This window comes from Arthrobacter sp. TB 23, from assembly GCF_000294595.1.
Lineage (GTDB): Bacteria > Actinomycetota > Actinomycetes > Actinomycetales > Micrococcaceae > Arthrobacter_D.
Genome location: NZ_ALPM01000056.1, coordinates 1,822 through 59,492 on the forward strand (window position 1 = coordinate 1,822; position 57,671 = coordinate 59,492).

General features: G+C 62.7%; 49 protein-coding genes and 2 pseudogenes (2 of these 51 only partly in view). 25 read left to right on the forward strand and 26 right to left on the reverse strand.

The features are described from left to right. Positions 1-3,318, forward strand: the 3' portion of a protein-coding gene (locus B384_RS0107280) for a Pls/PosA family non-ribosomal peptide synthetase (RefSeq protein WP_019482458.1). Its footprint begins 561 nt before the window's first position; only the last 3,318 of its 3,879 coding nucleotides appear in the window; its start codon lies off the left edge, out of view; the stop codon is at positions 3,316-3,318. Beyond that, positions 3,315-4,670 carry a M1 family metallopeptidase gene (locus tag B384_RS0107285; protein ID WP_019482459.1) on the forward strand — a complete coding sequence of 452 codons (1,356 nt, stop codon included), beginning with the start codon at positions 3,315-3,317 and terminating at the stop codon, positions 4,668-4,670. The genes B384_RS0107280 and B384_RS0107285 overlap by 4 nt, the downstream gene beginning before the upstream one ends. A 43-nt stretch (positions 4,671-4,713) precedes the next feature. On the opposite strand, the gene B384_RS0107290 is transcribed toward B384_RS0107285, so the two are convergent. From B384_RS0107290 to B384_RS0107300, 3 genes are all read right to left on the reverse strand, one after another. Continuing rightward, a complete protein-coding gene (locus tag B384_RS0107290; RefSeq protein ID WP_019482460.1) occupies positions 4,714-5,745 on the reverse strand; it encodes an aldo/keto reductase in 1,032 nt (343 codons plus the stop codon). 74 nt (positions 5,746-5,819) lie between these two features. Further along, entirely contained in the window at positions 5,820-6,596 is a 777-nt protein-coding gene (locus B384_RS0107295) for a thioesterase family protein (RefSeq protein ID WP_019482461.1), read from the reverse strand. 101 nt (positions 6,597-6,697) lie between these two features. Continuing rightward, positions 6,698-7,336 carry a DNA alkylation repair protein gene (locus B384_RS0107300; RefSeq protein ID WP_019482462.1) on the reverse strand — a complete coding sequence of 213 codons (639 nt, stop codon included), beginning with the start codon at positions 7,334-7,336 and terminating at the stop codon, positions 6,698-6,700. A gap of 245 nt (positions 7,337-7,581) precedes the next feature. Between B384_RS0107300 and B384_RS0107305 the strand changes: the two genes are divergently transcribed. Both B384_RS0107305 and B384_RS0107310 read left to right on the forward strand, forming a co-directional pair. After that, on the forward strand, positions 7,582-9,009 hold the full coding sequence (locus B384_RS0107305) for a hemolysin family protein (protein WP_019482463.1): 1,428 nt from the start codon (positions 7,582-7,584) through the stop codon (positions 9,007-9,009). Beyond that, on the forward strand, positions 9,006-10,016 hold the full coding sequence (locus B384_RS0107310) for a CNNM domain-containing protein (RefSeq protein WP_019482464.1): 1,011 nt from the start codon (positions 9,006-9,008) through the stop codon (positions 10,014-10,016). The genes B384_RS0107305 and B384_RS0107310 overlap by 4 nt, the downstream gene beginning before the upstream one ends. 28 nt (positions 10,017-10,044) lie before the next feature. Here B384_RS0107310 and B384_RS19640 read toward each other — a convergent pair whose 3' ends face one another. The 6 genes from B384_RS19640 to B384_RS0107340 all read right to left on the reverse strand — a co-directional run bounded on the left by B384_RS19640 (position 10,045) and on the right by B384_RS0107340 (position 16,181). Continuing rightward, on the reverse strand, positions 10,045-10,866 hold the full coding sequence (locus B384_RS19640) for a GAF domain-containing protein (protein WP_019482465.1): 822 nt from the start codon (positions 10,864-10,866) through the stop codon (positions 10,045-10,047). A 20-nt stretch (positions 10,867-10,886) separates the two neighbouring features. Then, a complete protein-coding gene (sigK, locus tag B384_RS0107320; RefSeq protein ID WP_019482466.1) occupies positions 10,887-11,522 on the reverse strand; it encodes an ECF RNA polymerase sigma factor SigK in 636 nt (211 codons plus the stop codon). A 147-nt stretch (positions 11,523-11,669) separates the two neighbouring features. Then, positions 11,670-11,927, reverse strand: coding sequence for a metal-sensitive transcriptional regulator (locus B384_RS0107325; RefSeq protein ID WP_019482467.1), 258 nt, complete (start codon positions 11,925-11,927; stop codon positions 11,670-11,672). 86 nt (positions 11,928-12,013) lie between these two features. Further along, positions 12,014-13,540 (reverse strand): carboxyl transferase domain-containing protein, encoded by a 1,527-nt coding sequence (locus tag B384_RS0107330; protein WP_019482468.1) that lies wholly within the window; start codon positions 13,538-13,540, stop codon positions 12,014-12,016. Between the two features lies 1 nt (position 13,541). Continuing rightward, a complete protein-coding gene (locus B384_RS0107335; protein ID WP_019482469.1) occupies positions 13,542-14,756 on the reverse strand; it encodes a CaiB/BaiF CoA transferase family protein in 1,215 nt (404 codons plus the stop codon). Between the two features lie 48 nt (positions 14,757-14,804). Further along, positions 14,805-16,181 (reverse strand): SLC13 family permease, encoded by a 1,377-nt coding sequence (locus B384_RS0107340; RefSeq protein ID WP_019482470.1) that lies wholly within the window; start codon positions 16,179-16,181, stop codon positions 14,805-14,807. Between the two features lie 147 nt (positions 16,182-16,328). On the opposite strand from B384_RS0107340, the gene B384_RS0107345 reads away from it, so the two are divergent. The 3 genes from B384_RS0107345 (at position 16,329) to B384_RS0107355 (ending at position 18,551) form a co-directional block, all read left to right on the forward strand. After that, complete coding sequence (locus B384_RS0107345; protein WP_019482471.1) at positions 16,329-17,030, forward strand: FadR/GntR family transcriptional regulator; 702 nt, start codon at positions 16,329-16,331, stop codon at positions 17,028-17,030. Between the two features lie 108 nt (positions 17,031-17,138). Then, positions 17,139-18,002 (forward strand): universal stress protein, encoded by an 864-nt coding sequence (locus B384_RS0107350; protein ID WP_019482472.1) that lies wholly within the window; start codon positions 17,139-17,141, stop codon positions 18,000-18,002. Between the two features lie 81 nt (positions 18,003-18,083). Continuing rightward, complete coding sequence (locus B384_RS0107355) at positions 18,084-18,551, forward strand: pyridoxamine 5'-phosphate oxidase family protein (protein WP_019482473.1); 468 nt, start codon at positions 18,084-18,086, stop codon at positions 18,549-18,551. Between the two features lie 42 nt (positions 18,552-18,593). On the opposite strand, the pseudogene ppsA reads toward B384_RS0107355, so the two are convergent. Then, positions 18,594-21,037 (reverse strand): annotated as a pseudogene (gene ppsA / locus B384_RS18150) (phosphoenolpyruvate synthase). Between the two features lie 119 nt (positions 21,038-21,156). On the opposite strand from ppsA, the gene B384_RS0107365 reads away from it, so the two are divergent. The 4 genes from B384_RS0107365 to B384_RS0107385 all read left to right on the forward strand — a co-directional run bounded on the left by B384_RS0107365 (position 21,157) and on the right by B384_RS0107385 (position 25,064). Then, on the forward strand, positions 21,157-21,627 hold the full coding sequence (locus B384_RS0107365; protein WP_026041028.1) for a GyrI-like domain-containing protein: 471 nt from the start codon (positions 21,157-21,159) through the stop codon (positions 21,625-21,627). Positions 21,628-21,764: 137 nt separating this feature from the next. Further along, positions 21,765-22,727, forward strand: coding sequence for an ABC transporter ATP-binding protein (locus tag B384_RS0107375; protein WP_019482475.1), 963 nt, complete (start codon positions 21,765-21,767; stop codon positions 22,725-22,727). Between the two features lie 19 nt (positions 22,728-22,746). Further along, a complete protein-coding gene (locus tag B384_RS0107380; protein WP_019482476.1) occupies positions 22,747-23,901 on the forward strand; it encodes an ABC transporter permease in 1,155 nt (384 codons plus the stop codon). 8 nt (positions 23,902-23,909) lie between these two features. Beyond that, a complete protein-coding gene (locus tag B384_RS0107385; protein ID WP_019482477.1) occupies positions 23,910-25,064 on the forward strand; it encodes an ABC transporter permease in 1,155 nt (384 codons plus the stop codon). Here B384_RS0107385 and B384_RS0107390 read toward each other — a convergent pair. Continuing rightward, a complete protein-coding gene (locus B384_RS0107390) occupies positions 25,061-25,414 on the reverse strand; it encodes a hypothetical protein (protein ID WP_019482478.1) in 354 nt (117 codons plus the stop codon). The genes B384_RS0107385 and B384_RS0107390 overlap by 4 nt on opposite strands. Before the next feature lie 101 nt (positions 25,415-25,515). Here B384_RS0107390 and B384_RS0107395 point away from each other — a divergent pair, with 101 nt between their 5' ends. Next, positions 25,516-25,869 carry a hypothetical protein gene (locus B384_RS0107395; RefSeq protein ID WP_024477452.1) on the forward strand — a complete coding sequence of 118 codons (354 nt, stop codon included), beginning with the start codon at positions 25,516-25,518 and terminating at the stop codon, positions 25,867-25,869. Here B384_RS0107395 and B384_RS0107400 read toward each other — a convergent pair. Beyond that, positions 25,866-26,810, reverse strand: coding sequence for a 1-phosphofructokinase family hexose kinase (locus tag B384_RS0107400; RefSeq protein ID WP_272942570.1), 945 nt, complete (start codon positions 26,808-26,810; stop codon positions 25,866-25,868). The two genes, B384_RS0107395 and B384_RS0107400, sit on opposite strands and share 4 nt — an antisense overlap. 248 nt (positions 26,811-27,058) lie before the next feature. Between B384_RS0107400 and B384_RS0107405 the strand changes: the two genes are divergently transcribed. From B384_RS0107405 to B384_RS0107420, 4 genes are all read left to right on the forward strand, one after another. Then, on the forward strand, positions 27,059-28,492 hold the full coding sequence (locus B384_RS0107405) for a DUF222 domain-containing protein (RefSeq protein WP_019482481.1): 1,434 nt from the start codon (positions 27,059-27,061) through the stop codon (positions 28,490-28,492). Positions 28,493-28,568: 76 nt separating this feature from the next. After that, on the forward strand, positions 28,569-29,249 hold the full coding sequence (locus B384_RS0107410) for a DNA alkylation repair protein (RefSeq protein ID WP_019482482.1): 681 nt from the start codon (positions 28,569-28,571) through the stop codon (positions 29,247-29,249). Positions 29,250-29,546: 297 nt separating this feature from the next. Beyond that, complete coding sequence (locus tag B384_RS0107415) at positions 29,547-30,053, forward strand: flavodoxin family protein (RefSeq protein ID WP_019482483.1); 507 nt, start codon at positions 29,547-29,549, stop codon at positions 30,051-30,053. Between the two features lie 149 nt (positions 30,054-30,202). Continuing rightward, complete coding sequence (locus tag B384_RS0107420) at positions 30,203-31,447, forward strand: glycosyltransferase (protein WP_019482484.1); 1,245 nt, start codon at positions 30,203-30,205, stop codon at positions 31,445-31,447. 249 nt (positions 31,448-31,696) lie between these two features. Here the strand turns inward: B384_RS0107420 and B384_RS0107425 are convergent, their stop codons facing one another. Next, positions 31,697-32,416, reverse strand: coding sequence for a TetR/AcrR family transcriptional regulator C-terminal domain-containing protein (locus B384_RS0107425; protein WP_019482485.1), 720 nt, complete (start codon positions 32,414-32,416; stop codon positions 31,697-31,699). 85 nt (positions 32,417-32,501) lie between these two features. Here B384_RS0107425 and B384_RS0107430 point away from each other — a divergent pair, with 85 nt between their 5' ends. Both B384_RS0107430 and B384_RS0107435 read left to right on the forward strand, forming a co-directional pair. Next, positions 32,502-33,203 carry a DUF4386 domain-containing protein gene (locus B384_RS0107430; protein ID WP_019482486.1) on the forward strand — a complete coding sequence of 234 codons (702 nt, stop codon included), beginning with the start codon at positions 32,502-32,504 and terminating at the stop codon, positions 33,201-33,203. 90 nt (positions 33,204-33,293) lie between these two features. After that, positions 33,294-34,280: an NAD(P)-dependent alcohol dehydrogenase gene (locus tag B384_RS0107435; RefSeq protein ID WP_019482487.1), complete on the forward strand. Its 987-nt coding sequence runs from the start codon at positions 33,294-33,296 to the stop codon at positions 34,278-34,280. A gap of 237 nt (positions 34,281-34,517) precedes the next feature. Here B384_RS0107435 and nrdF read toward each other — a convergent pair whose 3' ends face one another. The 8 genes from nrdF to B384_RS0107475 all read right to left on the reverse strand — a co-directional run bounded on the left by nrdF (position 34,518) and on the right by B384_RS0107475 (position 43,741). After that, the gene (nrdF, locus tag B384_RS0107440) at positions 34,518-35,492 is read right to left on the reverse strand and encodes a class 1b ribonucleoside-diphosphate reductase subunit beta (RefSeq protein ID WP_019482488.1); all 975 of its coding nucleotides are present in this window, start codon (positions 35,490-35,492) and stop codon (positions 34,518-34,520) included. 89 nt (positions 35,493-35,581) lie between these two features. Continuing rightward, the gene (gene nrdE, locus B384_RS0107445) at positions 35,582-37,681 is read right to left on the reverse strand and encodes a class 1b ribonucleoside-diphosphate reductase subunit alpha (RefSeq protein ID WP_026041030.1); all 2,100 of its coding nucleotides are present in this window, start codon (positions 37,679-37,681) and stop codon (positions 35,582-35,584) included. Positions 37,682-37,749: 68 nt separating this feature from the next. Continuing rightward, positions 37,750-38,208, reverse strand: a complete 459-nt coding sequence (nrdI, locus tag B384_RS0107450) for a class Ib ribonucleoside-diphosphate reductase assembly flavoprotein NrdI (RefSeq protein WP_026041031.1) — start codon at positions 38,206-38,208, stop codon at positions 37,750-37,752. 82 nt (positions 38,209-38,290) lie between these two features. Further along, a complete protein-coding gene (gene nrdH / locus B384_RS0107455; RefSeq protein WP_019482491.1) occupies positions 38,291-38,545 on the reverse strand; it encodes a glutaredoxin-like protein NrdH in 255 nt (84 codons plus the stop codon). Between the two features lie 498 nt (positions 38,546-39,043). Continuing rightward, a complete protein-coding gene (locus B384_RS0107460) occupies positions 39,044-40,318 on the reverse strand; it encodes an SAM-dependent methyltransferase (RefSeq protein WP_237715257.1) in 1,275 nt (424 codons plus the stop codon). Positions 40,319-40,335: 17 nt separating this feature from the next. Next, positions 40,336-41,613 (reverse strand): SAM-dependent methyltransferase, encoded by a 1,278-nt coding sequence (locus tag B384_RS0107465; RefSeq protein WP_019482493.1) that lies wholly within the window; start codon positions 41,611-41,613, stop codon positions 40,336-40,338. Beyond that, positions 41,610-42,335: a DUF1365 domain-containing protein gene (locus B384_RS0107470; RefSeq protein ID WP_019482494.1), complete on the reverse strand. Its 726-nt coding sequence runs from the start codon at positions 42,333-42,335 to the stop codon at positions 41,610-41,612. Before B384_RS0107470 ends, B384_RS0107465 begins: the two co-directional genes overlap by 4 nt. After that, positions 42,332-43,741 (reverse strand): NAD(P)/FAD-dependent oxidoreductase, encoded by a 1,410-nt coding sequence (locus B384_RS0107475; protein WP_019482495.1) that lies wholly within the window; start codon positions 43,739-43,741, stop codon positions 42,332-42,334. The genes B384_RS0107470 and B384_RS0107475 overlap by 4 nt, the downstream gene beginning before the upstream one ends. 198 nt (positions 43,742-43,939) lie before the next feature. Here B384_RS0107475 and B384_RS0107480 point away from each other — a divergent pair, with 198 nt between their 5' ends. After that, positions 43,940-44,863, forward strand: coding sequence for a LysR family transcriptional regulator (locus tag B384_RS0107480; protein WP_026041032.1), 924 nt, complete (start codon positions 43,940-43,942; stop codon positions 44,861-44,863). On the opposite strand, the gene metE is transcribed toward B384_RS0107480, so the two are convergent. Further along, positions 44,860-47,175: a 5-methyltetrahydropteroyltriglutamate--homocysteine S-methyltransferase gene (metE, locus tag B384_RS0107485; RefSeq protein WP_019482497.1), complete on the reverse strand. Its 2,316-nt coding sequence runs from the start codon at positions 47,173-47,175 to the stop codon at positions 44,860-44,862. The genes B384_RS0107480 and metE overlap by 4 nt on opposite strands. A 28-nt stretch (positions 47,176-47,203) precedes the next feature. After that, positions 47,204-48,126: pseudogene (locus tag B384_RS18155) on the reverse strand (methylenetetrahydrofolate reductase). A 289-nt stretch (positions 48,127-48,415) separates the two neighbouring features. Here B384_RS18155 and B384_RS18160 point away from each other — a divergent pair. Then, positions 48,416-49,534, forward strand: a complete 1,119-nt coding sequence (locus tag B384_RS18160; protein WP_050994886.1) for an FUSC family protein — start codon at positions 48,416-48,418, stop codon at positions 49,532-49,534. Here B384_RS18160 and B384_RS0107500 read toward each other — a convergent pair. Further along, complete coding sequence (locus B384_RS0107500; RefSeq protein ID WP_019482499.1) at positions 49,500-50,606, reverse strand: App1 family protein; 1,107 nt, start codon at positions 50,604-50,606, stop codon at positions 49,500-49,502. The genes B384_RS18160 and B384_RS0107500 overlap by 35 nt on opposite strands. Positions 50,607-50,658: 52 nt before the next feature. Between B384_RS0107500 and B384_RS0107505 the strand changes: the two genes are divergently transcribed. Further along, positions 50,659-51,396, forward strand: a complete 738-nt coding sequence (locus B384_RS0107505) for a M50 family metallopeptidase (RefSeq protein ID WP_019482500.1) — start codon at positions 50,659-50,661, stop codon at positions 51,394-51,396. 284 nt (positions 51,397-51,680) lie between these two features. Continuing rightward, a complete protein-coding gene (locus B384_RS0107510) occupies positions 51,681-53,081 on the forward strand; it encodes a GGDEF domain-containing protein (RefSeq protein WP_019482501.1) in 1,401 nt (466 codons plus the stop codon). Here the strand turns inward: B384_RS0107510 and B384_RS0107515 are convergent. After that, entirely contained in the window at positions 53,074-54,684 is a 1,611-nt protein-coding gene (locus tag B384_RS0107515; protein WP_019482502.1) for a cellulase family glycosylhydrolase, read from the reverse strand. The genes B384_RS0107510 and B384_RS0107515 overlap by 8 nt on opposite strands. A gap of 160 nt (positions 54,685-54,844) precedes the next feature. On the opposite strand from B384_RS0107515, the gene B384_RS0107520 reads away from it, so the two are divergent. Then, on the forward strand, positions 54,845-55,120 hold the full coding sequence (locus B384_RS0107520) for a hypothetical protein (RefSeq protein WP_019482503.1): 276 nt from the start codon (positions 54,845-54,847) through the stop codon (positions 55,118-55,120). Positions 55,121-55,129: 9 nt separating this feature from the next. On the opposite strand, the gene B384_RS0107525 is transcribed toward B384_RS0107520, so the two are convergent. Further along, positions 55,130-56,146: an NAD(P)-dependent alcohol dehydrogenase gene (locus B384_RS0107525; protein WP_237715258.1), complete on the reverse strand. Its 1,017-nt coding sequence runs from the start codon at positions 56,144-56,146 to the stop codon at positions 55,130-55,132. A gap of 150 nt (positions 56,147-56,296) precedes the next feature. Here B384_RS0107525 and B384_RS0107530 point away from each other — a divergent pair, with 150 nt between their 5' ends. Further along, positions 56,297-57,223, forward strand: coding sequence for a 5'-3' exonuclease (locus tag B384_RS0107530; RefSeq protein ID WP_024477426.1), 927 nt, complete (start codon positions 56,297-56,299; stop codon positions 57,221-57,223). A gap of 117 nt (positions 57,224-57,340) precedes the next feature. Next, positions 57,341-57,671, forward strand: the 5' portion of a protein-coding gene (locus B384_RS0107535) for a VOC family protein (RefSeq protein WP_019482507.1). Its footprint extends 29 nt past the window's final position; 331 of the gene's 360 nt are visible here — the first part of the coding sequence; the start codon lies at positions 57,341-57,343; its stop codon lies beyond the right edge, outside the window.

Here is a 57,671-nt window from a genome sequence, read left to right on the forward strand (position 1 = left end):
CCGGCGGGCCCTACCGACCGGGTCCTCGCCGGACTCTCCGTCGCCTTCGACGCCTCCTGCGAGGAGATGTGGCTGGCCTGGCGCAACGGCGCCTGCCTGGTGCCGGCCCCGCGCGCCCTGGTGCGTTCGGGCATGGATCTCGGTCCGTGGCTGATCACCCACGGCATCACCATGGTTTCGACGGTTCCTACCCTTGCCGCCCTGTGGCCGGTCGAATCTCTCGAAGCCGTCAGACTGCTGATCTTCGGCGGAGAGGCCTGCCCACCCGAGCTCGCAGCAAGGCTGGCGACCGAGGACCGGGAGCTGTGGAACACCTACGGCCCCACGGAGGCGACCGTCGTCGCCTGTGCCGCTCTGCTCGGCGGTCCAGGACCGGTGCGCATTGGGCTTCCCCTGGACGGCTGGGATCTCGCCGTCGTCGACAGTTCAGGTCTTCCGGTGGCCGCCGGCGAGGTCGGTGAGCTGATTATCGGCGGGGTTGGGCTGGCCCGCTACCTCGATCCGCAGAAGGACAAGGAAAAATACGCTCCCATGCCGTCGCTGGGTTGGGACCGCGCCTATCGCAGCGGGGACCTGGTCAGGTTTGACCCGGTGGGGCTCGAATTTATGGGACGCGCCGATGAACAGGTGAAGCTCGGCGGCCGACGGATCGAACTCGGCGAAGTCGATGCCGCCCTGCAGTCCTTGCCCGGCGTCGCAGGTGCCGCAGCCGCAGTGCAGACCACCGCCGCCGGCAACCAGATACTGGTGGGCTATCTCGTCGCCGCCGGAGCACCGCTCGACCTGCCGGAGCTGCGCTCCGAGCTTGCTGGTTCGCTGCCCGCGGCGCTGATTCCGATGCTCAGCGAAACCGATTCCCTGCCGACCAAAACCAGTGGAAAGGTGGATCGGTCGGCGCTCCCCTGGCCCCTCGCCCAGCACAACGACGACGACGCCCCGGCCCTCGACGACGAAGCCCAGTGGGTGGTGGACCAGTGGACGGCAGTACTCGGCGTCCCGGCGTCGGGATTGGATGCGGACTTCTTCGCCCACGGTGGCGGCAGCCTGTCTGCGGCGCAGCTGGTGTCCGCCCTGCGGCAGCAGTATCCGACGGTCACGGTTGCCGACATTTACGCCCACCCGCGGGTGGGCGCGTTGATTGACATGGTGAAAGGATCGGAACCGGTCGGCGGCACGATCAGGATTGAGCGGAACGTCGCCCGCACCACCCGCAAAGCCCAGATCTTCCAGACACTGATGGGCATTCCCCTCTTCATGCTGGTGGGGATGCGCTGGCTGACCTACCTGATGATCATCAATCAGGTTCTCGTGATCTCCGGAATCGCAGCGACAACCACGCTGTCCTGGGGGTGGATCCTTGCCAGCTGGATCGTGTTCGTCAGCCCGCTGGGGCGGATGGGGATTTCGGTTATCGCCGCGAGGATCCTGCTACGCGGGGTCCAGCCGGGAAGCTACCCCCGCAGCGGCAGGGTGCACCTGAAACTCTGGCTTGCCGAACAAATCGCGGACATGGCAGCCGCAGTCAGTCTTGCCAGCGCACCGTGGGTCACCTACTACGCCAGGGCGCTGGGGGCAAAGATTGGGCGCGACGTCGACCTCCACTCGGTCCCCCCGGTCACCGGAATGCTTCATCTGGGCAGCGGCAGCTCCGTCGAACCCGAGGTGGACCTTTCGGGCTGGTGGATTGATGGTGACCTGGTCCACATCGGCAGGATCAGCGTCGGGGAGCGAGCCCTCATCGGCACCAGGAGCACGCTGATGCCCGGCACCCGGGTGGGCGCCGACTCACAGGTTGCCCCGGGTTCGGCGGTCCTGGGCAAGGTACGACCCGGCCAGCAGTACGCTGGGTCCCCTGCCACCCGGATCGGCAAAGCCAAGCCCATCTGGCCCGATGCTCCGGCGTCGTCGCCGTCGGTCACCCTCAGCTTCCCGGCATTCGCCGCCGCCTCGGGCATCCTCTCCGGCATCCCCTATCTGGCCGCCGCCATTGCTGCCCTGCCGATCCTCACCGCCCTGCGCGGCACCGCAGGACTGTCCGACGCCCTGCCACAACTCGCCTGGTCGGTGCCCATCGCTGGCCTGCTCTGGTTTGTGGCAACGATGATCCTGATCCTGGCAGCCGTCAGACTACTCGGGATCGGGCTGCGGGAGGGGTATCATCGGGTCCGGAGCCGTGTGGGCTGGCAGGTCTGGGCCACCGAACGAGTCCTTGACCTGGCCCGCGATCTGCTCTTCCCCGTGTACGCGAGCCTGTTCACGCCGGTGTGGCTGCGACTTCTTGGCGCTACGGTCGGCAAGAACGTCGAGATTTCGACTGTGCTGTTGGTTCCGAAAATGACCACCATTGGCGACGGCGCTTTCCTCGCCGATGACACGATGGTCGCATCCTACGAACTCGGTGGGGGCTGGATGAAGGTGGCGCCGGCGAAAATCGGTAAGCGAGCGTTCCTCGGCAATTCGGGGATGACCGCCGCGGGCCGCCGGGTACCCAAAAATTCGCTGGTGGCGGTGCTGTCCGCCACCCCCGCCAAGGCCAAAGCCGGTACGTCCTGGTTGGGAAGCCCGCCGGTCCGGTTGCGCCGCACCCAGATGGAAGCCGATCAGACCCGAACCTTCGACCCACCACGACGGTTGAAGGTGGCAAGGGGAGCATGGGAGGTGTGCCGGCTCGCCGCAACGCTGCTGACCGTGGTGATCGCCGTGCTGGTGCTCGTGGGGCTCGACGCCATTGCCGGGCAGTGGGGCTACCTGGTTGCTGCACTCCTCGGCGGGCTGGTCATGATGACGGCCGGGACGGTGGCGGCCGTCAGCGCGGTCGCCGTCAAATGGTTGCTGGTCGGCCGAATCAGTGCGGGTGAACACCCCCTCTGGAGTTCGTTCATCTGGCGGAACGAGGTTGTCGACGCCTTCATCGAAACGGTTACCGCCCCCTGGTTTGCCCGGGCGGCCAGCGGCACTCCCGCACTCGTCTGGTGGTTAAGGGCCCTGGGAGCCAGGATCGGCCACGGCGTGTGGTGCGAAAGCTATTGGCTGCCGGAAGCCGACCTGGTAACCCTTGGTGACAGCAGCACAGTCAATCGCGGGTGCGTCATCCAGACCCATCTCTTCCATGACCGGGTGATGTCCATGGACACCGTAACCTTGAAGGATGGCGCAACCATGGGACCCCACGGAGTGATACTTCCTGCCGCCTGCCTGGCTAGCGGATCGACGGTTGGACCGGCGTCGCTGGTAATGCGCGGCGAGACAGTGCCAGCGGGAAGCTACTGGATCGGCAACCCGGTCAGCCCGTGGAAAAGCCCGGCGGTTGCCCCATGAGGGAAGCCATCAGAAGCGTCGTCGCACGCATCGGTGACACGCTCGACCCCTATACCCCCGGGCACGGGTCCGCCGACTGGGCCGCCCTGCACTACGACCTTGACCTTGACTACCGGCTGGCGAGCAACCGACTGACCGCCCGCGCCGTCATCACCGGCCGCGCCGCCGGTCCCTCGTCCCAGCCATTGGAGCGGATTGAGCTGGACCTGGCGGGGTTGAAAGTCACCAAGGTGACCCTCAGCGGCGGCCAGGTCCAGCGCTTCAGCACGCGAGGATCCCGGCTGATCGTCACCCCGGGCGAACCCATCGGCGGGGGTCAGGAATTCACCCTCGACATCAAGTACGGCGGAAACCCCAAACCCACCAGAAGCACCTGGGGCGAGGTGGGCTGGGAGGAGCTCACTGACGGCGTCCTCGTTGCCGGGCAGCCCACCGGCAGCCCGTCCTGGTTCCCGTGCAATGACCATCCCAGCCACAAAGCCACCTACCGGATGGCTGTCACCACCGACGCGAACTACCGCGCCATTTGCAATGGCCGGCTGGTATCCCATACGCCAAAAGCGAGTCGCGGCACCTGGGTGTATGACCAGCCAGAGCCGATGGCCACGTATCTGGCCACAGTCCAGATTGGCCGCTACCAGTTGGAGCGGTCCAGCACCACCCCCGTGCCGCAGTTCACTGCCGCACCCGTGGGCCTGCGGGACGCGGCACGCCGCGCACTCTCGCGTCAGCACGAGATGATCAGCGCCTTCACCGAACTCTTCGGCCCTTATCCGTTTGATGCGTACACCGTGGTGGTAGCTGACGATGTACTGGAGATTCCGTTGGAAGCGCAGTCGTTGTCGATTCTGGGCAGCAACCATCTCACCACCGAGTGGGAATCTCAGCGGCTCATCGCCCACGAACTGTCCCACCAGTGGTTCGGTAACTCCCTGACGGTGAGTGCCTGGCAGGACATCTGGCTGCACGAGGGCTTCGCCTGCTACGCCGAATGGCTGTGGTCAGAAAGGTCGGGGTCCCTTTCCACTTCGCAACGGGCCACCGAGGCGTGGCGTGGGCTCGCCACAGAACCGGAGGATCTGATCATTGGTGATCCCGGCGGCTCGGACATGTTCGACGACCGGGTTTACAAACGCGGCGCCCTGGCGCTCCACGCCTTGAGGATCGCCGCCGGCGACGAGCTCTTTTTCGGGATGCTTCGCGACTGGACCGCCCGGTTCAGGCACCAGCACGTCAGCACTGCCGACCTGATCGAGCTGGCCGATGAGAGCTGCTCCACGGTCCCCGGCTTCGACGCGGCAGCCCTCCTCCACCCGTGGCTGTACCAGCCGGGGCTGCCAAACCTGCCCTGAAGCCCGCCCTGCCGGTTGACCATCCCNGGGCTTCGTCGGGTGGTTAGCGCCCGCCGTCAATCTTGCGGCTGCGCTGCTCCTGGCCCGGCACACCGTAGGGGTAGTCGGAGACCTCCGGTGCGCTGACCGTTGAAAGCCTGTCGACCTCGGCGGCGCTCAGGGTCACCGAGTCGGCGCCCAGGTTGTCGGTGAGCTGATCGGTGTTCCGTGCCCCCAGGATGACCGAGGTGACAGCTGGCTGCTGGGCCACCCAGGCGAGGGCCACCTGCGATGCCGTGACCTCCCGCTCAGCTGCAATCTCTACGACGGTGTCAATAATGCGCCAGGTGCGCTCCTTGGCGTTGCGTTCCTTCCAGGCTTCCATGCCGCGCTCGGGGTTCTCGCCCAGCCGCGTCTCGCCGGTTGGAGAGGTATCCCGCTGGTACTTTCCGGTGAGCCAGCCACCGCCCAGCGGCGACCAGGGCAGGAGGCCGATATCGGCGTCGAGCGCTGCCGGAACAATTTCCGACTCGATCTCGCGGACCAACAGACTGTACTGGGGCTGCAGGGTGACCGGCGCGTTCCAGCCGTGGGCCTTGGCCAGCCAGACGGCCTTGGTCATTTGCCAGCCGGAATAGTTGGAGAATCCGTAGTAGCCGATCTTGCCGTTGCGGATCGAATCCTCGAGGAAACCCAGGGTCTCCTCCAGCGGAGTGAGTGGATCCCACGAATGCACCTGGTACAGGTCAATGTGGTCGACGCCCAGCCGGGCCAGTGAATCGTCCAGCGCCCGGCGCAGGTGACGGCGGGACAGGCCAATATCGTTGACGCCATCTCCCATCGGGAAACGACCCTTTGACGCGAGGACCATCTGGTCGCGCTCCGTGGGGTTCTTGGCCAGCCAGGAACCGATGATCCTCTCGGACGCGCCAGCTGTGTACACGTCGGCGGTGTCGATGAAGTTGCCGCCAGCAGCCGCGTAGGCGCTGAGGATCTGGTGGGAAGTCGCTTCGTCGGCCTCCGCGCCGAAGGTCATCGTGCCCAGGGCGTACGCCGACACTGCAGTGCCGCTGTTGCCAAGCTTGCGGTATTCCATCGTGCTGCTCCTTTGAATCGACAGGTATAACTCGTATCAACCCTAGTTGCAGTGCGGCCGTTGGCAGGGCGTCGTTACAGCTTCCGGATGGTGAGGATCTGCTCAGCCCGTCCGAAGGGACCCGTGGTGTCATGCAACACCGCGGAGGTCAGCCCAATCCCGTCAGCACCGAAACTGACGCTCGTCTCCAGGCCCAGCCACTCCCCCGCCGGTTCGCGGTACAGGTGGACCTGCAGGTCGAGGTTAGGGAACATCCAGCTGCCCGGTCCGGGAGGAACCCGTGCCGACACCCCGTTCGCTGTATCAATCAGGCCGATCAGCCGCACCAGATCAGCTGTCGGAGTGCCTTCAACCATCTGATGTGGGGTACGCAACCAGACCCGGCCCCGGCCCGGGCGATGACCCTCGACGACCCGAAACTCCAGGGACTCGATAAATCCCCCGGGCCAGGCGGTCCTGTCCGCAAAGGGGCCCGCCTGGTCAGGGCCGGGCATAGGTGCGTCCTCGATTGCCGCAACCGCCGCACTGTCGGCCTTCGCCAGGCGCCAGGCTTTGGCACGGATCACCGTCCGTCCGCCGGAGACCATCTCCGCTTCCAGCAGTTCGATGGTCTTGCCCGGTCTGATGACCTTGACCAGCACATCGAACGTGCCCCCGGGGATCATGCCAAGGATGTCGAAGCTGAGTCGCGCCATCCGCAGGTCAGGTCGAGGACTGCACTGCTCGAGGCAGAGAGCCAGCAACCCGGCCGCTGGCGCCATGTGTTGTTCTTCGGGGTTCCAGGCACCCTGCGCGTGGATGGTGGATTCGAAACTGCCTTCGCCCAGCGGGCGATAGTAGGAAGCTGGCATGAAGGAGCACCTTTGCTGGACTGCGGTGGGTGGCTGGCCCCAACCCGGGGCCGCCGCAGCACCAGTCTATGACGCGTTCCGCTGCTGTTGCGGTGGGCGCGCTACACCGGTGGCACGACCAGTTCCGGGCGGGCTGTGGCCAGTTCCCTGGCGATCAGCTCGATTGCCTCGCCGACGACGTCGTGCCCGGCCCCCTCACGGTTTGCTGCTCTCGCGGCTTTGACCCGCCGCACCAGGCCGTCCCAGTCGCCACCTCCGGTACGCAAGGGGCGGAGCGACGAGAGGAGCGCCGCCCGGCCGAGCCAGGGGTCGACGTCGGCCGCCCACCGGTCCAGTATCACTGCTGCACGGTCCCCGTCCCGTTGGTTCAGCCGGTCGGTCAACGGACCCACCACGTCGATGGCCAGCGGATCGACCAACTCCGGCCTGCCCCCCTGCCGCAGAAATCCCTCCACCCGGGTCAGGTCTGTCACCTGAAGGAGTGCCAATCTCGACTGCAGCACCACGATGGCCGCCAACCGGCGTTCAAACACCCCTACCGCCCACAGCTCCGAACTGAGCGCCAGCACGGCGTCGTGCTCCAGCCCACGGTAGCGGCGGAAGGCATCCCGGACGGCGCCCCGGACCGCGCCTACCGACGCCCCATAAATCCGCAGGCCCCCGCTACCCCGATCATCGGCCCGCTCCCACGACGCCTCGCGCTGGAGCGCGGTGTCGATGAACTGCCCTGCCTCACTCACAGCCCTATTCTTCCCTGCTCCGGCGGAAGGTCGAACGCGGCCACCGGGTAGTAGGTTACTGGCCGTCGCAGGGCTCTCGGTATAGTGGTTATGTCAATGTTTCCAAGACTGCTAAAGGTGCTGGTCTAACTGCGTACGCAACCGGGGTCCTCTGATGACCCCAGTCATTGTTGTTCTTTCAATCTGAATCCTGAATCAAGTCTCGGCCGTGGGTTCACGCCGGCCGACTGCGGGGGGTCAACTAAATGACGATCACCCTGCTCACCCTCTTACTGGGCATCATCATCATCCTCGCCATCATTGCCGCCAACGGCTATTTCGTGGCCCAGGAATTTGCCTACATGTCGGTCGACCGGACCAAGCTTGCGGTCCTGGCCGAAGCCGGCGATGTCTCTGCCCAACGGGCCCTGAAGGTCACCAAGCGAACGTCCTTCATGCTGTCGGGCGCCCAACTGGGCATCACTGTCACCGGTCTACTGATTGGTTACGTGGCTGAACCGCTGGTCGGTGAGTCACTGGGTGTCCTGCTCGGCGGGGCCGGTTTGCCGGCCGCCCTGGGTATCTCAATCGGCACGGTACTGGCCCTCGTTGTTGCGGCAGTTGTCCAGATGATCTTCGGTGAGCTGTATCCGAAGAACCTGGCCATCGCCAATGCTGAGCCGCTGGCGCGCGGACTGGCTCGCTCAACCACGATCTACCTTGCCGCGTTCGGCTGGCTGATCACGATCTTCGACCACTCGGCCAACGCCCTGCTGCGGCTCGTCCGGGTTGAACCAGTCCACGACGTCGATACCACCGCAACTGCGAAGGATCTGGACCGCATTGTGGCCGATTCCCGCCAGAGTGGTGACCTGCCCGAAGAACTGTCGATGCTGATTGACCGTATCCTCGACTTCCCCGACCGGGATATTGAACACGCGATGATTCCGCGGTCACAGGTCGGCACCGTCGGGCCCGAGGCAACGGTGGGCTATGTGCGCACCCTGATGGCCGATGCCCACACCCGCTATCCCGTGGTGTCCGAAACCGAGGAACCCCTCGGCGTCGTCCAGCTCGCGGATATTCTGCCGGCAAGCATCAGCGACGACACCCTGGTGACGGCGGTCATGCACCCGCCGCTGGTGCTGCCGACCCTGATGTCCCTGCCCAATGCGCTGGAGCAGCTGATGAACTCCCGCAACGAGCTTGCCTGCGTGATCGATGAGTATGGCGGCTTCACCGGCGTCATCACCGTCGAGGATCTTGCAGAGGAACTCGTCGGTGAACTCACCGACGAGCACGACGACGAAGCACCACCCACGATCGAGTCCGAAGAGGACTTCATCTGGCGGATGAGTGGTGACGTGCACGTCGATGAGGTGGAGCGCGCTATCGGGCACGAACTGCCCGAGGGCGACTACGAGACGATCTCGGGTGTGCTGATCGCCGTTCGCGGCGAACTGCCGGCCGTCGGCGAAACAGTCACTGTGGTTCTCCCCGACGATCCCCGCGACCTGGTCGAGGATGAGCCCGTCCGCCGTGTGCTCGACGTCGAAGTCCTCGAAGTAACCCGGCATGTACCGAGCGAGTTACTGGTGCGGCTGATCGAGCTCACCCCAGAGAACGCCGACGCCGGTGAGCGCGCTGAGCGCCGCACCGACGCAGCTGATGAAACTAGTGAGGAAACCCGATGATCGTAACCCTGGTAACGGTGCTACTCATCGTCCTTAGTGCATTCTTCGTCGTGATCGAATTCGCCCTGTTGGGTGCACGCCGCTACCGGCTTGAAGCCGAGGCGGCCAACAACCGTTCAGCGCGTGCCGCGCTGCGGGGTATCAACGAACTCACCATCATGCTTGCGGGTGCCCAGCTGGGAATTACCGCCTGCACGTTTGCTCTCGGCGCGATCACCAAACCGGCTGTTGACGCCTGGTTGGGTCCGGTACTCGCATCCTGGGGCATCCCGGAGGCAATAGCCGGCGGTACAGCGTTTGGGCTGTCCCTCCTGTTTGTGACCTTCCTTCACCTCGTCGTAGGAGAAATGGCGCCCAAGTCGTGGGCCATTGCCCACCCCGAGCGGTCTGCCAAGCTCATCGGGCTGCCGTCACGCGGTTTCATTTGGCTCGTCCGGCCTCTGCTGGTCTGGGTCAATGCCATCGCGAACCGCCTCGTCGCTGCCAGCGGTGTCACACCTGTGAACCGGGCTGCGGCCGGCGGGTTGGACGCCGGGTCGATTCGTCACCTGGTCGAGCATTCCGCTGCAACTGGGGCACTCGAGGCGTCCTACCAGACGCAGCTGTCGGGTGCGCTGGAACTGGAAAGCCTCACGGTTCGCTCACTCATCGCTCCCGGCGGCGCGCCCACGGTGGTGCCGGACACTGCCACGATGGCCGATGTCCAGGAAGCGGCGGCGCGGTCGAAGCACCTCCGTATCCTCGTGCAGGGCGACGCCGGTACTCCTCCCGGGGTGATCCACGTTCGGGACACGCTCCTCGAGCCAGCGGATCGCCAGGTCCGTGAGCTGGCCGGTGCAGCCTTCCTGCTGGAGGCCGATGTTCCGGTCTATGAGGCGTTGGCTCAGATCCGGAGCGCGAGTGTTCAGCTTGCGGCCGTGATAGACGATGGCAAGTTCATCGGCGTCATTACGCTGTCAGATGTCATGCGGCGGGTTCTGCCCATGTCGATGGCTCCCGCGAAGTAGCCCGGACAGGCTGTTGGCCGCTGGAGTCCTAGGACCGATTCATCTCCATCTGGTTCTGGGCTTCGGCGGCCAACTGCTTTAAGGCCAGCTCATCGGCCGCCGAGAAGTCTCGCGGACGGTCATCGATGATGCACAGCGTGCCGACCGGCCAACCACCGGGGCCACGCAGCGCATATCCTGCATAAAACCTGATGTGCGGTTTCAGTTGCACCAGTGGATTGTTCCGGAATTTGCTGTCCGCCAGCGCATCACGCACCACCATCACCCGTTCGCTGCGAATGGTCTGGTCACAGAAGGAAATCCGGCGCGGGACATTCTCACCGATGGGACCCGTCACCGATTTGATGAACTGGCGGTGCTGGCCGATCAGGGCAATCGAGGCAGAGCTGACACCAAACTGCTCTTGTGCCCGTCGGGTGATCCGGTCGAATCGCTCCTCGGGAGCCGACCCCATCAGCCCGGTCCGATGCAACGACTGTAGCCGCAGCGATTCGGCCTGGTTGACCGGGAACAGGGCAGCCGCCGTCGTCGTCAGGCGTCGCAGCGCTGGATCGGTCAGGCTTTCGAAGCTGCTTTCGGTGGGGACACCTGTGGCGAGGGAAACGTCGTCGGTTGTGTACGCCGCACGGCGCACTGGTGAATCCTTGTCATCGAGCATCTCGTTAATTGCGTGGGAGACCATGTCCCGCTGGAATTGCTCGAGCTGCATCAGGCCGTGAATGTACGCCTTGAACTCGACGATGTCGCAGGTGCCACCGATTTCTGTGTAGTTGTCCCAGACCGAGTTGAGGTCAAGCCCGGACGTCATGACGGCCAGGCGCGTGAACCACTGTTGAAGGTATGGGTCCATAAGGTTGTCTTTCTTCCTGCTCACCGGGAGAGGGCGTCGTAGCCGTCGGCTTCCATGGCGTCCCGCAGGCGGGTCAGCCCTGCCTGAATCCGCGATTTGGCGGTGGGAAGCTTGATCTGTAGCGTCTCAGCGACTTCGACATAGGTCATTCCGCCGTAGTAGGCCAGGCTGATGGCCTCTGCCTGCCGGTCGGTGAGGGATCCAAGACACTTTCTGACGCTCTCTGACATCAGGGTGTGGTGCACCGTTTCTTCAACGCTGTCCGGTCGGACTGCCGCTGACCGCAGGCTGTACGCCGCGTCACGTCCGGCAGAACTTTGCTCGCTACGCACCCGGTCGACGGCGCGCCGGTGAGCGAGGGTCAAAATCCAGCTATGGGGAGAGCCTCGATCGGCGTCGAACTGGCCCGACGACGCCCACAGCATCAGATACACCTCCTGCACCACTTCCGCCGCAATTGCTGCATTTTGGATCACCCGCAGCACCAGCCCGTAGACCCGTTTGCAGGTCTGCCTGTACAGGGCAGCGAAAGCCTCCTGATCTCCATCAGCGGTGCGGCCGAGAAGGTCTGCCAGGGAGGGACTCTGGACGGCATCCTGCTGGACGGAATCCTTAACGCGAGGATCAACCGGACCGCGCCTACTGCTGTGGGACATGAAACCTCACCGTTGAGTCAGTGTGGGGGTCGAGACCAGGCAGCGCGAGAGCTCTGCGGCGCCCCGCACGGACCGAACTATGCCACCCAAACCGCCTGCCCGCAATAGCGGACGGCCGCCGGCGCGCCGTGTGACGTGCAGGGCCGGTTAGGCGAGGGACAGGAACAACTTTTCGAGATCTTTTTTGTCCATGGTGGCGTCGTCGCTGGTAAGACATTGCTCCAGCCCGGTGGCAATGATCGCGAACCCTGCACGGTCCAAAGCCTTCGACACGGCAGCCAACTGGGTGATGACGTCCTTGCAGTCCTTACCCTCCTCGAGCATGCGGGTGACAGCAGCCAATTGGCCCTGCGCGCGCTTGAGGCGGTTGATGACTGGGGTCAGCTCTGAGGTGTCGAGTTGCATGGTCGTCTCCAGGTTGTGGGTGTCGATTCAGCGTACCCCACCGGGTGTTTCCCACCGCACTTGAGAAGCGTACCCAGGCGTCCCTGCTAACCCGTCGGATCAGCCAATCGGGGCCCCAGATCGCGATACTTGGCGGCCCGCCGGGTCAGGAGGGTGTCAATGGATTCCCCTGCCAGAGACGACAGCTCGTACTCGATAGCTGCTCCCATCCGGAGGCAAAACGCCTTGGCTTCCTCGGCGGCGTCATCGCGCTCGTCCACCAGGTGGTCGACCAGCCCGTTGGCATGCAACGACGCTGCATTGACTCCTTGCGCTTCTGACAGCGCCGGCGCGAACTCGGTGCTCCGGTGCATGATCGCGCTGGCCCCCTCGGGTGGCAGCGGTGACAGCCAGGCGTGGTGGGCGGCGATGGTGCGGTCCGCAGGGAGGAGCGCCAGCGCTCCCCCGCCGGCGCCCTGTCCGAGCAGCACCGAAACCGTTGGTGACTGCAAGCCGATGAGGTCGTAAAGCGATCGGGCGATTTCGCCCGCAAGACCACCCTCCTCCGCCTCTCTGGACAGTGCGGCGCCAGCGGTATCAATCACGGTCAGCAATGGCAGGCCAAGTTCTTCGGCCAGTTTCATGCCTCGTCGCGCCTCGCGCAGCGACGCAGGACCCATTGAGCTTTCCGGTGCCACCCGGGACCTGTTATGGCCCAACACCACGCACGATTGGTGGCCGAAACGGGCAAGCGCCAACTGGAGACCGGGGTCCTTTTCGCCCTGGCCAGTGCCGTTGAGCGGCAGTACATCCTGGGCGGCCCAGCTGAGCAGTCTTCGCAGATCGGGGCGACGCCGGTTGCGGGAAATCTCGATGGAGGTCCAGGCGTCCACCGGGGAGGGTACGACGTCGAGGGTCGCCGGAGGTGGCACCGGTGCTGTTGCTTGCTGCGTCAGAACGTTCAGCGCGCGGTCAACGATTTCGGGGAGCAGCTCCGGAGGGACGACCGCATCAATGAGCCCCTTGTCGTACAGGTTCTCGGAGATCTGCACGTTCTCGGGGAACGGGGTGCCATACAGCGCCTCGTAGACCCGCGGGCCAAGGAAGCCGAGCAACGCGCCAGGTTCAGCGACGGTCACGTGGCCGAGGGAGCCCCAGGACGCCATGACGCCGCCGGTGGTCGGGTGCCGCAGATACACCAGGTACGGCAACCGCGCCCGCCGGTGGGTGCGCACGGCAGCCGAAATCTTCACCATCGACAGGAACGCGAGGGTGCCCTCCTGCATCCTGGTGCCGCCGGATGCGGGCCCGGCGAGCAACGGAAGTTCCTCCCGGGTGGCCCGTTCGACTGCCTCGACAATCCGATTGGCGGCCGCCAGCCCGATGGAACCGGCAAGGAACCGGAACTCGGAGACGATCACTGCCACGCGGCGGCCGCGGATCAGGCCCTCGCCGGTGATGACCGACTCGTCCACGCCGCTCTTCTCCCGGGCGGCCTGCAGCTCCCGCTCGTACCCCGCGTCCGGGTGCGGGCCGGGCACAGGTTTATCCCAGGCGGTGAAGGTACCCGGATCAAGAACCACGTCAATCAGTTCCGCTGCCGTGAGATGGCGCACCGGCTGGGTCGTCGTCATGCTAGGAGTCCTTCGCCAGCGCGTCGTCCAGCCAGCGCCGGATGTCGGCACCATCCTGGTCCAGCAGCGGAGGCGCGGTGTGGCTTGAGTTGGTGGTCTCCTGCTCGGAGCCATCGAAGAACCGCAACGGGGGGCCGGGGAGGCTGACCTTGCCCAGCAACTGGTGCTCGACGTCGATCAGCAGGCCCTGCGACTTCACCTGCTCCCACTCGTACACCTCATCGAGGGACCGGACCTTGCCCGCCGGAATGCCGGCTTCGTTGAGCTTTGCCAGCAGGGGCTCCGACTCGTACGCGGCGAAAGCCTGTTCGATCTCGCCGATCAGCAGGTCGCGGTTACGCACACGATCACCGTTGCTGGCGAACTCGGCGCGGTCGGCGTCGAGCCCGAAGGTTGTGGCGAACTTTTGCCACAGCTTCTCGCTGCCGACGCTGATCTGGACCTTCCCGGCGTCGCAGTTGAAGAGGCCGTAGGGTGCGATGGACGGGTGGTGGTTGCCCTGCGCCTTCGGCACCTCGCCGGCGACAGTGGTCCTGGTGCCCTGGAACGCGTGGACACCGACCAGCGCGGCAAGCAGCGAGGTCCGAACCACCTGGCCCTTGCCGGTTTTTTCCCTTTCCAGCAGTGCCGCCAGGGCGCCGTACGCCCCGTACATCCCGGAGAGGAGGTCAGCGATCGGCACACCGACGCGTTGCGGGTCATCCGGGCTGGGCCCGGTGAGTGACATCAGGCCTGCCTCGCCCTGCAGGATTTGGTCGTACCCGCTCCGGCTGGATTCTGGTCCGTCGTGCCCGAACCCGGTGATGGAGAGGACGACCAGGCGGGGGTTGAGCTGGTGCATTGCTTCGGTCGAGAATCCCAGGCGGTCCAGGACACCCGGCCGGAAGTTTTCGACGACGACGTCGGCCCGTTCCAGCAGGGCGGTCAGGACCTTCTTCCCGTCGTCGCTCTTCAGATCCAGGGCGATCGATTCCTTGTTCCGGTTACAGGACAGGAAATATGTGGCCTGCGGGTTGTCCTCGGGCCCCACGAAGGGTGGGCCCCAGCCGCGGGTGTCATCGCCGGAACCGGGGTTCTCCACTTTGATCACGCGGGCACCAAGGTCGGCCAGCATCATTGCAGCGTGGGGTCCGGCCAGGGCGCGGCTAAGGTCCACCACGAGGGTGCCGGCGAGTGGGCCGGACCGCTCTGCGGGGCTGGTAATAACGTCGGTCATGGTGATCTTTTTCCTTTCAGTGGGGTGTCCGGTTCCGGCGTTCAGGGCCTAGAGCCAGCCCGGCACCACGAGGACCAGCCAGGCGACCAGCGGTCCGACGACGACGATGATGCCGCCGTAGGCGAGGATCTGCTTGTAGAAGCGGTCCCTGTCAGTGCCCTCGGGGGCGTTGGCAAGTACCAACGCACCGTTGGTGGAGAACGGGGAAACGTCAACCACGGTGGAGGCGATGGACAGGGCGGCGATGACGCCGATCGCTCCGATTTCACCGGATTCCAGGAACGGGATGGCTAGCGGAATCAGCGCGGCGAGGATCGCCGTGGAGGAGGCGAACGCGGAGACGACTGCACCGATGTAGCAGATCAGCAGGGCAGCGAGCAACGGCATGCCGAGGCTGGCGACACCGTCGGACACGTATTCGATGGTTCCGGCTTCCTGCAGGACACCCACAAAGGTGAGCATGCCGCAGATCAGGAGCACCGTTGACCAGCTGATTTTTTCGACCGCACCCTTTTGGGACCGTGGAGAGATCAAGGCGAGGGCGACGGCGATGGTGATGGCAACGAAGCCGACGTCGACCTTGAAGCCCAGCGCCACGACGGCGAGGACGATCAGACCGGCGATGGTGGCGAACTGCGCGAGAGTCTGCTTGTTCTCGGTGCCGACGGCGCCGTCGCTGGCTGGCTTGGCTTTGCCCTTGAGCGAGTCGGTGCCCGACCCGGTACCGCGGAAGTCGACGTCGGCACCCGAGGCGCGAGCGCCCACGCTGGCGTGCATCCGGGCATCGGCTGCGTTTTCGACGAACTGCTCGACCCGGGCGGAGAACAGTTTCCGGCCACCGAGAACCAGGAACAGGACGACGGCGATGAGGAAGTTGAAGATGAGGCTGGAGAGGAAGAGTGCCATGGGGCTGTAGTCGAAGCCGGTGTCGGCGACAATGCCGTTGACGATGACGCCGTAGACGGCGATGGGCGAGAAGCCGCCGGCCTGTGCGCCGTGCACCACCATCATGCCCATCAGCAGCGGGCTGATCTTGTGCTTGGCCGCGAAACCGAGCGCGACGGGTGCCATGATTGCTACGGCTGCGGGGCCGAGCGCGCCGACGGCGGTGATGACGCCCGTGATGACGAACATGATCCACGGGATCAGGGCCACCCGGCTGCGGACAAGTTTGACCGCTCCGCTGACCAGGAGGTCGATCGTGCCGTTGTTTTGGGCGATCGCAAAGAGATAGGTGACGCCAACCAGGGTGAGGAACAGGCCGCCGGGGAAGTTGGCAATGATGTCATCGGTTTCCATGCCGAGGAAGACTGCACCCAGCAGGAAAGCGCCAACAAAGGCGAGGGCACCCATATTGACGGGCAGCAAGGTAGCGATGAGGAACATCGCTGCCAGGATGATGATTGAGAGGAGTGGGACGGACATAGGTCTTCTTTCGCCAGTGAAAGTGTGATGTGACGCACGTTACCGGCGCACTGGACTAGACTGTTAGACACTGATCCATTTGTCAATTGTGACCTGCTCGCCCCCTAAACTGGCATGACATCTCCCCACTGACGTTGAGGACCGCTGATGAACGCACTGCCCGACCCACGGCAGCTTGGCCGCGCACCCCGGCCACGACTCTATGAGCAGCTGGTCGAGCAGATCCTCGTCTACATCGAGGACGCCCAACTGGGGCCCGGTGATCTCCTGCCCGCTGAGCGAATCCTTGCCGAACAACTAGGAGTTTCGCGGGCGACACTGGCTCAGGCGCTGGTGGCCCTCGAAGTGCTGGGCGTAATCGATGTGCAGCACGGCACGGGGGCGGTGCTGGTGTATCGGCCGAGCTTGGCAACGGTGATCAGGAAGCTACGTGAGCATCAGACCAGGCTGCCCGAGATCACCGAAGCACGCAGCACCCTCGAGGTGAAACTGGCCGCCCTTGCCGCTTCCCGGCGGACCGCAGCAGACCTGGCGGCTATTGACGCTGCCCTTGAAGCAATGGCCACCGAGGTGACGGCGGGCGGTCGGGGCACCCAGGGTGATGAGTCGTTCCATCAGGCGGTCACCTCCGCCGCCCACTCCCCCGTGCTGGCCCAACTGATGGCGTTCATCGCGGAGATGGTATTGGAGACCCGGATTGAGTCACTGAGTCAGCCGGGGCGGCCCGAACAGTCACTGAAGTCGCATCGGATCATCGCCGAGGCGATCCGTTCCGGGAACCCGACGGCGGCCGCGGCGGCGATGCAGTCACACATCGATCTGGTCTCTGATGTGGCTTTGCTGAAGTAGTGCTCCCAGCTGCCCCTTCGGATCACGGTACTCGTGACTTTGGGCCCTATCGGGTTGTGGTGCGGTGCAGGACAGTAGGTCTCCTAACCATCGCGCTGGGAGGCCACCATGGAATCGTCAAAACCGATAGCCGTTGCAACCACTGATAATGCTCGTGGTCAGGCGGCGGTGACCTGGGCAGCCGCTCGCGCCGATCGTTATGGAGTGCCGCTGATTATTCTGCACGTCGTTGACGACCGCTGGGTCACCGAGGCGATTCCCTGGACGGAGAGCCTGATGGACAACGGGCAGAAGCTGCTGGAAACCGCGGCACAACGTGTCCGCGGGAGCACCGGCGTCGACATCACCACCAAGCTGCTGGAGGGCAGTGTCGCTGGGGCGCTCGGCGAATTCTCGGCCAACGCGTCAATGCTGGTGGTTGGCTCCGGCAGCGCCCACCTGGGTGGCACGCTCACGGATAGGGCTCTGCAGATCGCGGCAACCGCCACCTGCCCAGTCGCAGTCATTGGGGATCATGCGGGAAACGGGAAGGGAGTTGTTGTTGGCGTCGACGGTTCGGAGGAATCCACCCAGGCGGTCGCCTTTGCCGCAGCCGAAGCCGACCGGAATGGCCAGGAATTAATTGTGGTGTATTCCCTGAACACGCCGAACCATCTCCTCGACAAGGGCCTCCTTTCGCCCAGCCTCGACAAAGCCCTCGAAGAGGAGGAACAGGTCGTGTTGTCTGAAACCGTTTCGGGCGTCCGGGAGGACTACCCGGGGCTTCTCGTGCGAAAGGTGATGGTGACCGACGCCAAACCCGCGGCGGCCCTGGTTCAGACAGCAGCCGGCGCCCACCTACTTGTGATCGGGAGTCGCGGTCGGGGAGGCTTCAGGCGGCTACTGCTGGGCTCGACTGCCCACGGGGTGCTTGGTCATCTGCCCTGTCCCACGGTGATTACCCCGATTCATAAAGTTAAGCATGACGACTAGGCGGCTGGCAGCGGCCAACTCACTCGTTGAAGGGTCTTTGGGCCCTAGGAGTTGGCCGCAGATCGATCTAGGCTCGGGGTCATGACTACCGGCGCTGAAATACCCAGGACCACTACCCTTTCCCCTGAAGAATGCTGGGAACTCTTCCGACGAGGTTCGATCGGCCGGCTAGCAGTCTGGGCCAACGAGCAGCCCGAGATTTTCCCCATCAACTACAGAATCGACGGCGGGGATTTCATCTTTCGGACAGGCCACGGTTCCAAGTTGGCCGCCGCTTTGGGCCAGCGGGTTGCACTGGAGGCGGACGGAGTAGACAAGGAGGGGGTTATCGCCTGGAGTGTCGTTGTTAAAGGTCCCGCGTACAGGCTGGACCGCACTCCGGAGGTGCTCAACTCTGTGGGCCGTCTGCTCGTTCCCTGGGAGGCCGGCAAGAAGGATCATTTTGTTCGAATCGTTCCCGAAAGCATCAGCGGGCGACGGTTCCGAATCGCTGCGCCGCTCGCCTGGGGCGGTCGGTTGGATGACGCTATGCGTGCTGGGCTGGAATAAGCGCCCCTAGGCTGGAATAAGCGCCCATAAGCCCGCGCTGCCCTACTGCCCTGTCTGGCGGTTCTGACCTGTCTGGCGTTTCGAAGCTACTCGTGACTTCTCTGCCTCGGCGATGACCTGGACTGTGCGGAGAAAAGTATCGGGGTTCAGCGAGATTGAGTCGATCCCCTGCTCGACCAGGAACGCCGCGAAATCCTCGTGGTCGCTTGGTCCCTGTCCACAAATGCCGATCTTTATTCCCGCCGCGTGAGCTTTGTCGATGGCACGCGAGATCATCCACTTGACGGCCTCGTCTCGTTCGTCAAACAGTTGTGCCAAATGCTCCGAATCGCGGTCGACGCCAAGGACCAGTTGTGTCAGATCATTGGAACCGATCGAAAACCCGTCAAAGTGCCGGGCGAACTCCGAGGCAAGAATAACGTTTGACGGTATTTCGCACATCATGTAGATCTGCAGTCCTTCGTCCCCCCGGACCAGACCGTTCTCCGCCATTACCTCGATGACCAGCTCTGCTTCGCGGAGCGTGCGGCAGAACGGCACCATCACCAGGACGTTCGCAAAGCCAAGCTGCTCGCGGACCCGCTTGATTGCGCGGCATTCAAGCGCAAATCCTTCCCGGTAACGCTCGTCATAGTAGCGCGAGGACCCGCGGAACCCCAGCATCGGATTCTCTTCTGCGGTCTCAAAATAGCTTCCACCAATCAGATGGGCGTACTCGTTGCTTTTGAAGTCGCTGAGCCTGACGATGACCGGGCCCGGGTAATAAGGTGCTGCGATTTTTGCGATGCCCCGTGAGAGAACGTCAACGAAGTATTCAAGCAAAGTGTCATGACCGCGGGTGAGCTGTCTGATCTGCGCCATCTCGTCGGGATCAGTCACCAATTCCGGGTGAACAAGTGCCATCGGATGGATACGAATGAGGTTGTTGATAATGAATTCCATCCGTGCCAGGCCAACGCCTGCCGCCGGGAGCCGCCACCATTGGAAGGCAGCGGCNCGGGGCTGGCGATATTGACCATGACCGCGGTGTTGGTCTCCGGCAGGGCGCCGAGGTCAACTTCCTCCACCTCAAAGGCGAGCGTTCCCTCGTACACTCCCCCATCCTCACCGCCAGCACACGAGATGGTAATCGCCGATCCATCCTCAAGCAGCGAGGTTCCGTTCCCGGTACCCACCACGGCTGGTACGCCCAATTCCCGGCTGACAATCGCCGCATGGCTGGTGGGACCGCCATGATCGGTCACGATCCCCGCCGCCCGTTTCATCACCGGTACCCAATCCGGATCGGTCATCCTGGTGACCAGAATGGCGCCGTCCCGAAACTTGTCGATGTCCTGCGCATCAAGCACAACACAGGCGTCGCCGTGTGCGATTGCCTCGCCAATGGCCGCGCCTGAGAGGAGACGCCGCCCCGACTCCCGCAGGTGATACACGTTGAACGTGGTTTCGCTGCGTTGCGCCTGAACGGTCTCCGGGCGGGCCTGGACCATGAAGAGCTCCCCGGTTGATCCGTCCTTGGCCCACTCCATATCCATCGGCCGCTCGTAATGCTCTTCCACCGAGACAGCCCAGCGGGCCAGCGTCAGGATCTCGTGGTCGGAAAGTACAATTGACTCCCGCTCCAGATCGGTCGTTTCTATCGTCCGCGTGCGTGCGTGCCCACCGCGGCTGTACACCATTTTTCGTTCCTTGGAGCCCACCGTCTTCTCGATGATCGGAACAAAGTGGGGTGTGGCAAGCAACGGCTTGAAGACCTGGTATTTATCCGGGTTGATACTTCCCTGAACGACAGTCTCTCCCAGGCCCCAGGCTGCGCTGATCACCACGCTGCGCGGAAAACCTGACTCCGTGTCGATGGAAAACATCACCCCCGACGCACCAAGATCCGAACGCACCATCAGCTGCACGCCGATCGACAGGGCGACGCTCACATGGTCGAATCCCTTCATCTCCCGGTAGCTGATCGCCCGATCGGTGAACAACGAGGCGAAACACCGTCTGCAGGCTTCAAGGAGTTCGCGTTCTCCCGAAATGTTCAAAAACGTCTCCTGCTGACCTGCGAAGCTTGCGTCGGGGAGGTCCTCTGCCGTCGCACTGCTACGCACTGCCACCGAGGCTGACGGCCTGCCGGTCCGGGAAGACAGCGCCCGATAGTGCCCAGTGATCTCGGCGGCGATGTCTGCAGGAAATTCGCCTTCCAGTATCAATGCCCGAATGGTCTCTCCTGCTTCCCGCAACGTCGACTCGCCAGCATGATACCGGTTGACCGTGTCACGAATGCCGGGTTCAATGCCGTTGACGGCGATGAAGGCCCGGTAGGCCGACGCAGTAGTGGCGAAACCGTCGGGGACCCGCACACCCGACCCGAGGAGGGAACGCGTGAGCTCGCCGAGTGACGCGTTCTTACCTCCGACCGAAGGCACGTCAGCTATTCCCACGTCTTGCAGCCACACCACGTACACGTCTGCACTCGCTGTTGAAGTCATGGCTCCATCTTGGCGAGCCAGACCCGGCAGAAGCAGAGTCTAAAGTCCCGCCAGCAACCCTGCCTGAATAGGGTCGTAAGGCCCTGTCACCGCTAACTCCCGGCCGACACCCTATTGGAATGAGTGACAATGCACCCCAACCCACAAAAGTTCATACCCTGGAACAACCTGTTGCAGTGGTTCGCGAGCGTGTTCCGATGGACTCGCTCACTGACTTCTTCGGTCGTGCATTCCATCGGGTAATGGCCGCGACCCAGACGCAGGGCACCAACCCTGCCGGTCCACCCTTCGCTCTTTACCATGGGATGCCGAGCGAGACCATCGACGTGGAGGCTGGGTTCCCGATCGCAGGACACTTCGCAGAAGCCGACGGAGTGTCGCAGTCGGTGTTACCCGAGACCGATGCCTTTGAGGCCATCCATGTTGGTCCGTTCGACACCCTTGGCCAAACCTACGAGCTCCTTCAGGCCGCAATTGAGTCGGCGGGCCTCACCCCCGCGGATATCGCCTGGGAGTCCTATTTAACTGATCCGGAGGCGGAGCCCGACCCGTCAAAGTGGATCACCAAAGTTGTCTGGCCAGTGGCCTAAGTGGTTCCCTCCCCACCCGAGGCTCACCTCATGAACGTTCTTGTTGCCTACGCGACCTGGCACGGCTCAGTAATTTTGGGCAGTGCAGCCCATCTGACCCGCCGGCTGACATCGGCCAACGATCCCGTGGAACCGTCATGACGGCCGCCAGCCAGCTTCAGAGCGCTCCAATCCTGGGAGTGAACTCCCTGGTGAAGCGCTATGACAACCACACCGTTGTCAACGACGTCTCCTTCCACATTGAAGCCGGCGAAACGTATGGGCTCTTGGGCCCCAACGGCGCAGGTAAAACGACAATCATTTCAATGGTGGCGGGACTGATCCCTGCCGACTCCGGATCGGTCGAACTCATGGGTGCGGTCATGACGCCGACCAGCACCCGGGTAAAAGGGCACATTGGGCTCGTCCCTCAGGAACTTGCCATTTACCCGGATCTGACGGCCAAAGAGAATCTGATGTTCTTTGGCCGGTTGCAAGGGCTTGGGGGGAAGGAACTGAGGCAGCGGACGGACCTGGTCCTGAACCTTATTGGCCTCGGCGACCGTGCGCGAGAGCAGACCAAGAAATTCTCCGGCGGGATGAAACGCAGGTTGAACATTGGCATCGGCCTGCTCCACCGACCCACCCTGCTGATTTTGGATGAGCCAACCGTGGGGGTAGACCCACAGTCGCGCAATTCCATCCTGGAATCCGTTGAGACTCTTGCCTCGGAGGGAATGGCTGTCCTGTACACCACCCACTATATGGAGGAAGCCGAACGGCTCTGCGACCGGATCGCGATCATCGATCAGGGCCGGATTCAGGCGGAGGGCACCCGGAATCAGTTGGTCGAACTGACCGGCGGGGTGGACCGCATCGATCTGCGCGGCACCGGCAGCACCAGTAACGCAGCCACGGCGCTGCGGCAGCTCCCGGGCGTACAACAGGTCGATAGTGGTCCCTCAAACCTGCTGTTGACCGTCCACAACGGGCCAGGTCTTTTGGCACCCATTGTGGCCGAGGCCGGCGGTGCGGGAATGGCGCTGACTTCGGTGGAGATCGTCAGGCCCGATCTGGAATCGGTCTTCCTGCACCTCACCGGCAAAGCCCTGCGGGATTGATGTGCGCGGGCTCAGGACCATGGTCTCCAATGACCTCAGGCTGCGGATCCGGGACCGGTCGGTGTTCATCTTCTCCCTCCTCGTTCCGTTGGCCTTGATGGGGGTTCTGAACCTCTCCTTTGGAGGTGGCGGAACGGACAGCGTCGACTTGCAGCCCGCCGTCGTCGTCGCAAGTTCTGAAAACAGCGGCCAGCTCGGGGAAGCGCTCCTCGAGGCCCTCGATACCCTCCCCATGATGGACGTCACCGTCACCAGGGTGGCTGCCGACGAGGTCAGCGGCGAAACAAGGGATACCGGGGCTGAGCTGGGGCTCATCCTGCCGGAAGGGTTCACGACTGCGGTAACTTCCGGGGAGGCCTCTACCGTCCAGGTCATCGAAGGTGATGTTGCAAGCATCGAAACCAATGTGCTGATCTCGGTGGTGGACGGGGTGCTTCAGCAGTTCGCTGCGGGCACCGTGACTGCCACGGCAGGCGGTATGGCCGGGCTTCCGGAGGACGAGCTAACCGGCCTGGCGCAACGGACAGCCGCTGGCCCGGCCGCCTTGACCCTTTCGGAAGGCCAGGCATCCGCCGAGCAACTGTCACTCAGCGGCTCACTAGTGGCTGGTCAGACCGGTTTGTTCCTGTTGTTCACCGTCGGGTTTGGTGTTCTGGGACTGCTGGCGGAGCGGGAAGGTGGCACCCTGACCAGGCTACGGTCAGCTCCCGTCGCTCCCGGTACCATCATCTGGGCGAAGGCCCTGGTCGGGTTCATTCTGGGGGTGGTTGCCTCGTCCATCCTGCTGACGGTCGGTAGCCTGTTGTTTGACGTCTCGTTTGGGTCCCCGGCTGTGGTGGGGCTCCTGATCCTGGCGGTTGCGGCGGCGGCAACGAGCCTGACCTTTGTCGTCGCGAAACTCGTGCGAAGCGCCGAACAGGCGAATGTCGCCCAATCGATCCTGGCCATGGTGCTGGGAGTCGCAGGCGGAGCCTTTTTTCCTTTGCAGACCTCAGGGATTGTCGCGACACTGATGGACTTTAACCCTATTTCAGCGTTCATTCGCGGACTCGGCATCACCTCCGGAGGCGGTGGGGTGGCGGACGTCGCTGTCCCCCTGGCGATCATGCTGGGATTTGCAGTCCTTGCCACCGTGATATCGCGCCTGCTGCCGGACCGGGGTGCCCGCTTGTGAAACACATCATGGGAATTGCCCTGGTAGAGGTTCAACGTTTCCTCCGGGACAGGTCGAACATCTTTTTTGTCTTCATTTTTCCTTTGCTCCTCATTCTGTTGCTCGGCTCCCAATTCGGGGCCAATAGCGGACGGTCCCAGGTGGCGCTGTCGGGCGGGTCCGGTACTGCCCTGGAAAGTGCTTTGAAGGTTCAGCTGGAAGAAGATGGCCTCCAGGTGTCGTTTGCCGGTGAGGAAACGGTGAAACAGCAGCTGGGCCGTGCCCGAATCGACGTCGGCATTTTCATCAGCGATGACGACGCCGCGGACTACTCCGCGGGTCAGGAGGCCGACCTCGAGGTGATATCAGCGTCGCAGGCCTCGGCACAGGCCGTACTGCAGGAGGTGCGGACGTCAGTCCAGACGGTCAGCACAGCACAGCTACAGCGATCGCTCCTCCAGGAAGCGGGCGTCAGCGCGGCCGAGGCGACCACCGCCCTGGAGCGGGCGGAAACTTCTGTGGTACCCCCCGGACTGGAAATCGTGGACACCGACGACGTATCGCAGGAATTTTTGGGCTTGGGACGGTTCGATCTGGGCGCCACCCAGCAACTTCTGCTTTTCGTCTTCCTGAGCTCCCTCACCGGGGCTGCGACCCTCATCAACGCGCGGCGTCTCGGGGTGATCTCCCGCGTGATGGCCGCCCCGGTGACAAGCTGGCAGGCTGTGGCGGGGCAGGCACTGGGACGGTTCGGCATTGCCGTTGTCCAGGGGGCGTACATCATGGTTGGCACTGCTGTGCTGTTTGGCGTGCAGTGGGGCGATCCGTGGTTGGCAGGACTCGTTTTGGCGTTCTTCTGTGCGGTCTCCGCTGCTGCAGCGATGGTGATCGGCTCGGTCATGGATAACGACAGCGCCGCCTCGGGAGTGGGCGTGGGCCTCGGTCTCGTGTTGGCCGGTCTGGGCGGCTCGATGGTGCCCCCGGAGTTCTTCTCCGACACCCTTCAGACAGTGTCCCGGGTGACCCCGCACCGGTGGGCTTACGACGCGTTCGCTGAGATCCAACGACATGAAGGCACGTTGACTGACATTCTTCCGCAGCTTGCGGTGCTCGCAGGGATGGCTGTGGCTTTGCTGACCCTCGGCTCCATCCTGCTACGGCGCAGCCTCAGCAGGGCGCTCTAGACCAGACGCGCGCGTGCAATATTCCGGGCGTGGGTCCAGACAGCAAAAAAGATCAGCGGCACATGGATTGCGGGCAGGTTGTGGGCGAACCACCTGGGTAGGTAGATATCGGTCACCGAACCGGTGGAATCGCCGAGGCGTTGGGCCAGTGGGGTGAGCGGACAATGAAACCCGTTGCCGGCAAAAACAACAAGCTCGCTGCCGACAACGGCTGCAGCGACTCCCGCCCGCTGGTCTGTCCTTCCCCGTAACCCGGAGTAAAGCAGGTAAACCATGCATGCTTCGATGGAGAACCAGGCGGCGGTATGGAAGGACTTGACCGCCCGTAAGGCCCGCTGGTGTTCAGCCATGGGTGGCTCCTTTCGCCCTCGTTGGCCTCCAGAGTGCACCCATCTGCGGCCAAGTGGCAGAGTCCAAGGGCCTGTCCGCACAGCTGCCCTATGCTTGGACCATGGACTTCCTTCGCCTTCTGCTCGTCTTTCTCCACATTCTCGGTACGGCCGCCATCGTGGGCGGCTGGTTGGCCACATTCAAGCACCCCACCGTCACGCAGTGGCAGTGGATCGGCGCCCTCACCCAACTGGTCACGGGCCTGCTGCTGGTGGGTCTCGCTGAGATGGGCGACGGCGACGGCCCGAACCACGCCAAAATAGCCGTCAAGCTGGTCCTGACCATCGGCGTGGTTGTCGCCGCGTTCATCGGCCGCCGTAAGGCCAAGTCCGGACACGACGTCGCTAAGGGACTGGCGCACGGCGTCGGCGGTCTTGCACTGATCAACGTCGCGGTAGCAGTCTTCTGGAGCTAGCCCGAGTCAGTGCCGGGCGAGGGGACGCGCTGGGCCATCAGTTCCGCTTCGAGACGCGCTATGTCGTTTCGATGACAGAGTTCTGTGCCGGGTGTCATCGCTGCAGCGCTTCCGGCAGCTAGGGCTGTCAGGAAGGCGCTATCAACGGGTGAGCCCTGCGCAAGTCGGAGAACAAATGCCCCGAGAAAACTGTCGCCTGCTCCCACCGTGCTGACGACCTGCACTGACGGGGCCGGTAGCCGGATGGTGCCGGCCTCGGATGCAAGCACTGCCCCGGCATGGCCTAGGGTCAGTGCGACATATTCCGCTGCCCGGTCGGCGACCAGGCCCGACGCCGCCTCAATCTGAGCCTGCTCAGTGTCAAGCGCCCGGCCGAGATGAGTCGCCAGCTCCCGCCGGCTGGGCTTGACCAGAAACACCCCTTCTGCCAGCGCCTCGGACAGTGCTGCACCCGAGGCATCCACGACACAGCGGGCGCCGACCTTCCTGGCCAGGCGCGCCACCCGGGCATAAAAATCGTCCGGCACCCCGGGAGGGAGGCTTCCGCTGGCTATGACATACCCTTCCGGCAGAATCGCCTCCGAAACGAGCGCGAGACAGGCTCGCCACTCGGATTTGCTGAGCTCTGGGCCTTCGAGCACAAACCGGAATTGGGCGCCCGTCCCCGTCTCGTCGACGGTGAAACTTTCGCGGGTACTTCCTTCGATGGGTGCAACGAGGACCGGGATCCGCTCGGCTTCGATGAGGCGACGATACGCCTCCCCGGTTGGACCGCCGGCCGTGCATACGGCGAGCACCTGTCCGCCGAGTCGCTGGATAACCCTTGCCGCGTTCATTCCTCCGCCGCCCGGTTCCAGTCGGCTCGCGGAGCACCGAAGTTTATGACCACCGATGACCTGGTCAGTGGACGTGTAAACGTCCAACGCAGGGTTCACCGTCAAACTAAGAATCGGTTTGGGATGCCGCGGCGTGGGCGCCCGTTGAGAGTCTCCAGAGTCGGAGCTGGCCGCTTTGCCATTCATTGAGTACTACCCCCTGCGGTGGGTTTACGCCCAACTTACTCCCTGGTCAGTGCTACGTCACGAGGTGCCATTTTGCCGGTTTTTGGTTCGAATATTTGTTTGAGAGAGTTGTCCACATAGGCCCCATAATTCTCCGCAGTGTCGGAGCGGTTTGGGACAATGGAGGTATGGACGGCAGCAGGGCTCCATCAGTGACTGAGAAGGAACTTCCCTTCCCGGGAACGGCTCCGCGCGGCCCGTCAAGCCTGGGCAATACCGCTGATGGCAATACCGCTGATGACAGTACCGCTGATGGCAGCGCTGGCCCGGATGCTGGCACGCGTGCCTTACTCGACGCCCTCACGGCACTGAGGCCAGCCACGAACCCGGCCGGGATGATCGACCAGCTCCGCGGCCTGGAGGACCTCAAATCCGCCATCGCCGGAGTACAGGCCCGGATCGCGGTTGCCTTCGACCGCTCTGAACGCCACCACCAGGCCCAGACCGGGGTGCCAACCGCGGAGCAGGGCAAAAGTATCGGCGCGCAGGTCGCGTTGGCCCGGCGGGAATCCCCCTCCCGCGGCAACCGGCTCCTGGGCCTCGCCCAGGCCCTGGTCACCGAGATGCCCCACACTCTGGCTGCCCTGCACACCGGCCAGCTCAACGAATGGCGAGCCACCCTGTTAGTGAAAGAAACAGCATGCCTCTCCAGCTCCGACCGGACCGCCGTCGATGAAGAACTCAGCCCCGACACCGGGACCTTCACCGGGTGCGGGGACAAAACCATCATCGCCGCGGCCAAGGCTGCCGCCTACCGTCGGGACCCCCGCTCCGTGGTCAACCGCGCAGCCCACGCAGCCAACGAACGATTCGTCAGCATCCGCCCAGCACCGGACACCATGGCCTACCTCACCGCCCTGCTGCCGGTGAAGGAAGCCGTCACCGCCTACACGGCACTATCCCGGCACGCCGATACCGCCAGGGCGACCGGGGACACCCGATCCCGAGGCCAACTCATGGCCGACACCCTCGTCGAACGCACCACCGGGGTACCCGGGGGTGTCTCCCGCGTCGAACTGCAAGTGATCATCACCGACCGCGCCCTCCTCCAAGGTGACAGCGAACCGGCCAGAATCCCCGGCTACGGCATCGTCCCCTCGTCCTGGGCCCGGGACCTCATCCACCCCACTGACATCCACCCCGACATCAACCCCGCTGGCAGTGACCCTGCTGACGCTGAGCGGCATGCCTTCGACGTCTGGGTCCGGCGCCTTTACACCACACCAACAAGCGGTGATCTGGTCGCCCTGGACTCCAAAGCGCGGCTCTTCACCCCGGCGCAACGCCGGTTCATCACCGCAAGGGACCACACCTGCCGCACCCCGTACTGCGACGCGCCAATCCGACACTACGACCACATCATTCCCTGGCACCAAAGCGGCCGGACGTCGATCACCAACGGCGCCGGACTCTGCGAAGCCTGCAACCACACCAAAGAACAACCCGGCTGGGGAGCCCACCCACGCCCAGGACCCAGACACACCCTCCGAATCACCACTCCGACCGGACACAGGTACACATCCACCGCCCCACCCCTCCCCGGCGCCCGGTACCGGATCTGACCCTGCGGGGTCTTTGTCTTCCCAGTAGTCTTGGCAGTCACACGATGCAATGGGTCATGAGGAAGAGGAACCCGTGATGACGGAGACGACAACAGACGAGGTACTTGCCGAGCTGGCCTCCCTCGAGGATCCCGGAATCAGAGTGGTGAATGCGAGGCACGGGGACGATCACGGAGTAAATCTGGGGAAGCTGCGCGCCGTAGCCAAGCGTTTGAAGACTCAACACGACCTTGCAGTGAGCCTCTGGGCAACCGGTGATACAGCTGCAAGGTTGGTCGCGCTTCTGATCTGCCGCCCGAAGGCTTTCGAACGTGACGAGCTGGACTCGATGCTCAGGGAAGCTCGTGCACCCAAAGTGCATGACTGGCTCGTCAACTATGTGGTGAAGAAGAGCCCGTTCGCCGAAGATTTACGGATCGTTTGGTTTGCCGACCTGAATCCCGTCGTGGCGGCTGCCGGTTGGGCACTGACTTCGGAACGAGTGATCAAGAGTCCCGATGGCCTGGACCTTCAGGCCCTGCTCGATGTTATTGAAGCAGAGATGAAGGACGCCCCGGATCGGCTTCAGTGGGCGATGAACCACTGTCTGGCGATGATTGGGATTGAACACGTCGAGCATCGTGCTCGAGCGCTTGATATCGGTGAGCGCCTTGAGGTCCTCAAGGACTACCCGACTCCCCCAAACTGCACCTCACCGTTCGCGCCGAGCTGGATCAACGAGATGGTGAGCCGGCAGGGGACCCAGGAAACTGGGTAAGCATGCGGATCGTCTCCTGGAACTGCGCGATGGGTTCCTCAAAGAAGGCCCACCTCCCGGCACGCCGCGCACACATGGTGGGAGCATTGCATTCACGGCGACCCAGCGTCGCGTAGGTGTCTCAGTACACCTAGGAGACCGGTCGAGGACACCCAGCAAACTCGATGACCACGCTTCAGTCGGTGCATAAACGCTCTCAGGCGTGAACACCATGAAACAGGCGGGGCAGACGTGGGGAGGTATCCCGGATAGGCTGTGAATACGGCCTTAATCGTGGTCTCTATATTAGGAGTAACGATGCGCGCACTTGTGGTCTACGAGTCTCTGTGGGGCAATACCGAGAAGGTAGCGCGAGCCATCGGCGCCAGACTTGCCGTCAATGCCGACGTTGAGGTGCGTGACTCGGATGCAGCACCAACGTTAGTTGATGGATACGACTTGTTGGTGGTTGGTGGCCCGACGCACGCTTTCTCTATGACACGCGCATCCACCCGAGCTGACGCCGTCAAGTCCCACTCGGCCCCGCATGAGCCGGCCCGTGGCATCCGGGATTGGCTCAACCAAGTCGAACGGCCCAGCACTGAGATCCCCGCCTTCGCGTTCGATACCCGGGTCGACAAACCGAGACTCCCCGGTTCCGCGGCAAAGGCGGCGAGACACGAGTTGCGCTCACTTGGATTCGACACACAAGTCAAGCAGCAAACCTTCCGCGTCCATGGCTACGAAGGGCCCCTCCTGGACGGTGAGATCGAACGCGCAACGGAGTGGGCAGGCGATCTGCTTGCGCGGCTTGGCGCTCCATAAGGCACACGGAGTACCTCCTGTAGACCGGATGAACAATCTTCGAAGCCCCCTCCGTCCGGCTGGACCCCTGAGGTTAGTAGGCTCCATCAACCGGACGGTCTGCGGGTTTCGGGGGCCGAGTTCGGTCTGCAACCACTGAGGAGGTCACCGTGTCAGTTCTCCTTTTCGCACCGGTCACGTTCAATCTGGCTGAAACAACCCGCATGATCGAGGTTGCAAAAGCACTTCGCGATCGTCATGAGTGCGTCTTCCTGGGGTACGAACCGGACTTCTCTCATTTCATCATCGACGCTGGGTTTACCTTCCATCAATTGCAACCGGTGTGGAATGAGCTAGAAAAAGCTCGGGCGCTGGCGCTGGATCAAGGCCGAGGGGTGCGCAACCCGTTCACCGTTGATTTGGTGCGCCGCCGGGTGGCGGCGGAACGCCGCCTGATTCGTGAGACCGCAGCTGTAGCCGTGGTGCACGGCACCAACGTCACCTCTCTGATCTCTGCACGCGCCGAAGGGATTCCACTCTTCTACCCGGTACCGTTTGCACTGACACGTCCTCATGTTGAGCAGACCAAACACGGCCTCTTCGCTATCCCAGGGTGGGTAGAGCCGGTGGTAATGCCTGCCTTCAGGGCTCTTTACAACACTGCTCCCCTGGTCCCACGCGCCTTCAAAATCGCGGCCCGGGAAAACTCAAAGCGCCCGCTTCGCAGCATGGCGTCGATGTTCGAGGCAGACTACAACCTGCTCACCGTTATGCCATGGGAACTGGAGGGCTATTCGTTGCCATCCAACTATGAGAGGGTAGGGCCAATCTTCGCGCACCTGCCAGGGGAGTTGCCCGACGTCGTTCACGATCTTGCGTCCTCTCCCCGGCCGCTGGTCTACCTTGCGCTCGGGTCTTCAGCAAGCAGACGTCTGGCTCTGGGTACCCTTCGATCCTTGGGTAAACTACCCATCAACGTCGTCGCACCTGTGGCCCATTACCTTACTGATGGCGACCGCAAGGAGGTACCCGCCAATGTGACAGTGACCGGTCTGCTGCCGGCTCACCGGCTAGGGGGGCTGGTGGATGCGGCAGTCCTTCATGGTGGTCAAGGGACTGTGCAGACGGCATGCGCCACGGGAGTCCCCTTCGTGGGGATGGGATTGCAGCCGGAGCAGAGGTGGAATGTTGCCGTATGTGAACGCCGTGGCAACGCGACAGCTTTACGACCCCGCCAGGTCGGCACTCCTACCTTCGCGCGGTCGGTTCGAACTGCCATCGAAGATTCGGGTATGCGCGATGCCGCGACCCGCACCAAACTGGCCTACGCGTGTGAAAACGGTGCGATCGCCGCGGCGTCCGCGATCGCACGCGTTCTGGCCTCTCCCAATCCCCGGGACTTCGAAGCTCCTTGAGTCTTCACCTGCCCTCCCATCCGTCATCAGTCCCGACGGAAACTATCGGATTGGTTCTGCATCCTGCCCCACACAACTTGTGCTTCCTGGTGCTGGAAGGATTGGCATCAGGTGTGGCACTGCGATCTAAGGGAGCGAGCCCAGGCACCATATCCAGGCACCAGCGTAGCGGACGTCTTCGCCATCTCTTGATCGATCCCGAAGGCTAACCCGACGGACCAAAGGGACCATGCGTAGCCTCAGTCTTCGTCAAGCGCTTTCGGTCAGCATGCCTTGAGGGTGACGATCCCCCGGATGTCGTTCGAGCCATCCCTCGAGTCCGTCGAGGAGAAGGTCGAGGCCGAGCGGAAACTCGTCGCCATAGGAGTAGCCCGGTTGAAGCACATGCTCCGCCGTCAGCTCGGCGAGGTACGGGTAATCGTTGACGGGAAGTTGGGCGAGCATGGCGTGCGCCATGGCAGCCGTCTCTTCCTGAGTGTGAAACGGCAGGTTCTTCTCCTGCATCGCGAAGCCGTAGATGTAGCTGTCCAATGCCGAGAACGCGTGAGCTGCCATGGCAATGGAAAATCCCGCGTTCCGCAACGTGCCGATCACCCGGTCGTGATGCCGCAGCGTGGCTGGCCCGGGATTGGTCCCTGAGTCCTTCAAACCGGTGGCCCATGGGTGGCGTGAGAGCGTGTCGCGGAATGAGACCGATCGCTTGCGGATCGCCGTCTTCCAATCGTCGCTGTGCAAGGGCAGTTCGATCTCGTTGAACACGGCGTCGACCATAGCATTGAGCAGGTCTTCTTTGTTCGCGACGTGGTTGTAAAGCGACATCGCTTCCACCCCGAGTTCTTCCCCGAGCCTGCGCATCGTCAGTGATTCGATGCCCGAGTCATCGGCAAGCGCAATTGCTGCGCCCAGCACCAGCTCGCGGTTCAGGCGGCCGCGTGATGCCGCCTCGGTCTTGGTCGAGAGTCTCGCCATAATTTCTCCGTTCTGGTCTATTGACAACCTTACCATGTAGGCGTACTTTACTTACACCATCAGCTTACAACGTAAGGATATCAAAATGAACCGCACCTCGCTCGACTCGAGCAAGACCGACGTCGCGCAACGCCCGATGAACTTCACCACCTGGTCGCCACGAACTGCGGCCTTTGTGGCCGGACTCGGACTCGCGATCATGGCGGTGCTGGCTGGTTTCGCCAACTTCGGCGCGATTGTTCCCCTGATCGCTCGCGGTGATGCCGAACAGACCGCACAGAACGTCTCCGGCGCCCCGCTCCTGTTCTTCGCGGGTGTCGTCGGCTTTTTCATCGTGGCCCTGCTCGACATCATCGTGGCGGGGGCGTTCTACACACTGTTCCGGCCGGTGAGCCGTCGGGTCTCGGCGGCGGCCGCCTGGATGAGATCGGTGTACGCGGTCTTGTTGGTGGTTGCGCTCAGTCAACTCGTGATCGGGTTCTCGCTCCTCGGCGATCCCGAAGCCGCCCTCCCGGTGCTGGAGTCGTTCAACACCATCTGGGTCATCAGCCAGGGCCTGTTCGGCATTTCCCTTCTGCTGGTCGGCTATCTGGCCTTCCGATCGGGTTTCGTGCCAAAGGTCTTCGGCATTCTGCTCGCCATCGCAGGCATCGGATACCTGGCCGATGCTGTCGGTGTGGCCGTTATCCCCGACTTCTCTGCCGTATTCGCCCAGTTCATGTTCGTGGGCGAGGTAGCGATTATCTTCTGGCTACTCATCGCTGGCCGCCGGCTGCCCGCCAACTGAACCGTCGACTGCCAAGGAGAAGACCATGGACAATCCCGGCACCGGAAACTTCCCCAGGTCCTAGCCACACCCCTAACTCAGGAGAACCGCATGCAGGCAATCACAAGCCGCTCCTACGGCACGCCAGAAGTCGTCCACGTTGAAGAGATTGATACACCGGTCCCCAGAAAAGGGGAGGTATTGATCCGCAACTATGCAACCGTCGTCTCACAGGCGGAATCTACCGCACGCAACGGCAAGGACCCCCTTGCTAGGCTCTACTTCGGTTTAGCACGGCCGCGCTTTCCGGTCCTGGGAACTGGCTTTGCCGGTGAAATTCAGTCAATAGGAAGCGCTGTGACCAAGTTTCGTGTTGGTGATCAGGTCACAGGATCAGCGGGACCGACCTTCGGTGCCCATGCCGAGTACGTCACGGTCCCCGAAAACGGGATCATCGCGTTGAAGCCTGCCGGCCTGGTACCGACGGACGCCGTGGCAGTCCTGGATGGTGCACTCACCGCCTTGCCCTTTCTAAGAGACGCCGCCAGCCTGAAGTCCGGTCAGTCGATATTGATCAACGGCGCCTCCGGCGCGGTGGGTACGGCGGCCGTTCAGCTCGCCAAGCATTTCGGGGCAGTTGTCACCGGGGTCTGCAGCACGGCAAACCTTGACCTGGTGAAATCCCTAGGTGCCGACACAGTGATCGATTACACCGCACAGGACTTCACAGAGCTGGGCCAGGTCTATGACGTTGTCTTTGATGCGGTAGGCAAGAGCTCATACATCCGCAGCCGGAAGCTTCTGAAGCCCGGCGGCATCTACCTGACGACCGTGCCCTCCTTACCGATTTTGATGTGGATGCTGGTGACTCGCATCTTCGGCAAAACCCGGGCAAAAATCGCGTTCACCGGGCTTCGAAGAGCCAAAGCGATGGCTCTGGATGTGAAGTTCATCAGCCATCTGGCGGCATCGGGACACTATGTCCCGGTTATCGACCGAACCTACAACCTGAAGGAAGCCGCCTCCGCGCATGCCCGTGTGCAATCAGGGCGCAAGAAAGGCAGCGTCGTCCTCACCCTGCATGACCCCGGTGAATAGCGGCCTCCGCGGCAGCGGCACTGTTCTTTCCCTGACACCCGGAAACCCTGACCCGGAACATCGCGTCCCCGTCGTTTATCGAACGCATCATCTGAGTCCCGGTAACCATCTTGCTGGTGATAACACGCTGGCCTCTTCTGTCTTCTCGAAGAGGGCAGGAAAAAGGCCCGAACCCGCGAGTTTTCGCAGATCCGGGCCTCTGACCAGACTTTCAGCAGGGACTTCGAAAATAAACTCCTAGAAGTCCCAGTCATCGTCCTCGGTGTTGACTGCCTTGCCGATGACGTAGGACGAACCCGAACCCGAGAAGAAGTCGTGGTTCTCGTCGGCATTCGGCGACAGCGCAGACAGGATCGCAGGGTTCACGTCAGTGACCGACGCCGGGAACATCGCCTCGTAGCCGAGGTTCATCAGCGCCTTGTTGGCGTTGTAGTGCAGGAACTTCTTGACGTCCTCCGCCAGCCCGACGGAGTCGTACAGATCGTGGGTGTACTGGACCTCGTTCTCGTACAGCTCGAACAACAGCTCAAACGTGTAGTCCTTGATCTCCTGCTTCCGCTCAGCCGACTCTTTCTCAAGACCCTTCTGGAACTTGTAGCCGATGTAGTAGCCGTGAACGGCTTCATCGCGGATGATCAGACGGATCAGGTCAGCCGTGTTGGTCAGCTTCGCCCGTGACGACCAGTACATCGGCAGGTAGAAACCTGAGTAGAAGAGGAAGCTCTCGAGCAGCGTCGACGCCACCTTACGCTTCAGGGGATCGTCACCACGGTAGTAGTTCATGACAATCTCAGCCTTGCGCTGCAAATTCTCATTCTCAGTCGACCAACGGAACGCCTCGTCGATTTCCTTGGTGGAAGCCAGCGTCGAGAAGATCGACGAATAGCTCTTGGCGTGCACCGACTCCATGAACGCGATGTTCGTGTACACGGCCTCCTCATGAGGAGTGATCGCATCGGGAATCAGGCTGACAGCGCCAACCGTGCCCTGGATCGTATCCAGCAGGGTCAAACCGGTGAACACCCGCATGGTGAGCTGCTGCTCGTCAGGAGTCAGCGTCGCCCACGACTGAACATCGTTGGACAACGGCACCTTCTCGGGCAGCCAAAAGTTGTTGACCAGACGGTTCCAGACATCCACGTCCTTGTCGTCCTGGATGCGGTTCCAGTTGATTGCCTCAACGTGGCTGAGCAGCTTGACCTTCTCGGTCATGTCATCCCCTAAATGGTGGGTTAGTTCTTAGTTAAAGCGTACGACGGCGGGCGGGNCCCGCCGTCGTACTGGTAGTCAGCAGCGGCTGCCTACAACATGCAGCTGACGCAGCCCTCTACCTCGGTCCCTTCCAGCGCAAGCTGGCGGAGACGGATGTAGTAAATGGTCTTGATGCCCTTCTTCCAGGCGTAAATCTGGGCCTTGTTGATGTCCCGCGTGGTGGCGGTGTCCTTGAAGAACAACGTCAACGACAGGCCCTGATCCACGTGCTGCGTGGCAGCGGCGTAGGTGTCAATGACCTTTTCGAAACCCAACTCATACGCATCCTCGTAGTACTCGAGGTTGTCGTTCGTCAGGTATGGCGCCGGGTAGTACACGCGGCCCAGCTTGCCTTCCTTGCGGATCTCGATCTTCGACGCCACCGGGTGGATCGACGAGGTGGAGTTGTTGATGTAGCTGATCGAACCGGTGGGTGGAACGGCCTGCAGGTTCTGGTTGTAGATGCCGTGCTCCATGACCGAAGCCTTCAGAGCACTCCAGTCCTCCTGGGTAGGAATGTGGATGTTCTTGAACAGCTCGGCAACCTTCTCTGTCTGCGGAACCCAGGCCTGGTTAGTGTACTTGTCGAAGAACTCGCCGCTGGCGTACTTGGACTTCTCAAAGCCACCGAATGTGGTGCCGGTCTGGATGGCCAGCAGGTTCGATGCCCGCACCGCGTGGTAGACCACCGAGTAGAAGTAAATATTGGTGAAGTCCAGGCCCTCTTCGGATCCGTAGTGCACCCGCTCGCGTGCCAGATAACCGTGCAGGTTCATCTGGCCGAGGCCAATCGCGTGGCTCTGGTCATTGCCGCGGGCAATCGACGGAACCGAGACGATATTGGACATGTCAGACACAGCCGACAGCGACCGGATGGCCGTTTCGATGGTCAGACCGAAGTCCGGCGAATCCATGGTCTTCGCAATGTTCAGCGAACCCAGGTTGCAAGAGATGTCCTTGCCGGTCTCGTCGTAGGACAGGTCATCGTGGTACGTGGTGGGCTGTGAGACCTGAAGGATCTCGGAGCACAGGTTGGACATGATGATCTTGCCGTCGATCGGGTTGGCCCGGTTCACCGTGTCCTCGAACATGATGTAGGGGTAGCCGGACTCGAACTGGATCTCCGCGAGCGTCTGGAAGAAGTCGCGAGCCTTGATCTTGGTCTTCTTGATCCGGGCGTCGTCCACCATTTCGTAGTACTTCTCGGTGACCGAAACGTCGGAGAACGGCATGCCGTACACCTTTTCGACGTCGTAGGGCGAGAACAGGTACATGTCCTCATCCTTCTTGGCCAGCTCGAAGGTGATGTCAGGGATCACGACGCCGAGCGACAGGGTTTTGATCCGGATCTTCTCGTCAGCGTTCTCACGCTTGGTGTCGAGGAAGCGGTAGATGTCAGGGTGGTGGGCGTGCAGGTACACGGCCCCGGCACCCTGGCGGGCACCCAGTTGGTTGGCATAGGAGAAGCTGTCCTCAAGAAGCTTCATCACTGGGATGACGCCCGATGACTGGTTTTCGATCTGCTTGATTGGTGCACCAACCTCGCGGATGTTGGTCAGCGCGAACGCCACACCGCCGCCACGCTTGGACAGCTGCAGTGCCGAGTTGATGGACCGGCCGATCGACTCCATGTTGTCTTCGATGCGGAGCAGGAAGCAGGAGACCAGCTCACCGCGCTGGCGCTTGCCAGCGTTCAGGAAGGTGGGGGTGGCCGGCTGGAAACGGCCCTCGATGATCTCGTCAACCATCTGCAGCGCCAACTGCTGGTCGCCGCGGGCCAGGTGGAGTGCCACCATGCAGACGCGGTCTTCGTAGCGCTCCAGGAATCGCTTGCCGTCGAACGTCTTGAGCGTGTACGAGGTGTAGAACTTGAAGGCGCCGAGGAAGGTCTCGAAGCGGAACTTCTTGCTGTACGCGCGCTTGTAGAGGTCGCGGATGAAGTTCATTGAGTACTGGTCAAGGGTTTCCCGCTCGTAGTACTCGTTCTTCACGAGGTAGTCGAGCTTTTCCTCAAGATCGTGGAAGAACACGGTGTTGTTATTGACGTGCTGCAGGAAGTACTGGTGTGCAGCCTCGCGATCGGCCTCAAACTGGATCTCCCCGTTGGGGCCGTAGAGGTTCAGCATTGCATTGAGCTCGTGATAGCCCATGCCGTGGAACCGCTCTAGCGCAGGTGCGGCGGTGCCGCCTGCTCCCTTTGTCTCTGTCTCTGCAACAGTCATATCCAAAACGCTTCCAATCCTTGGGCTACGCGGTCAACGTCCTCAGACGTTCCCATCAATTCAAATCTGTATAGAACAGGTACTCCACATTTGGCTGCGATGATGTCCGCCGCCAGGCAGTAGGTCTCCCCGAAGTTCGTGTTTCCGGCGCCGATAACGCCTCGGATCAAGGATCGATTTCCCTCGTCGTTGAGGAACTTGATCACCTGCTTGGGCACTGCGCCCCGCCCGGAAATTCCCCCATAGGTGGGAAGGACCAGTACATACGGCTGCAGTGCCCTAAGAGTCGGATCTCGCGTCAGTAGCGGCATTCGTGCTGAGACCGTGCCCATTGCCGCGTCCAACTTCTGGACGAAACGGTGGGTGTTGTCCGAAGACGACGAGAAATAAATCAGTCGGGCATTGGTCACCCCGCCCGGCTCGCTGGGAGCCGCTGCGGCGGGTGTAGTGTCCATTGCTGCGAGGGTCATGAGGTGAATGCTTCCCGACGACGGCGCGCTGGCCGCCCGTTCCACGGAAGATCCGTTTCCTGTCAGATCAGGCGACCGAGCTGACCGATGCCTGGCCGAGTTCTGCCAGTTCGTTGATCTTGTCTGGCCGGAAACCCGACCAGTGATCCTGCTCAGTGATGACTACTGGAGCCTGCATGTAGCCCAATGCGCGGACACGCTCCAAAGCGGCTGGATCCTGTGAGATATCCACGCTCTGGTAGGTGATGCCCTTCTTGTCCAATGCCCGGTACGTGGCGTTGCACTGTACGCATGCTGGCTTGGTGTAAACCGTGACGGTCATAGTCCCTCTCCCCTTGTAATTCTTAGCTTGTTATCGACGCATATTCAGGAATTGGAGGGCTTCAAAAGTGGGCTTCCCGATGGTGTTCCGGGCTGCTCCGCCTATGCCTACCTTGCCAGCGGTTCGATATATAAATACTACATCTAGTGCAAACCGATGGATGCGACCCCAAGATGATGTATTACAAGTATGTCATTCATCGGCTGGTTCGTCCACAGACAATCCACAAGTGAACCCCTTGGAAATGTGCGGAAACCGGCCAATCCCAGAGCGTCGTCCACACCCCTGTGGAGTACTTGCACACAGGCAAAATACTTCTGTGTCGTGAGTTGTCGGCGTGTCGCGGTTGCCCAGGTACTACGACGCCGCACCCGCCACTGCTGTGCAAAGGGTCTAGTTGCGCAAAGGGGATAGTTGCGCAAGGGTTCCAGCCACGTAGAGTTTCCAGCCGCGTGAAGTTGACAGCCCCGCAACAGTGTCGGCAGCCGAATAGAAAACCTAGCCGAGAGGCTTCTGGGACAGGATCTGATCCACTCCCATCCGCCCATCACGGAAGGTCATCATCGCGCCCACAAGATAGACCCGCCAGACCCGGGCCACTTCCTCGCCCATCATCTCAACGGCCTGATCCCAGTTGGCGTCAAACCGGTCATGCCAGGCGTCAATGGTCCTGACATAGTGTTCCCGCATGGCCTCGACCCCGAGGATCTCGAATCCGGCGTTCTCGATCAGGTTGACCGTGTCGCCGACAGCCCGCATATGCATATCGGGAGCAATGAAGGATTCGATGAACGGTCCACCACCCGGGTGTTTGCCGTGACGCGACATCTGCTGGATCAGTACCTTGCCGCCGGGCCGCACGTTGCGGAACAGGGTGGAGGTGTAGGTGGCGTAGTTTTCTTCACCGACATGCTCGCCCATCTCCAACGATGCCACCGCGTCGTAGGGTCCGTCGCGAACATCGCGGTAGTCCTGCAACCGGATCTCTACCCGGTCCTGCAGGCCACGTTCCTTGATGCGCTGATCGATAAAAGCCTTCTGTTCCCTGGAAATGGTCACACCGGTGACTTTGGCACCGAAGTGCTCGGCGGCGAAAAGACTCAGCGAACCCCATCCGCAGCCGACATCGAGGAAACGCTGCCCGGGCATGGTATCCAGTCCGATCTTGCGGCAAACCTGGTCCAGCTTGTCCCGCTGGGCGTCCTCCAGCGTGTAATCCTGATCATCGGAGCGCCAATAGCCGCAGGAGTAGGCCATGTGATCATCAAGGATCAGTTCGTAGAAGGCATTCGACAGGTCGTAATGGTGGCTGATTGCCTCGCGATCACGGAGCAGGCTATGCAGGCGGCCCTTGATCTTCGCCTGCGACGCCGGTGCCGGGAGCGGCGGTCCGAAGACCCCCAGCTCGCGGGCCAGCTTGGTCAACTGCAACACCAGCGCGGGAGTGAGCTTCGGCATCGACAGATCACGCGACGCCACCACCTTCCACAGATGGGTCAGCGCTGCTTCGAGGGAGCCTGGCACATCGATCTCTCCGGTCACATAGGCCTGGGCCGCACCCAACTCCCCCGGGCTCCAGAGCAACCGCCGCAGCGCATTGGCGCTGTTGATCTGCACCTCTGGCTGGTCCTCCGGCCCGGCAGTACTGCCGTCCCAGGCCCGCAAATGGACGGGCAACTCGCCGCCGACAATGGGTTCGAGGATCCGCGCGAGCTTTCCGGCAATGTCCTTATCGATGCTGGCGGCCTGCAATGTGGCGTCTGGCTGAGTCAAGGGAATGCTCCTGATGGTTATGGCCGGCGGTCGAAGATGAGCTGTTGCACATCGAGGTAACCGGACTGAAAACCGGCCCTCGAATAGCACAGGTAGAACTGCCACATCCGCTGGAAGACCTGGTCAAAGCCCAGCTCCGAGACGTCATCGGTGTGGGCGAGGAACCGCTCTTCCCACAGCCGAAGGGTCTGCGCGTAGTGGTCGCCCATGGAGAGCCGCTCCCGTACCCGAAGGCTGGTGTAGCGGTCGGTGATGTCCTCGATCGCCCGCACCGATGGGATGAAGCCTCCGGGGAAGATGTACTTGTGGATCCAGGTGTAGGACCGGCGGGTCACCATCATCCGCTCGTGCGGCATGGTGATCGCCTGAATAGCCACCCGGCCGTCCGGGGCCAGCAGCCGGTCAATGGTCTGGAAGTACACGCCCCAGTACTCGTAGCCCACAGCCTCGATCATTTCTACCGACACGATCGCATCGAACTGGCCTTCGACGGCACGGTAATCCTTCAGCTCCACGGTCACCTGATCGGAGAGGCCGGCGTCGGCAATGCGACGTTCGGCCAGTCCCTTCTGCTCACTCGACAGGGTTACCGAGACTACGGTGGCGCCGCGGCGTGCCGCACGGATGGCCAGCTCACCCCAGCCGGTGCCGATTTCCAGCACGCGGGTGCCTTCCCTGACATCGGCCTGGTCCAGCAGGCGGTCGACCTTGCGTTGCTGGGCTTCAGGAAGGTCATCCCACCGGGCGTCCAGCAGCTGCGGACCGTTGGCGTCAAACAGTGCACTGGAATAGGACATGGTGTCGTCCAGGAACAACTTGAACAGGTCATTGGACAGGTCATAGTGCCGGGAAATGTTTGACCGGGTGTTGACCTTGGTGTTGCGCTCCTTGCGGGGCGGCTTCGGCAGGTACAGGCCACGGAGCTTCTGCAGCGGCACCGGGACCAGGTGCGCCGCCTGCGCGGCGAACACCTGCATCACCTCGGTGAGGTCCGACGCCGTCCAGTCCTGCGCCATGTAGGCCTCACCCAGACCGATCAGACCATTGTCGCCCAGGCGGGCAAAAAAGTCGGCGGGCCGGTGGATGCGCATCTCGGGACGTGGACCGCCGCCTGGAGCGCCGAGCACCGTACCGTCGTCGTACACCACCCTCAGTTGCAGGCGGTTCACTGCGGCAGCGAAGATTTTCTCGGCGAGGGCTGCAGCAACCTTGTTCCTCGGACCCGATGGAACGTTGGCGATACCGGGCCAATACTCCGGGTCAGCGTTAGCCTCGGAACGAACAAGGGTACTCATCGAACTGCCTCCTGTGATTCATGGTGTGGTCGGGTGCGCACCGGCAAACGACGCATCCAGAGTTTAACTCCCTGCCACCGGATCTGCGCAGCTGCGCGCAGGGGTGCAACAGGGATGGATGTGATCATCCGAACAACATTTCGGGTGGTGGCCGGCAACCGGTGCCCTGCCATTGTGGCGATGAAAGGGGCCTGGCCGTCCCTGTGCAGGGTGATTGTAACCTTGAGACGTTCCGCCGGCTCCGGAACCCGCATTTCATAATTTCCTGAAACGTCGTTAAACGGCGACACATAGAACGCTTTCCCGGTTGTTGCCCGGCCGGACTCATCGGGGTTCAGCAGGTAGCAGTGACGCTCCCCATAGGTGTTGTGCACCTCGGCGATGACCGCGGCCAGCGACCCGTCGGTGCGATGGCACCAGAACAGGCTCAACGGGTTGAAAACGTGACCGAGCACCCGTCCGCTGGCCAGCATGGTTACCCGGCCGCCGTCGTCGTCGATGCCCTGGGTCGCCAGGTAGGTCGCCACGTTGGACCGGATGGACTGCTCCGGGTCCCCCAGGTGGTCGGCTGCCGAAAATACCGCGAATGGCCTGAGCACGCGCGGGAGCACCGGCAGATCAGCCAGGTCCACGAACCAGCTGTAGCTGCGGTACGTGAACTCGTTCTGTAACGGCGTCCGGCGGATGTGTCGGATCGTCGTCGGGTACAGGGCCGCGGTCATGACGGAGCGTCCTCCAGCGCCGCGTCGAGTCGCTCGGCGTCCCAGGATCCCCCCAGGCGTTCGGCCGCGCGCAGCCCGGACAGGGCGCCATCCTCATGGAACCCCCAGCCGTGGTAGGCCCCGGCGAAGGCGATGCGGTCGTCGCTGAGCTCGGTCAACCGGCGCTGGGCGGCCAACGACGACGGCGTGTACTGGGGGTGTTCGTAGGTCATGGAACGCAGCACTGAGGCCGGGGCTATCTCGTCACCCTCACCCAGGCTGACCAGGAACCGGTGGTCGGTCCGGCCTTCGAGCCGCTGCAGCCTGGTGAGGTCGTACGTCACCAGCACACGGTCGGGGCTGGCGTCGCAGGACGGCAACCGATAGTTCCACGACGACCGCGCGGCGTCGGTGCGCGGCAGCACCGATTCATCGGTGTGGAACAGGGTGTGATTGGTGGAGTAGGGCATGTCGCCAAGCACTTCGGCCGCCAGCGGATCGGGGTCCCCCAACATGGCGAGCGCCTGATGCGGGTGGGTGGCGATGACTACGGCATCGTAGGTTTCGGTGGCCTGGTGCGCAGCATCGCCTAGCACCGTGACGACGACGCCGTCCCCCACCTTGCTCACATCGGTCACCGGCGAACCGAGCCGCACGTCCTCGATGTGTTCCAGCACCCGGGTCACGTATTCCCCCGACCCGCCAGTGACCGTGCGCCACTGGGGTGATTCTTTGATGGTGAGCATCCCGTGGTGGGACATGAAGGAGAACAGGTACCGCGCGGGGTAGGCGAGCGCCGTCGCCGGGTCGCAGGACCACACGGCCGAGACGACCGGGGTCATGAAGTGGGACGTGAAGTACTCGCTGAATTGTCCCTTGGCGAGAAACTCCCCGAGGGTCATGCCGTCGTCGACGGTTGGGCTGTCGGTGTGTCCCTCATACCCGCCGGTGTCCTTCAGCAGGGCGCGGGCGTCGCGCTGGAAGCGCAGTACTTCGAGCAGCATCTTGAGGTATTTCCCGCGGCGGAGCACTCCCCGCTGGGCGAACACCCCGCGGCGGCCCTTCGCTCCGGCGTATTCGAGGCCGCAGCCATCACACCGCACCGACATGGTCATGTCAGAGTCCTGCGTGGGAACCCCCAGCTCCCCGAAGAGTCGCAGCAAGGTGGGATAGGTCCTGTCGTTGTGGACGATAAACCCGGTGTCCACCCCCGAGGTGGTGCCATCGGACATCGGCATCTGGTGGGTGTGGGCGTGCCCGCCCGCACGGTGGTCGGCCTCGTACAGTGTGACCGAATGGTGACGGCTCAGCACGTAGGCCGCGGTCAGCCCGGCGACACCACTGCCGACAACGGCGATCCTGCGCCGTGCGCGGAACCCGCTACGGTCGGCCCCGAGGGGGTCAGGGTCATGCTGATAGTCGGTCATCTGCGCTCCTCCGCGTGGGTCGTGGGACTTCGCCGCCGGCCGGTTGGGCCGGTCAACTCGCCACTACAGGCCTCCTAGAAGGAAAACGCCTGTTGTAAATATAGTTTGGTAAGTGTTCGGAGACGGACGATTTCCGGATTGGTGCAATGGATCAGCCCAGACGGCAGGGATAAAGCGTCAGCTGACGAAAGGATTGCCGTGGTTAACCCAGTGCATTTGCGCACTCTTCTGGAGGTCATTCGCCTCGGATCCTTTACTGCTGCTGCGTCCCGGTTGGGGTATACGGCGTCGGCCGTGTCGCAGCAAATGTCAGCCCTGGAGCGGGACACCGGTGCCACCCTGTTCGAACGGTCGGCGCGGAGCGCGATACCCACCGAGGCGGCGGTGGTCATGGCACGTCACGCCGCGAAGGTTCTCACCGATATTGACGCCCTGCTGGCGTCCACCGCGCGTGCCGAGGCGGAGTCCACCCAGGAGCTTCGGTTGGGGATCTTTCCGAGCCTGGCGACCTATGCCCTGCCGCGGCTGCTGGGAACCCCTGAGTGGCGACGCCTGGGGATCAGTCTGAAGGTGTACGTGGCCGAACCCGGCCAGACCATCCAGGGTTTGCGGGCCGGCGGCGAGCTCGATTTGGCGTTGGTGTTCCAGGTGGGCCAGGGTGGGCTGGCATGGCCGTCATCGGTCAGCCGGCAGTGGATCGGGGACGACAATTTCCGGGTCGTGCTACCCGCGGCCTGGGGCATTCAGCCGGGGGCGGCCGTGAGCGCCGACCAGCTGTCCGACATGCCCTGGATCATGCACCACCCGGGAACCGCTGATGCCACGGTGATTGGGCGGCTCTTTGCCAGCTGCAACCTGCACCCCCGGGTGGTGGCGTATTGCGACGATTTCAATGCCAGCCTCGAGCTGGCAGCGGCCGGGCTCGGCGCCGCGCTGGTTCCTGAACTAGCGATGACGCACGGCCCGGCCGGTGTGGTGGCTCTTGATGTCCCGGAGATTCGTCTCGCGCGGAGCATTTTCGCGCTGCAGATCGGTGACAAGCAGACCACCAGGGTGAGGCTTTTCATGGACCAGCTGGCAGGCATCCTCAAGGCACAGAGCATCGAGCCGATCCGCCGCTAGAGCTGGGCCCGCACCCGGGCCGCAGCGTTGACCAGATTCCGCAGCGACTCAATGGTCTCGGCGTAACCCCGGGTTTTCAGCCCACAGTCCGGGTTCACCCAGATCTGGCGGGCTGGCAGCTGCCGAACCGCCTTCTCGACGAGTGCTACCACCTCCTCCTCGTCGGGGACCCGGGGCGAATGAATGTCGTAGACACCCGGGCCCACTCCCCGGGCGAACTGCTGCTCCTGCAGGTCGTGGACCACTTCCATCCGTGAGCGGGCGGCCTCGATGGAGGTGACATCGGCATCCAGCCCATCGATTGCGTCGATGATGGCGCCGAACTCCGAATAGCAGAGGTGGGTGTGGATCTGCGTAGCCGGTGTTGCCCCCGCCGTCGCCAGCCGGAACGACGCCACCGACCAGGCGAGGTAGTCCGGCTGCAGCGCCTTCCGCAGCGGCAGCAGCTCCCGCAACGCTGGTTCATCGACCTGGATGACACGGATACCGGCGCGCTCCAGATCGCTCACCTCGTCCCTGAGGGCGAGTGCCACCTGGTTGGCGGTCTCCCCCAGCGGCTGGTCATCCCGCACAAACGACCACGCCAGGATGGTGACCGGTCCGGTGAGCATCCCTTTCACCGGCTTCTCAGTGAGTGACTGGGCGTACTCTGCCCATCGCACGGTGATGGCCTCCGGACGGCTCACATCGCCCCAGAGGATGGACGGCCGGGTGCACCGTGAACCGTAGGACTGCACCCACCCGTTCACTGTGACATCGAACCCGTCCAGGTTTTCGGCGAAGTACTGCACCATGTCGTTCCGCTCCGGTTCGCCGTGGACGAGGACGTCGAACCCCAGGTCCTCCTGCAACGCGACCACCCGGGAAATTTCTTCCTTCATCAGGGTGGTGTACTGCTCGGCGTTGAGGTCGCCCCGGAGGAACCGGGCCCGGGCCGAGCGCACCTCGGCTGTCTGCGGAAACGATCCGATCGTGGTGGTCGGTAGCGCCGGCAACTGCAGGGCTGTTTCCTGCGCGGCCGTCCGCTCCTGATAGGCGACGCGGGTGAAGTCCGACGGCGTGAGCGACCCGAGGCGGTCCCTCACCTCGCTGCGGATCACCCCTTCGGCAGCAGCGCGGGAGGCACGCACAGCCGACGCTTCAGCTATTGCCGCGTCGATGGATCCCGCCGGTGAGTTATCGACCAGCCGGGACAGGGTGACGACCTCCTCCACCTTCTGATCAGCGAAGGCCAGCCACGTCCGCAGCTCGCGATTCAGCTGCGGTTCGTCCTCGACACTGTGCGGCACATGCTGCAGCGACGTCGACGTGGCGACGCTCACTCGGGTTACCGTCGCAGCGAGGGTGGACAGTGTTGTGGCCGCTCGCGCCAGATCGGCCTTCCAGATGTTGTGGCCGTCCACCACTCCGGCGACCAGGGTGGTATCCCCCAGGGCGGCAAGGTCGGCTGCAGCGGGCAGCTCGCCTTTGACCAGGTCGAGGTGGAGCGCGTCGATCCCAGTACCCCCGAGGATGGGCAGTAGACCGCCCAGCGAGCCGTACTGGGTGGTGACGAGCACCGCGGGTCGTACCTTCGCAGCGGTGAGGAAACGGTAGGCCCGTTCGACGGCGCCAGCCACCTCGGAGGCGAGAACCGCCTGGTCTGCCACCAGGGCAGGCTCTTCCAGTTGCACCCACTGCGCGCCCGCTTCGGCCAGCTGTTCGAGCAACTGAATGTACAGCGGCAGGAGGTCATCGAGACGACTGAGCGGGTCGAACCCTGCAGGCGCTTCATCGGCTGCCTTGCTCAGCAGCAGGAACGTGACCGGACCGATTATGGTCGGGCGGACGGTCAGACCCTGTTCGGCCGCCTCCGCGACGTTGCGGAGTATCCAGTTGTTGGCGAGCGTGAAGCGGGTGTCTGGCCCGATTTCGGGAACCAGGTAGTGGTAGTTGGTGTCGAACCACTTGGTCATTTCCAGAGGCTGCCGTCCGGCGTCGCCACGCGCCAGGGTGAAGTAGGCGTCCAGGCCGAGCTGGCCGCCGTCGTCGTAGAGGTCCTGGAACCGGTCGGGAACGGCGCCGAAGGTCGCGGCCGTGTCCAGCACCTGGTCGTAGAGGGAGAATGACGCGGGGATCGCCGACGTGGATTCCCCCAGGCCGAGGCCGGCGAGGTGCCTGTAACTGTTCAGCCGGAGGTGCCGCGTGGTGTCATCCAACTGGGGGGCCGTACTCGTTCCCGCCCAGTAGGCTTCGACTGCTTTTTTGAGTTCGCGGCGGGGACCAATACGGGGGTAGCCGACGATGGTGGCTGCGGGGAATGCTTTGCTCATGAGTTGGGTCCTTCGGGAGTGGGAGGGATCAGGCGGATCGGCTGAGACCTGGTGCCGGGGGGCGGCTGAGCTCGAGCCGGTCCAGGACGTCAAGTGCCGCCGCATGTTCGTTGAAGGTGTAGATGTGGAGGCCCGGGGCGCCGTCGTCGAGCGCCGCATGGGCGAGGTCCACGGTGGCCTGAACGCCGATGCGGCGCCGCGCGGCGTCGTCGTCGGCGTTCATCAGCCGGTCCCTGAGCGTGGCGTCAACCTCGATACCCGCGAGCTCGCTGAGACGCTCCAGCCGCTGCACGCTGGTGAAGGGGATGACACCGGGAATGATGGGAATCTCCACCCCGGCTCTGCGGGCGGTACGCAGGAGCCGACGGTAGTGATCGGGAGCGAAATACACCTGGGTGATCGCGAAGTCGGCGCCAGCGGACTGCTTGGCCAGCAGCACCTCGATGTCATGTTCGAGACTGGGCGATTCAGGGTGTTTGGTGGAGTAAGCGGCTACCCCGACGGCGACCTTCCCCGCACACAGGTGGGCTNNNCTGTCAGCTGACGCTCCACCCGCCGGATCAGCTCTACCAGCTCGCTGGCATAGTGCAGCTCCCCTGCTGACAGTGACATGCCCTGGGGCCGGTCACCCCGCAATGCGAGGATGCCGCGCACCCCACGGGAGATCAATTCATCGATCAGCCCCATGAGGTAGTCGCATGAATTACCCACGCAGGTCAGGTGGGCCAGGGGCTTCAGGGTGGTCTCATCGAGTAGCCGCATGAGCAGACCGATGGCCGTGTCACGGTTGGAGCCGGACGCCCCGTAGGTGACGGACACGAAGTCGGGGCGGGTACCCTCAAGGGCTCTGATCGTCCGCCAAAGAGCCGCTTCTGCGCTGGCGGACCGGGGCGGGAAAAGTTCGTAGGACAGAGCGGGGTAGCTCTGCGGGGGCGAATGCGCGAAAGACATTTGTGTCCTTGTCGATAGGTCACTGCTGAAACGGTAGGCATCAGTTGAGTGAATAACCAGGAGGGACGCAGAGCTGAGTTCAGGCGTGGCGTAGCCGCACACCGCTTGAACTTCTGCGAACAAATGTCAGGCCCACATGGAGGCACCCACACTCTCCGCCGGAGAGTCGCTGACCCGTTACTGAAGTAACTTGAGGGCTACGCTACGCCGTCGACCCGGTGGCATCAAGTATCGGCCGCGTAATACTGCGTCATTGGATGTATTCGGCATTGCTGGGAGAATAGCAAGCATGCTGAAAAAACCATCCGGTGCACGCCTGCTAACCCAAATGGGTGGGCTGGTCCGACACAGGCGGATACTGCTGGCCGTCAAGGCCGCGCTCGCCGCGTCAATTGCCTGGCTGATCGCTCTGCAGGTTCCGGGAGTCGCTGCGGAGTATCCGTACTACGCACCGCTCGGCGCCGTGGCCTGCATGTATCCGACCATCTCGGGTTCAGCCAAACAGGGATTCCAGATCCTTATCGGGCTGGCCATCGGGTTCGCCCTGGCGTTCCCTATCATTTTCCTGGGCGATCGCTCGGTGTTCTCCATCGCGCTGGTGGTTGGTTTTGGGGTGCTGGCCGGTGGTCTGCCGCGCATCGGTGCAGGCCGGGACTGGATTCCCATTGCCGCCCTGTTTGTGCTCCTGCTCGGCGGCGACGATCCCGATGGTTACTCGTTCGGGTATCTGGTGCAGATGCTGGTGGGCGTGACCGTTGGGCTAATCGTGAACATCGTCATTGTCCCGCCCCTGCATCTCACTGGTGTGATCACTGGACTCGACGACCTCAGGTCGGCGCTGTCCCTGCAGCTCAAGGACATGGGTGAGGCGTTGCGGGAACAATGGCCCCCCGAGCACGAGGAATGGGCCGACCGGCAGACCAAACTCACCACGTTCAGCCAGGAGGTGCGTACAGCGGTTCAACTGGCTGATTCGAGCCGCCACGGGAACATCCGTCAGTACCGTCACAAAAGGGACCTCGCTGCAGATTTCCACTCCCTGCAGTCGATGGAGCGAATCACTTTTTATGTGGAGGACATGACCGAGTTGCTCGCCGACGTCATCTGGCGATCACCGGAGACCACCCCGCTGCCCAAGCCCCTGGGACCGCCGCTCGCCCACGCACTTAACCTGACCGCCGCCGCTGTTGAAGAGTGGGACACCACAGCCGATTCGATGACCGATGCAGAAGCGGCGGTGGAAGACCTGATGGGGCACGTCAAACACGTCTCGCCGGATGATCGCATCGAAGCCACGGCTTCGATGGGCATGTCCCTAAGGCGCATCCTGCTGACCATCCACGCTGACGCTGGCCCCCAGGACCAGGAGGGAATTACTCTGCCGGCTCCTGAAACGAATGATCAATGATGCCAAGATCAGCGAGCTGCGCCGACATTCCAGCGCCATCCGGTGCATACACCCACGGAATATTCGGCGTCCGCGATGACGGTTTCGCGTTCGATCGGCCACCGGCCAGGACCGCCTCACCCATGGTGAGCTGGCGGATGGCGACCGCGCGCACATTCTGCGGGTAGTGGTCCGCGAAGTCGGCGTAAATTTCTTCATCATGCTGCCCGTTGTCACCGATGAGGAGCCACTTAATGTCGGGGAATTCGCCTGCGAGCCGTTTCAGAGAGCTGCGTTTATGCTCGGGTCCGCTGCGGAACCACCGGTCCCGGGTCGGACCCCAATCGGTGAGCAGTTTCGGACCCGCTGGATAGAGGTTCCGGGAGAGAAACCGGGTCAGCGCGGGAGCAACATTCCATGCTCCGGTGGACAGGTAGAGCACGGGAGCACCGGGAGTCTCCTGGGTGATCCGTTCGAGCAGGACTGCCATGCCGGGCGTCGCCGCCCTGGCGTGCTCGTCCAGAACGAACGTGTTCCAGGCCGCCAGGAAGGGCCTGGGCAGGGCTGTGACCATCACCGTGTCGTCAATATCAGACACCACCCCGAAGGTGGTGCCGGACTCGATAATCCGCACCGGCGACTCAACCAGGTTGTCATCGGCGGACCGCAACTTGATGGTGTGCCACCCGGGGGCAAGCTGCGCATCTATGCGCGCATCGACGATGCCGCCACGGTCGGCGGTCACCTCATGGATTTCCCCGTCAATCTCAACTGTGACCTTCGCGTAGCGCACCGGCGCGCTGGTGAAGTTGCGCCAGCCACGGATGCCCTCCTTGATGGTCTTCAGCACTTCGCCGCCCTTGATGGGCGCCATCTCTACTGGATCGGCAAGAACCACACGGGCGAGCACCCGAATCCAGGTTGCTGAGCCATAGCCGGTGTAGGGAATGATGGTCTCCACATGCCCACGCTTGATGGCGACATTGGTCTGGACCGAATGCCAGGCGTCGTCGATCCTCAATCCGAGGTGGGTACGTTCCTTGACGCCGTCGCGCTGCGGGTCGGGCTGACTTGATGGGGTGCTCGATGACATGCCACTAGTCTTTCACGCCGGCGTACCCATCTTCGTTCAGTAGGGTGGTGCAATGATCGAGACGTGGTGGTACCAGCTCCTGGGCGGATTCACCCGGGCCGCGCCCCCGGAGATCACCGGTGTTGAGCTGCTCATCATGGTAATCGCTGCCGCGCTTCTCTCACTCCCCCGGGCAACCTGGCGGTATTTCGGCTTGTTCACCACCATCGTGCATGAACTCGGCCATGCGTTCGCCGCCCTCATGACGGGTCGTGTCCTCAAAGGAATCACCCTCACCATGGACCATGCGGGCACGACGACGACGATCGGCCGGCCGGGGTGGCGGTCCGCCTGGTCCGGCTTCTGGGGGTATCCGACGCCGGCTGCACTCGGGGCGGCCCTGACCTGGGCCGGGGTGAACGGCTGGGGTCCGGCGGCCCTGTCGACCGGCGCATTGATCCTCCTGGCGGCCCTGGCGTTCATCCGCAATGCTGGCGGTGTACTGATTCTTCTGGTGACAGTCAGTCTTTCGATGGTGCTGGTCCTGGCAGTGCCTGAGGAACTGACCGGGCACGTGGTGGTTGCCCTTGGTCTGGCCTTGCTGGTTGGTTCGGTCCGTGATCTTGGCAAGGTGCTCGCGGTCCATCTGCGACGGCGTCGGGAGCTCCAGTCCTCCGATGCTTACCTGCTCTATCGCAGCACCGGCGTCCCATCGCCGGTTTGGCTGCTGTTGTTCGCGGCTGTCATTGCCGGATCGCTCGTCGCTGCATGGATTTCACTCTCGGGGGAGATGGGTCCAGGAATCGCCTAGCATCATCAGCTTGTTCGCGGCCCGGCTGGCTGCTTCTCCGCAATTTTTCCGCTGTATCGGGTGGGATATACGTAAGATGACCGAATTGGGGCTACCGTAGGGATGCCACACTGATCGTGGCGCGGGCGCGTGGTGCGCTCCTCAACAGATTCGGGAGCATCTCGGTGATATTTCGGTGGGGGAAGTCTGTTCTCGCTGCATTTCCGCGTGGTTCGCGACTCCCTGATCCCGCATGGAACTCCCGACACCGGTTAATCGTCCTTTTCGCGCTGGTGGCATCCGGGATGGTCACCGTATTCGCCCTCGGTCTGGGGACCTCCCCGTGGATGGCTTTATCGCTCGGGGTTCCGCCGGTGGCTGTGGCCCTGGTGGCGTGGAAGGCTCCCATCGGTCGGAGGTTCAGTGCGTCGCTGAGCTCCGCCTCCCTAATGCTGATCGCCGCCCTCGTGGTGCATATCAGTGGCACCATCGAAGCCCATTTTCTGTTTTTCATTCTGGTCCCGGTGGTCGCCCTCTACGAGGATTGGGCCCCGCTGGCGACAGCATCTCTTCTGGTTCTCGGTTATCACGCCTTCATGGGTCTGCATTCCCCTACCGCGGTTTACAACCACCAGGCTGCCACCGACAGCCCGGTGGCATGGTCCCTGATTCACAGCGCGTTATTTCTGGCCATGTGCGTCACCAGCATTGTGCACTGGACCATCCATGAGCGCGCCAGACGCGAAGAGAATACTCTCCTGGATCGCCTCGCCGACCAGGCCCTCCATGACCCCCTGACGGGCCTTGCCAACCGAACTCTCCTTCACGATCGACTCAACCAGGCTCTCAGCCTGAGCCAGCGGACCGGGGCGTCGGTCATGGTGATCGCAGTCGACATAGACGGTTTCAAACCAGTCAACGATTCCTATGGGCATGCCACCGGAGATGCTCTCCTGGTCGAGCTCGCGCAGCGATTGGGGTCCTGCATCAGGGCCGGCGACACTGCAGCGCGCAACGGTGGCGACGAATTCACCCTGCTCCTCCCTGGCACTACCAGGGAGGAGGCCCCGGGTATGGCCGGGCGCATCCTCGCCGCCGTCAGTCCACCCTTCAGCCTGCCCGGCGTCGAGCTGGAAATGAGCGTCAGCGTTGGCCTTGCTGTCAGCTCAACGGGCACGGAGGGCGAAGCGCTCCTGCAGGAGGCGGACCAGGCGATGTATTCGGCGAAGCACAATGGGCGGGGTGGCTACGTCATCTTTGACAGGTCCCTCGTGCCGGGAACGCTCGGCACGATGACTGTCCACCCTGACCAGGCCCGCGGCTGGGTGGCATACACCCAGTCGCTCCGCGCCGAAATTGCTTCAGCCAAAGACCTTGGGCGGATTCCCGAGCAATCCCGCGGCCCGGAGACGGTCCGCCGTACCCTGGAATCGATCATTGCCGCAATCGACCAGTTGCCGCATGGTCCGCAGACAGCGAAGTTGCCGTTACCCGAACGAAACGCTCTCGAGGAGTTTGTCTTCCACCATGACCTGGTGCAGCACTGGGCCGACACCCTGCTGGCTGACTCAATCATTCAGGTTGAGCGGTCGGCGGAGGCCAACCTTTTCTGGCTTGCGCTACGGAGGTCAGCGATGAAGGACCACGGGGACCCCGGGAACAGCCCGGAGTCCGACGGGGACAACGTCCCCGTGGCAGCTACTTAGCGCTGACCGTGACTACCGGCTTGACCGGCGGCTTGGGTGCGTTCACTTGCAGACCGACCGTTGCCGTCTGACCCTTTCGCAGGGTTTTGGTCCAGTCCGAGCCGACACAGGTCACCGATTTCCTGGTCACCGACGTGCACTTCATCCCCCAGGAGTTGGCAACACTGATGACGTTGGGGTCGGTGAACGTCACCGACCACGAGTTCACGGCCCTGGAAGCACTGACCGATATCTGGGCGACATATCCCCCGTTCCACGAACTCTGCAACGACCACTTGGCGGCAACCGCGCTCGATCCTGTTCCCGGAACCGGGGTAGCCGTCTTGCTGGGTGTAGGGGCAGGGGCCGGCTTCGACGTTGGCGCAGGCGCGGCCGACTGGGTAGGTGTGGGCACCGCCACGGGCCGAAGGATGGGCTTCAGCGCGGCAAGTTTGGCGGTTTCCGGGGTACGCCAATCCGACTTTAGTAGTCCGCCAGTGTCGGAACTGTTGGGATTGAACGACCAGTAGGCGAAGCTTGTTCCGTTCGCTGCCAAATAGCTCACGAGCTTACCCATCCACTGCTTGTCAGAGGTGGTTTCCAATTTTGAACCGAATTCTCCGACCAGGACAGGCGCTATCCCGTTCTTGGAAATATAGCCCCAGTTGGCGTCCCAAATTCCCGGCAGATTCGCGGGGTAATTGGATGCCGAGAACCATTTTTGCGGATATACCGATGCCGGGTAATCGTGCGGTGAATAGACCACCTGGTTGGGTACCGTCAGCTTTACGGGTTTCTTGGCCACATCTGCGAGGCCGCCGCCCCACCAGGTCCAGGAGCCGTTGCCCTGGGCCTCGACGCCTTCAACGATGATCAGGAGCTTGGAGTTCACTGTTTGAACTGCCTTGCCAGCGCGGGTCGCGGCAGCGTGCCAGTCATGTGCGGGGTTCGAGCCGCCCCAACGTGCTACGCCGTGGGGCTCGTTGTGAAGGTCGAAGCCGATCACTGTGGGTTCGTTTTTGTACCGGGTGGCGAGCTTCTTCCAGTCGGCGATCCACTGCGCCTCGCTGTACTGGGGGGTGTACCAAAGCTCTGACTGAGCGGCCGAGGACGGGCGGTGTCGGTCAAGAATGACGTTTAGTCCCAAAGCCTTGGACTTGGCGATGAAAAGGTCCATCACCTGCTGTGGGGTCTTTTTCGCCAACTCCGGGTTGGCGTAGAAGTTGGTGTCAGAGCTGACTTTGCCGGTGGTGATGCACTGGTTGGAGTACGGCAGTCGAATGGTGTTGAAGCCCATCGACTTTATCTGCCGGAGCCCGTCATTGAGATTGATGGTCCACAGTCCGTGGGGGACGCAGTCGGGCGTCTCCAGGCCAAACCAATTGGCCGCCCTGATGACATAGGGCTTGTTTGCCGCGTCGCGAATTGTTCCGCCGTCAGTGTGCAGCCACCCCGCGCCCTTAGTGGACACATTTGCCGCGTGAACAACGTTCAAAGCTTCGGGAGCCGAAGCAGGCGGGACACCCCCGCAGCCTGCCAACGCAAGCATCACTGCCGCCATCGTTGCCGTAGCCGCCAGGAAACGCCCACGGAATCCCGCCCGAGTGCCGGAATGTTCAGCCATAAAATTCAGTTCCTTCTAAATGAGACCAGCTATTCCGGCAATAATCTCTCTGAGAATACGCTAGAAACGCTTCCGCCTGCCCGCAGGTTCGGGCACCCTGCGGAGACGTTGCCGTGGGTCACAGGGTATTCTTGATGCTGACGAAAGGGGCGGGGCACAGATGTCCAAAAGTAAGCGGAACGACTCGTCGACCGTCGACCTCCACCCGTGGCCGGTGCCGGTGAATAGCCGAGCCCTGCACATCGCGAAAATGGTCTTGGGTGCGGGGATGATTGTCCTGCTTCTCACCCAGGTGATGCCAGTGAACTTGCTGGGCGGAATGATGAATAACTTCTTCACCATTATTCTTTTACTTTCCTGGGCGGGCCCGGCACGGCGGATGATGCGCCGTTACTCATCGGGCGGGCGGAATAATCCCCCCGCTGAAGAACAGTAATTCGCAACGTTACACACGGACTGCGAGCTTCCCACTCACCGCCCCCTCTTCCAACCGACGCATAGCCTGCGGAGTCTGGTCCAGCGGATAGGTACCGCCAAGCTGCGGAGTGATGACGCCTGCCTCGACCAGGCCTCCCAGCAACTCCAGATCAGCGGAGCGCTCCTTGGCGACAAACATCCTGAGGTTTTGGCTGATAAAGGGAGACATCAGGACTGCCCGTAGCTGGCGCCCGATACCAATCCAGTCGCCAGCGCCTTCACCTCCGATAATGACAGCTGTTCCTTTGGATCTCAGCGCCCCTCGAAGGCGGTGCAGTGAGGAGTTGCCTCCTATGTCCAGGATCAAATCGTAATTCCGTCCCGCATGTGAGTAGTCTTCAGTGGTGTAGTCGACGACCTGGTCTGCCCCCAGGGACCTGACAAAATCCAGCTTCTGAGTGCTACACACCCCGGTGGTCTTGGCCCCGAAATGCTTCGCCAACTGGACGGCATAGCTGCCCACCCCACCTGAGGCGCCGATTACCAGAACTGACTGTCCGGCTTTGACCCGGCCCATCTCCCGCAGGGCCTGCAGCGCTGTCACAGCTGACACGGGAACTATCGAGGCACTCTCGGAGGACACGCCTGGCGGCTTATGCGCGAGCTTGTCCTCCCGGGCCACAGCGTATTCGGCGAACGCACCCGCGCCGATCCCGAACACTTCGTCCCCGATCCGAAACCCCCGGACGCCTGTACCGACGTCGACGACGGTGCCCGCCAACTCCTGACCGGAAACTGGCTGACGGGGTGTGCGCAGTCCGAAGACGAGGCGGAGCAGGTAAGGCTTGCCGGTCATGATGTGCCACGCTCCCCTGTCGAGACCGGCGGAACGCACCTGGACAAGCACCTGGTGAGGTGCCGGTGCAGGGCGCGGAATTTGTTCGAGGGTCAGCACAGAGGCAGCCCCGTACCCCCGCTGCACCATCGCGCGCATCATCGCGCCCTGCGGCAGGTTAACGCTGGTTTGCCTTTTTCTGGTCACCATAGCTGGCTCCATTCAGCAGTTTTCGCGCTTTTCCGATGAAGTACCATCTTGGTCCTCCGCACATAGTACTGAGGACGTGGGGACCATGGAGGAAATTTTCGCCGGCATTCTTGACCTTGTCTTTGAGCCCTCTCGTGAGAGGATCACGGTGTGGCTAACCGACTGATGCTCCTTGACACCGCGTCCCTCTACTTCCGCGCGTTTTACGGATTGCCCGATTCCCTGAGGGCTCCCGACGGAACTCCGGTCAACGCCGTGCGCGGCCTGCTGGATATGATCGCTCGGCTTGTCGCTGACTATGAGCCGACCCACCTGGTCGCTTGCTGGGACGACGATTGGCGCCCCGCCTGGCGGGTCGATCTCATCCCGAGCTACAAGGCCCACCGGATGGTCACCGCGGTGGCCGTCGGCGTCGACATCGAGGAAGTACCGGAAGGGCTGGTGGCCCAGGTGCCAATGATTCGTGACGCCCTGGCCGCCTTCGGAATTACGCTGGTTGGAGCTGCCGAGCACGAGGCCGACGACGTCATCGGCAGTCTGGCAGCCCAGGCCGAGTTCCCCGTGGACATCGTCACCGGTGACCGGGACCTCTTTCAGTTGGTCGACGATAGCCACGACGTTCGGGTGATCTACACCGCCCGTGGCATGAGCAAACTGGAAGTCCTGACTGACGCCACGGTTGTCAGCAAATATAAGGTGCTGCCGGGTCAGTACGCGGATTTCGCTGCATTGCGGGGGGATACTTCCGATGGCCTGCCCGGGGTGCCGGGAATTGGCGATAAGACTGCCGCCAGCCTGCTGCAGGAGTTCGTAGACCTGGACGGAATTGTTGCAGCTGCCAACGACCCTGGTTCCTCCATGTCCGCCTCCATGCGGGCCAAAATTGTCAAGGCAGCCGATTACCTGTCGGTGGCCCCCACAGTGGTCAACGTAGTCCGCGACCTCGACCTCGGGGAATTGAATGCGAGAATCCAGCCCCTCGATGCAGGTCATCTGGACCGGATCGAGCAGTTGACCACTGACTGGAATTTGGGCGGCTCCTCGGGGCGTGCCCTGAAGTCGTTGGGGAACAGCTGACCGGCTCCGCTGCTAGGCCGGCGAGGCGGTAAGCACCACGTTCTTGAACATTGTGAATCCGTTCACCCACCGGGCTTGCCTCTTCAATTTGGCCAGGTGCGGCAGTAAGCTTCCGGCATGGCCATCGCTCGCTATCCCAGTGTCGTCATTGACTGCCCCGATGCGGCGTCCCTCGCAACCTTCTACGGGGCACTGCTCGGGTGGAAAGTGGATGCCGACGACGGTTGGGCGGATATCCGCCCCGACGACGGGAGTAACTGCATCTCATTTCAGCAGGTGGCAGATTACCGACCTCCTGCCTGGCCGGACCAGGGCAGCCCACAGCAGATGCACTTCGACCTGATGGTTGAAAACCTGGACGAAGGCGAGGCTGTGGTCCTCGGCCTCGGCGGCACCAAGGCCGCAGTCCAGCCCGGTGAAACCTTCCGGGTCTTCCTTGATCCGGCGA

What these genes read in the sequence shown, in the direction of transcription:
- B384_RS0107305 (WP_019482463.1), top strand. Translation starts at nt 7,582, where the DNA reads ATGACGATCACCCTGCTCACCCTCTTACTGGGCATCATCATCATCCTC.
- B384_RS0107430 (WP_019482486.1), top strand. Translation starts at nt 32,502, where the DNA reads ATGAACCGCACCTCGCTCGACTCGAGCAAGACCGACGTCGCGCAACGC.
- B384_RS0107325 (WP_019482467.1), bottom strand. Translation starts at nt 11,927, where the DNA reads ATGCAACTCGACACCTCAGAGCTGACCCCAGTCATCAACCGCCTCAAG.
- B384_RS0107510 (WP_019482501.1), top strand. Translation starts at nt 51,681, where the DNA reads ATGGTCACCGTATTCGCCCTCGGTCTGGGGACCTCCCCGTGGATGGCT.
- B384_RS0107465 (WP_019482493.1), bottom strand. Translation starts at nt 41,613, where the DNA reads ATGAGTACCCTTGTTCGTTCCGAGGCTAACGCTGACCCGGAGTATTGG.
- B384_RS0107385 (WP_019482477.1), top strand. Translation starts at nt 23,910, where the DNA reads ATGGGAATTGCCCTGGTAGAGGTTCAACGTTTCCTCCGGGACAGGTCG.
- B384_RS0107475 (WP_019482495.1), bottom strand. Translation starts at nt 43,741, where the DNA reads ATGACCGACTATCAGCATGACCCTGACCCCCTCGGGGCCGACCGTAGC.
- B384_RS0107310 (WP_019482464.1), top strand. Translation starts at nt 9,006, where the DNA reads ATGATCGTAACCCTGGTAACGGTGCTACTCATCGTCCTTAGTGCATTC.
- B384_RS0107525 (WP_237715258.1), bottom strand. Translation starts at nt 56,146, where the DNA reads ATGGTGACCAGAAAAAGGCAAACCAGCGTTAACCTGCCGCAGGGCGCG.
- B384_RS0107285 (WP_019482459.1), top strand. Translation starts at nt 3,315, where the DNA reads ATGAGGGAAGCCATCAGAAGCGTCGTCGCACGCATCGGTGACACGCTC.
- B384_RS0107390 (WP_019482478.1), bottom strand. Translation starts at nt 25,414, where the DNA reads ATGGCTGAACACCAGCGGGCCTTACGGGCGGTCAAGTCCTTCCATACC.
- B384_RS0107335 (WP_019482469.1), bottom strand. Translation starts at nt 14,756, where the DNA reads ATGACCGACGTTATTACCAGCCCCGCAGAGCGGTCCGGCCCACTCGCC.
- B384_RS0107425 (WP_019482485.1), bottom strand. Translation starts at nt 32,416, where the DNA reads ATGGCGAGACTCTCGACCAAGACCGAGGCGGCATCACGCGGCCGCCTG.
- sigK (WP_019482466.1), bottom strand. Translation starts at nt 11,522, where the DNA reads ATGTCCCACAGCAGTAGGCGCGGTCCGGTTGATCCTCGCGTTAAGGAT.
- nrdI (WP_026041031.1), bottom strand. Translation starts at nt 38,208, where the DNA reads ATGGACACTACACCCGCCGCAGCGGCTCCCAGCGAGCCGGGCGGGGTG.
- B384_RS0107350 (WP_019482472.1), top strand. Translation starts at nt 17,139, where the DNA reads ATGGAATCGTCAAAACCGATAGCCGTTGCAACCACTGATAATGCTCGT.
- metE (WP_019482497.1), bottom strand. Translation starts at nt 47,175, where the DNA reads ATGAGCAAAGCATTCCCCGCAGCCACCATCGTCGGCTACCCCCGTATT.
- B384_RS0107340 (WP_019482470.1), bottom strand. Translation starts at nt 16,181, where the DNA reads ATGTCCGTCCCACTCCTCTCAATCATCATCCTGGCAGCGATGTTCCTC.
- B384_RS19640 (WP_019482465.1), bottom strand. Translation starts at nt 10,866, where the DNA reads ATGGACCCATACCTTCAACAGTGGTTCACGCGCCTGGCCGTCATGACG.
- B384_RS0107500 (WP_019482499.1), bottom strand. Translation starts at nt 50,606, where the DNA reads ATGTCATCGAGCACCCCATCAAGTCAGCCCGACCCGCAGCGCGACGGC.
- B384_RS0107405 (WP_019482481.1), top strand. Translation starts at nt 27,059, where the DNA reads ATGGACGGCAGCAGGGCTCCATCAGTGACTGAGAAGGAACTTCCCTTC.
- B384_RS0107355 (WP_019482473.1), top strand. Translation starts at nt 18,084, where the DNA reads ATGACTACCGGCGCTGAAATACCCAGGACCACTACCCTTTCCCCTGAA.
- B384_RS0107435 (WP_019482487.1), top strand. Translation starts at nt 33,294, where the DNA reads ATGCAGGCAATCACAAGCCGCTCCTACGGCACGCCAGAAGTCGTCCAC.
- B384_RS0107415 (WP_019482483.1), top strand. Translation starts at nt 29,547, where the DNA reads ATGCGCGCACTTGTGGTCTACGAGTCTCTGTGGGGCAATACCGAGAAG.
- nrdH (WP_019482491.1), bottom strand. Translation starts at nt 38,545, where the DNA reads ATGACCGTCACGGTTTACACCAAGCCAGCATGCGTACAGTGCAACGCC.
- B384_RS18160 (WP_050994886.1), top strand. Translation starts at nt 48,416, where the DNA reads ATGCTGAAAAAACCATCCGGTGCACGCCTGCTAACCCAAATGGGTGGG.
- nrdE (WP_026041030.1), bottom strand. Translation starts at nt 37,681, where the DNA reads ATGGGCTATCACGAGCTCAATGCAATGCTGAACCTCTACGGCCCCAAC.
- nrdF (WP_019482488.1), bottom strand. Translation starts at nt 35,492, where the DNA reads ATGACCGAGAAGGTCAAGCTGCTCAGCCACGTTGAGGCAATCAACTGG.
- B384_RS0107375 (WP_019482475.1), top strand. Translation starts at nt 21,765, where the DNA reads ATGACGGCCGCCAGCCAGCTTCAGAGCGCTCCAATCCTGGGAGTGAAC.
- B384_RS0107515 (WP_019482502.1), bottom strand. Translation starts at nt 54,684, where the DNA reads ATGGCTGAACATTCCGGCACTCGGGCGGGATTCCGTGGGCGTTTCCTG.
- B384_RS0107505 (WP_019482500.1), top strand. Translation starts at nt 50,659, where the DNA reads ATGATCGAGACGTGGTGGTACCAGCTCCTGGGCGGATTCACCCGGGCC.
- B384_RS0107395 (WP_024477452.1), top strand. Translation starts at nt 25,516, where the DNA reads ATGGACTTCCTTCGCCTTCTGCTCGTCTTTCTCCACATTCTCGGTACG.
- B384_RS0107410 (WP_019482482.1), top strand. Translation starts at nt 28,569, where the DNA reads ATGACGGAGACGACAACAGACGAGGTACTTGCCGAGCTGGCCTCCCTC.
- B384_RS0107365 (WP_026041028.1), top strand. Translation starts at nt 21,157, where the DNA reads ATGAGTGACAATGCACCCCAACCCACAAAAGTTCATACCCTGGAACAA.
- B384_RS0107295 (WP_019482461.1), bottom strand. Translation starts at nt 6,596, where the DNA reads ATGCCAGCTTCCTACTATCGCCCGCTGGGCGAAGGCAGTTTCGAATCC.
- B384_RS0107470 (WP_019482494.1), bottom strand. Translation starts at nt 42,335, where the DNA reads ATGACCGCGGCCCTGTACCCGACGACGATCCGACACATCCGCCGGACG.
- B384_RS0107290 (WP_019482460.1), bottom strand. Translation starts at nt 5,745, where the DNA reads ATGGAATACCGCAAGCTTGGCAACAGCGGCACTGCAGTGTCGGCGTAC.
- B384_RS0107520 (WP_019482503.1), top strand. Translation starts at nt 54,845, where the DNA reads ATGTCCAAAAGTAAGCGGAACGACTCGTCGACCGTCGACCTCCACCCG.
- B384_RS0107330 (WP_019482468.1), bottom strand. Translation starts at nt 13,540, where the DNA reads ATGACGACGACCCAGCCGGTGCGCCATCTCACGGCAGCGGAACTGATT.
- B384_RS0107345 (WP_019482471.1), top strand. Translation starts at nt 16,329, where the DNA reads ATGAACGCACTGCCCGACCCACGGCAGCTTGGCCGCGCACCCCGGCCA.
- B384_RS0107380 (WP_019482476.1), top strand. Translation starts at nt 22,747, where the DNA reads ATGGTCTCCAATGACCTCAGGCTGCGGATCCGGGACCGGTCGGTGTTC.